The 57,671-nt window shown below is 65.4% G+C and carries 48 protein-coding genes, 1 pseudogene and 2 riboswitches (2 of these 51 running past the window's edge); of the genes and pseudogenes, 25 read left to right on the top strand and 24 right to left on the bottom strand.

Going from position 1 to position 57,671, the window contains the following annotated elements:
* The 4 genes from BVE01S_RS03760 to BVE01S_RS03745 form a co-directional block, all read right to left on the bottom strand.
* Positions 1-945: the 5' portion of a glycosyltransferase family 2 protein gene (locus BVE01S_RS03760; RefSeq protein ID WP_066624453.1), read on the bottom strand. Its footprint begins 9 nt before the window's first position; the window shows 945 of its 954 coding nt (coding positions 1-945); its start codon is at positions 943-945; its stop codon lies beyond the left edge, outside the window.
* Positions 942-2,048, bottom strand: a complete 1,107-nt coding sequence (locus tag BVE01S_RS03755) for a glycosyltransferase (protein WP_066624451.1) — start codon at positions 2,046-2,048, stop codon at positions 942-944. Before BVE01S_RS03755 ends, BVE01S_RS03760 begins: the two co-directional genes overlap by 4 nt.
* Before the next feature lie 285 nt (positions 2,049-2,333).
* Positions 2,334-3,122, bottom strand: coding sequence for an SDR family oxidoreductase (locus BVE01S_RS03750; RefSeq protein ID WP_066624448.1), 789 nt, complete (start codon positions 3,120-3,122; stop codon positions 2,334-2,336).
* Entirely contained in the window at positions 3,119-3,448 is a 330-nt protein-coding gene (locus BVE01S_RS03745) for a nuclear transport factor 2 family protein (RefSeq protein WP_066624581.1), read from the bottom strand. Before BVE01S_RS03745 ends, BVE01S_RS03750 begins: the two co-directional genes overlap by 4 nt.
* A 127-nt stretch (positions 3,449-3,575) precedes the next feature.
* On the opposite strand from BVE01S_RS03745, the gene BVE01S_RS03740 reads away from it, so the two are divergent.
* A complete protein-coding gene (locus BVE01S_RS03740) occupies positions 3,576-4,562 on the top strand; it encodes a LysR family transcriptional regulator (RefSeq protein WP_084375271.1) in 987 nt (328 codons plus the stop codon).
* 181 nt (positions 4,563-4,743) lie between these two features.
* Here the strand turns inward: BVE01S_RS03740 and BVE01S_RS03735 are convergent, their stop codons facing one another.
* A complete protein-coding gene (locus BVE01S_RS03735) occupies positions 4,744-6,981 on the bottom strand; it encodes a TonB-dependent receptor (RefSeq protein WP_066624578.1) in 2,238 nt (745 codons plus the stop codon).
* A 250-nt stretch (positions 6,982-7,231) separates the two neighbouring features.
* Between BVE01S_RS03735 and BVE01S_RS03730 the strand changes: the two genes are divergently transcribed.
* Complete coding sequence (locus BVE01S_RS03730) at positions 7,232-8,587, top strand: metallophosphoesterase (protein WP_066624445.1); 1,356 nt, start codon at positions 7,232-7,234, stop codon at positions 8,585-8,587.
* A 28-nt stretch (positions 8,588-8,615) separates the two neighbouring features.
* On the opposite strand, the gene BVE01S_RS03725 is transcribed toward BVE01S_RS03730, so the two are convergent.
* Positions 8,616-9,101, bottom strand: a complete 486-nt coding sequence (locus BVE01S_RS03725) for a MarR family winged helix-turn-helix transcriptional regulator (RefSeq protein ID WP_066624442.1) — start codon at positions 9,099-9,101, stop codon at positions 8,616-8,618.
* A 141-nt stretch (positions 9,102-9,242) separates the two neighbouring features.
* Between BVE01S_RS03725 and BVE01S_RS03720 the strand changes: the two genes are divergently transcribed.
* The 3 genes from BVE01S_RS03720 to BVE01S_RS03710 all read left to right on the top strand — a co-directional run bounded on the left by BVE01S_RS03720 (position 9,243) and on the right by BVE01S_RS03710 (position 15,486).
* Positions 9,243-10,742 (top strand): methyl-accepting chemotaxis protein, encoded by a 1,500-nt coding sequence (locus BVE01S_RS03720; protein ID WP_084375269.1) that lies wholly within the window; start codon positions 9,243-9,245, stop codon positions 10,740-10,742.
* Positions 10,743-10,898: 156 nt separating this feature from the next.
* The gene (locus BVE01S_RS03715) at positions 10,899-12,515 is read left to right on the top strand and encodes a GAF domain-containing sensor histidine kinase (protein ID WP_066624432.1); all 1,617 of its coding nucleotides are present in this window, start codon (positions 10,899-10,901) and stop codon (positions 12,513-12,515) included.
* 259 nt (positions 12,516-12,774) lie between these two features.
* On the top strand, positions 12,775-15,486 hold the full coding sequence (locus BVE01S_RS03710) for a M14 family metallopeptidase (RefSeq protein WP_066624576.1): 2,712 nt from the start codon (positions 12,775-12,777) through the stop codon (positions 15,484-15,486).
* 108 nt (positions 15,487-15,594) lie between these two features.
* On the opposite strand, the gene BVE01S_RS03705 is transcribed toward BVE01S_RS03710, so the two are convergent.
* The 3 genes from BVE01S_RS03705 to BVE01S_RS03695 all read right to left on the bottom strand — a co-directional run bounded on the left by BVE01S_RS03705 (position 15,595) and on the right by BVE01S_RS03695 (position 17,046).
* A complete protein-coding gene (locus tag BVE01S_RS03705; protein WP_066624430.1) occupies positions 15,595-15,795 on the bottom strand; it encodes a hypothetical protein in 201 nt (66 codons plus the stop codon).
* Between the two features lie 336 nt (positions 15,796-16,131).
* Positions 16,132-16,344 (bottom strand): hypothetical protein, encoded by a 213-nt coding sequence (locus tag BVE01S_RS03700; protein WP_084375283.1) that lies wholly within the window; start codon positions 16,342-16,344, stop codon positions 16,132-16,134.
* Positions 16,345-16,506: 162 nt separating this feature from the next.
* A complete protein-coding gene (locus tag BVE01S_RS03695) occupies positions 16,507-17,046 on the bottom strand; it encodes an arylesterase (protein WP_240612067.1) in 540 nt (179 codons plus the stop codon).
* A 240-nt stretch (positions 17,047-17,286) separates the two neighbouring features.
* Between BVE01S_RS03695 and BVE01S_RS03690 the strand changes: the two genes are divergently transcribed.
* From BVE01S_RS03690 to BVE01S_RS03640, 11 genes and pseudogenes are all read left to right on the top strand, one after another.
* Positions 17,287-17,979, top strand: coding sequence for an ABC transporter ATP-binding protein (locus BVE01S_RS03690; RefSeq protein WP_066624426.1), 693 nt, complete (start codon positions 17,287-17,289; stop codon positions 17,977-17,979).
* Positions 17,976-20,489 carry an ABC transporter permease gene (locus BVE01S_RS03685; RefSeq protein ID WP_066624424.1) on the top strand — a complete coding sequence of 838 codons (2,514 nt, stop codon included), beginning with the start codon at positions 17,976-17,978 and terminating at the stop codon, positions 20,487-20,489. The genes BVE01S_RS03690 and BVE01S_RS03685 overlap by 4 nt, the downstream gene beginning before the upstream one ends.
* A 74-nt stretch (positions 20,490-20,563) precedes the next feature.
* Positions 20,564-20,771, top strand: a riboswitch (cobalamin riboswitch).
* A gap of 108 nt (positions 20,772-20,879) precedes the next feature.
* On the top strand, positions 20,880-21,866 hold the full coding sequence (locus tag BVE01S_RS03680; RefSeq protein WP_066624422.1) for a DUF1852 domain-containing protein: 987 nt from the start codon (positions 20,880-20,882) through the stop codon (positions 21,864-21,866).
* Positions 21,867-21,895: 29 nt separating this feature from the next.
* A complete protein-coding gene (locus BVE01S_RS03675; protein ID WP_066624561.1) occupies positions 21,896-22,957 on the top strand; it encodes a methionine synthase in 1,062 nt (353 codons plus the stop codon).
* Positions 22,954-23,727 (top strand): acyl-CoA thioesterase, encoded by a 774-nt coding sequence (locus BVE01S_RS03670; protein WP_240612066.1) that lies wholly within the window; start codon positions 22,954-22,956, stop codon positions 23,725-23,727. Before BVE01S_RS03675 ends, BVE01S_RS03670 begins: the two co-directional genes overlap by 4 nt.
* A gap of 223 nt (positions 23,728-23,950) precedes the next feature.
* Entirely contained in the window at positions 23,951-24,583 is a 633-nt protein-coding gene (locus tag BVE01S_RS03665) for a DUF4129 domain-containing protein (RefSeq protein WP_066624420.1), read from the top strand.
* On the top strand, positions 24,580-25,806 hold the full coding sequence (locus BVE01S_RS03660) for a DUF4350 domain-containing protein (RefSeq protein ID WP_066624418.1): 1,227 nt from the start codon (positions 24,580-24,582) through the stop codon (positions 25,804-25,806). Before BVE01S_RS03665 ends, BVE01S_RS03660 begins: the two co-directional genes overlap by 4 nt.
* Positions 25,793-26,749, top strand: coding sequence for an AAA family ATPase (locus BVE01S_RS03655; protein WP_066624415.1), 957 nt, complete (start codon positions 25,793-25,795; stop codon positions 26,747-26,749). Before BVE01S_RS03660 ends, BVE01S_RS03655 begins: the two co-directional genes overlap by 14 nt.
* A 29-nt stretch (positions 26,750-26,778) precedes the next feature.
* Positions 26,779-28,062, top strand: a pseudogene (locus tag BVE01S_RS17510) (DUF58 domain-containing protein).
* Positions 28,059-29,081, top strand: a complete 1,023-nt coding sequence (locus tag BVE01S_RS03645; protein ID WP_066624413.1) for a stage II sporulation protein M — start codon at positions 28,059-28,061, stop codon at positions 29,079-29,081. The pseudogene BVE01S_RS17510 and the gene BVE01S_RS03645 overlap by 4 nt, the downstream one beginning before the upstream one ends.
* Positions 29,071-29,949 (top strand): RDD family protein, encoded by an 879-nt coding sequence (locus tag BVE01S_RS03640; RefSeq protein WP_066624411.1) that lies wholly within the window; start codon positions 29,071-29,073, stop codon positions 29,947-29,949. Before BVE01S_RS03645 ends, BVE01S_RS03640 begins: the two co-directional genes overlap by 11 nt.
* A 12-nt stretch (positions 29,950-29,961) precedes the next feature.
* On the opposite strand, the gene BVE01S_RS03635 is transcribed toward BVE01S_RS03640, so the two are convergent.
* The 3 genes from BVE01S_RS03635 to BVE01S_RS16475 form a co-directional block, all read right to left on the bottom strand.
* Positions 29,962-30,888 (bottom strand): DUF7847 domain-containing protein, encoded by a 927-nt coding sequence (locus tag BVE01S_RS03635; RefSeq protein WP_157076423.1) that lies wholly within the window; start codon positions 30,886-30,888, stop codon positions 29,962-29,964.
* 129 nt (positions 30,889-31,017) lie between these two features.
* Positions 31,018-31,566: a tetratricopeptide repeat protein gene (locus BVE01S_RS03630; protein WP_167544812.1), complete on the bottom strand. Its 549-nt coding sequence runs from the start codon at positions 31,564-31,566 to the stop codon at positions 31,018-31,020.
* A 100-nt stretch (positions 31,567-31,666) separates the two neighbouring features.
* Positions 31,667-32,251: a LysR substrate-binding domain-containing protein gene (locus tag BVE01S_RS16475; RefSeq protein WP_205678478.1), complete on the bottom strand. Its 585-nt coding sequence runs from the start codon at positions 32,249-32,251 to the stop codon at positions 31,667-31,669.
* Here BVE01S_RS16475 and BVE01S_RS17140 point away from each other — a divergent pair.
* Entirely contained in the window at positions 32,244-32,438 is a 195-nt protein-coding gene (locus tag BVE01S_RS17140; RefSeq protein WP_205678477.1) for a hypothetical protein, read from the top strand. The two genes, BVE01S_RS16475 and BVE01S_RS17140, sit on opposite strands and share 8 nt — an antisense overlap.
* A gap of 218 nt (positions 32,439-32,656) precedes the next feature.
* On the opposite strand, the gene BVE01S_RS03615 is transcribed toward BVE01S_RS17140, so the two are convergent.
* The 5 genes from BVE01S_RS03615 to BVE01S_RS03595 form a co-directional block, all read right to left on the bottom strand.
* A complete protein-coding gene (locus BVE01S_RS03615) occupies positions 32,657-33,424 on the bottom strand; it encodes an acid phosphatase (RefSeq protein ID WP_066624400.1) in 768 nt (255 codons plus the stop codon).
* Between the two features lie 23 nt (positions 33,425-33,447).
* Positions 33,448-35,019, bottom strand: coding sequence for an alkaline phosphatase D family protein (locus tag BVE01S_RS03610; protein WP_066624399.1), 1,572 nt, complete (start codon positions 35,017-35,019; stop codon positions 33,448-33,450).
* A complete protein-coding gene (locus BVE01S_RS03605) occupies positions 35,016-36,326 on the bottom strand; it encodes a metallophosphoesterase family protein (protein ID WP_084375266.1) in 1,311 nt (436 codons plus the stop codon). The genes BVE01S_RS03610 and BVE01S_RS03605 overlap by 4 nt, the downstream gene beginning before the upstream one ends.
* Positions 36,327-36,384: 58 nt before the next feature.
* Positions 36,385-38,610 carry a TonB-dependent receptor gene (locus BVE01S_RS03600; RefSeq protein ID WP_066624397.1) on the bottom strand — a complete coding sequence of 742 codons (2,226 nt, stop codon included), beginning with the start codon at positions 38,608-38,610 and terminating at the stop codon, positions 36,385-36,387.
* 270 nt (positions 38,611-38,880) lie between these two features.
* Complete coding sequence (locus tag BVE01S_RS03595; protein ID WP_146112040.1) at positions 38,881-40,128, bottom strand: TetR/AcrR family transcriptional regulator; 1,248 nt, start codon at positions 40,126-40,128, stop codon at positions 38,881-38,883.
* Between the two features lie 457 nt (positions 40,129-40,585).
* Here BVE01S_RS03595 and BVE01S_RS16465 point away from each other — a divergent pair, with 457 nt between their 5' ends.
* From BVE01S_RS16465 to BVE01S_RS03570, 4 genes are all read left to right on the top strand, one after another.
* On the top strand, positions 40,586-41,200 hold the full coding sequence (locus BVE01S_RS16465) for a helix-turn-helix domain-containing protein (protein WP_157076422.1): 615 nt from the start codon (positions 40,586-40,588) through the stop codon (positions 41,198-41,200).
* A gap of 27 nt (positions 41,201-41,227) precedes the next feature.
* A complete protein-coding gene (locus BVE01S_RS03580) occupies positions 41,228-41,593 on the top strand; it encodes a hypothetical protein (RefSeq protein ID WP_066624392.1) in 366 nt (121 codons plus the stop codon).
* A gap of 137 nt (positions 41,594-41,730) precedes the next feature.
* Positions 41,731-42,018, top strand: coding sequence for a hypothetical protein (locus tag BVE01S_RS03575; protein WP_157076421.1), 288 nt, complete (start codon positions 41,731-41,733; stop codon positions 42,016-42,018).
* A gap of 30 nt (positions 42,019-42,048) precedes the next feature.
* A complete protein-coding gene (locus tag BVE01S_RS03570; RefSeq protein ID WP_066624386.1) occupies positions 42,049-42,411 on the top strand; it encodes a helix-turn-helix domain-containing protein in 363 nt (120 codons plus the stop codon).
* Between the two features lie 214 nt (positions 42,412-42,625).
* Here the strand turns inward: BVE01S_RS03570 and BVE01S_RS03565 are convergent, their stop codons facing one another.
* From BVE01S_RS03565 to BVE01S_RS03555, 3 genes are all read right to left on the bottom strand, one after another.
* Positions 42,626-43,681 (bottom strand): amidohydrolase family protein, encoded by a 1,056-nt coding sequence (locus BVE01S_RS03565; RefSeq protein WP_240612064.1) that lies wholly within the window; start codon positions 43,679-43,681, stop codon positions 42,626-42,628.
* 134 nt (positions 43,682-43,815) lie between these two features.
* Entirely contained in the window at positions 43,816-45,198 is a 1,383-nt protein-coding gene (locus BVE01S_RS03560; protein WP_066624384.1) for a hypothetical protein, read from the bottom strand.
* Between the two features lie 143 nt (positions 45,199-45,341).
* Entirely contained in the window at positions 45,342-45,854 is a 513-nt protein-coding gene (locus tag BVE01S_RS03555; RefSeq protein ID WP_066624382.1) for a DUF3617 domain-containing protein, read from the bottom strand.
* Between the two features lie 367 nt (positions 45,855-46,221).
* On the opposite strand from BVE01S_RS03555, the gene BVE01S_RS03550 reads away from it, so the two are divergent.
* Together BVE01S_RS03550 and BVE01S_RS03545 are read left to right on the top strand one after the other, a co-directional pair.
* A complete protein-coding gene (locus BVE01S_RS03550) occupies positions 46,222-47,037 on the top strand; it encodes a hypothetical protein (RefSeq protein WP_157076420.1) in 816 nt (271 codons plus the stop codon).
* Positions 47,038-47,129: 92 nt separating this feature from the next.
* Positions 47,130-48,227 (top strand): hypothetical protein, encoded by a 1,098-nt coding sequence (locus BVE01S_RS03545; protein WP_088582715.1) that lies wholly within the window; start codon positions 47,130-47,132, stop codon positions 48,225-48,227.
* Positions 48,228-48,543: 316 nt separating this feature from the next.
* On the opposite strand, the gene BVE01S_RS03540 is transcribed toward BVE01S_RS03545, so the two are convergent.
* From BVE01S_RS03540 to BVE01S_RS03530, 3 genes are all read right to left on the bottom strand, one after another.
* Positions 48,544-50,490: a S9 family peptidase gene (locus tag BVE01S_RS03540; RefSeq protein WP_066624373.1), complete on the bottom strand. Its 1,947-nt coding sequence runs from the start codon at positions 50,488-50,490 to the stop codon at positions 48,544-48,546.
* Between the two features lie 85 nt (positions 50,491-50,575).
* On the bottom strand, positions 50,576-53,236 hold the full coding sequence (locus BVE01S_RS03535; protein WP_244878349.1) for a TonB-dependent receptor domain-containing protein: 2,661 nt from the start codon (positions 53,234-53,236) through the stop codon (positions 50,576-50,578).
* 224 nt (positions 53,237-53,460) lie between these two features.
* Positions 53,461-53,548, bottom strand: a riboswitch (glycine riboswitch).
* Positions 53,549-53,755: 207 nt separating this feature from the next.
* Entirely contained in the window at positions 53,756-54,742 is a 987-nt protein-coding gene (locus BVE01S_RS03530) for an ABC transporter substrate-binding protein (RefSeq protein WP_167544810.1), read from the bottom strand.
* 182 nt (positions 54,743-54,924) lie between these two features.
* Between BVE01S_RS03530 and BVE01S_RS03525 the strand changes: the two genes are divergently transcribed.
* Both BVE01S_RS03525 and BVE01S_RS03520 read left to right on the top strand, forming a co-directional pair.
* A complete protein-coding gene (locus BVE01S_RS03525) occupies positions 54,925-55,587 on the top strand; it encodes a response regulator transcription factor (RefSeq protein WP_066624367.1) in 663 nt (220 codons plus the stop codon).
* Entirely contained in the window at positions 55,584-56,975 is a 1,392-nt protein-coding gene (locus BVE01S_RS03520; protein ID WP_066624366.1) for a sensor histidine kinase, read from the top strand. Before BVE01S_RS03525 ends, BVE01S_RS03520 begins: the two co-directional genes overlap by 4 nt.
* Positions 56,976-57,178: 203 nt before the next feature.
* On the opposite strand, the gene BVE01S_RS03515 is transcribed toward BVE01S_RS03520, so the two are convergent.
* A protein-coding gene (locus BVE01S_RS03515) for a TonB-dependent receptor domain-containing protein (protein ID WP_066624552.1) crosses the window boundary here: on the bottom strand, positions 57,179-57,671 show its 3' portion. The gene runs 1,997 nt beyond the window's last position; only the last 493 of its 2,490 coding nucleotides appear in the window; the start codon falls outside the window, past its right edge — the gene reads right to left on this strand; the stop codon is at positions 57,179-57,181.

Genomic DNA, 57,671 nt, shown 5'->3' with positions numbered 1-57,671 from the left:
GGCTCTCTCAACGCCGTCGGCCCATTCGCGTAAATCCATGTCGAGCGGCATGGCGGGCAACTGGGTTTCCAGTGCCGACAGCCGCCTGGCGCTCGCCGCGTCGTGACGCTGACCCCGGCGCCACCTCGCCCGCTGCCGCCAATGCGAAAGGTCCGGCGCCATGATCGGACCGCCGTTCCGCGCCTGATCGAACAAGCGGCTCATGTCCTCCGCCATCCCCCCGGCGGCGCGGCCCGTAGTTCGTGCCGACACTCGGGTCCACACCGCCGAGGGATGCACAAGCCTGGCCCCTTGCGCTTGAGCGGCGATCACAAGCGCCCGATCCTCGCCCGTCGGCTGTTCCGGCACCCCGCCGGCTGACAAATAGGCCGCCGCCGTGATGGCGAGGCTGGCCCCGGTGTGATCGCCATGTCTAGGCGCCGGATCATGCGGCGAAGGGTCGATCTCGTCCTCGATCGCGCGAACTTCACGCCAGTAGGCGTCCCACATCTGGCGCAGAGCCGCGACATCCGCCGAGATCGCTTCCGCTTTATCCAGCACCAGCCGTCCGCCCACCAGATCTGCTCCATCCGCGATGGCTGCGAGATTGGCGGACAGCCAGTTCGGCGGCGGCCGCGTGTCGGCGTCCGTCGAGATCAGAACGCCATTAGATCGATCTCCGAGATGCTCGAGACCGACGGACATGGCCGCACGCCGCGCCGCGCCGGCATGCGCCCGATGGTCCGGGAAAGTCTGCAAATCGACGACGATGTCCAGTCGATCCTTCCACCGATCGGCCGCTGCCTGCGCCTGATGGAGCGAACCGTCCGTGGAGTTATTGATGCAGAGCGCGATCGAAATCCTGCCCGGAAGATTCTGTGCGGCCAGGGCGGCCAGAAGCACGGGAAGACGCCGTTCCTCATTTCGCACGGGCACGCAAACGCAGAAGGCAGGTTCGCCCGTCATGCGATCAGCCGATCTTCCAGCGCGTCATTGGCCTGCATCTGCCCTGCCGCAGCCGCCTGAATCATCTCGCCATAGAGTTCTTCATAGGCGGTGATCATCCGGCGCACATCGCAGGCCGCCTCGGCGCGGGCGCGGCAGGCCGACCGAGAGAGGCCGACCGCCCGGGCGATTGCGCGCGCCAGATCCTGCACATCGTCCGGGCGCGCCAGGGCGCCGCAGTCGGGTGTCAGAATCTCGGGAATGGCGCCGCGCGCGAAGGCGGCGACGGGCGTGCCGCACGCCAGCGCTTCAGCCACCACCAGCCCATAGGGTTCGTCCCAGCGCGGCGTGCAGACGAAGGCGGCCGCCTGCCCGATCTCCTTCGACAGCGTTTCGTGGTCGAGGTGACCGAGATAGGTGGTTTCGCGCGTCAACCTCGGAGCGATCTCGGCATCGAAATAGGCTTGATCTAAGATCGGGCCCGCGAACCGCAGGGCGATACCCGCCAATGCCGCCGCGTCCAGCGCCAGGTGCAGGCCCTTCTCGGGCACAATCCGCCCATACCAGATCAAATGTCCAGGGTCGTCGTGACGCGCACGCCATGGAAAGCGCTCAAGATCGATCCCGTTCAGAATGACCTGATCGATCGGCCGCACCGGGCTCCATTGTTCACGCATCGCCTCGGACACGCCGACGAACCGCGCGAATGGCGCGCTCGCTTCGCGGATACCGCTTTCCAGCCAGCAAAATGGCGGCGTGTGGAGCGTGGTGACCATCGGCATCGGCAAGGTCTCAGCCATCGAGACCGGCAGATAGTGCAGGCTGTTGTTGTGGATGACGTCGAACGAACTGCGACGAAGCCGGCTCATCAACGACAGATAGGCGTGATGCTCTCGGAAGAAGGCGACGTCGCCCGCTTCTGCAGTCCCAACCTTGGCGATTTCCGTCTGGTCGCAGATCGCCTCAAGACCGAGCGCGGGATCGGACAGGGTCGCTGCAAACAGCGTGACGTCATGGCCGTTCAGCCGCAGTTGGCGACAGAGCAGATGGGTATGCATCTCCAGCCCGCCGGCGAAGGGTTCTGCGATCGGATATTTGAGATGTGCGATGACGCCGATGCGCATCCATACCGCCAAGACCAACAACCCGATCCCCCTCGGATCGGTCCATGGCGTAACGCCTGAAAGGCAAAGCAATACCGGCGCTGTTCAGTTCCTATGTGCGGTTCCGCGCTTCTGCCCAGAAGCGAAGGCGCTCGGAGCTTTGAGAGAAACCCCTAGGTTCGCCAGATCGCCTTCGCCTGCCGCAGCCTCCATCGTGCCACCCACAAATGGCCACCGAGGTCATGGTCGCATCTTGCGTTCGCCCTCCCTAGGCCGCCCTTCCTCTCTGCCGAGACCGATTTGTAGTCAGACGGTCGGCACAGTCCCGCCATCGACGACGATTTCCGCCCCATGGATCGAACTCGCCCGATCAGAGGCGAGAAACGCAATGGCCTCAGCGACCTCCCATGGTTCAGCGCCGCGTCCGATGGCGATGCCGCCTAGCCCGGCGAGCACGCGCTGTCGCGCGTCTTCGCGCGTGCCGCCGTTGGCCGCCCGGATCCTGTCCAGGAACACGTCCGCGCCGTCCGTCATGATCCAGCCCGGCGAGACTGTGTTGACCCGCACGCCCTTCGGACCAAGTTCTTTGGAGAGGGATTTGCTGTAGGTCCTGAGCGCGGCCTTGGCGGCGGCGTAGGCCGTGGTCGCATCCGGCAGGGGCAGAACCGACTGGATCGAGGTGACATGCACGACCGCGCCCGCGCCCTGTTCGATCATGTGGGGGATCAGCAGACGATCGAGGCGCACGGCCGCCAGAAGGTTCAGACTCAACTCGGAGAGCCAGTGGTCGTCTGTCAGGGCAACGAAGCCGCCCCCCGGTGTGCTGGAGCCGCCCATCACATGCGCAAGAACATCGAGGCCGCCCAGCCGGTCGAGCGCGGCCTTGGCGAAGGTCTCCCCACCCTCGGCGGTCGTCAGGTCGGCCTGAACGAACGCCACGCCGTCAAGGGGCTCAGGATTGGAGCGCGCTGCGGTGATCACCCGGGCGCCGCCGGCCAGAAACCGTTGGACAGTGGCGCGTCCCAGCCCTTTAGTGCCGCCGCTGATGAAGACGCGCTTGCCCGCGAACTCGTTTGGATTCGCCAAGACGCTCATACCGAAACGTCCATGGTCTGGATCGCGTCACCTTCCAGTTCGACGCGGTAGGTGAAGCGGATCGGGCTGCCTGGGAAATCGCCGTGGGCCGGACCTTCCATCACGACCGCCTGGCCGTCCTGGCGAACGGCCTCGGGGGTGAAGATCGCCTTGAGATCGACGACCATCGCCTTGAGCAGGGCGCGGATCGCGTCACGCCCTTCGAACCGCTTGCCGTTGTCCAGAAGGACGGCGTCGACGGCGAAGGTTTGGATCATGCCGTCGAGGTCGAGCCGGGCGTTGGCCGCGACATAGTCGGCGATGGGGGAAGGAAGCTCTGGCGACATCGTTCTGTCCTGCGTGTTGCGTCGCGACCGGGCGGCCGCGCCTTGGGTCTCGCCTAGGTAGAGATGGACATCGCACCACATAATCGGGACAAACCGTTGTGCATCATCACGGAAACCGGGACAATCGATGAACAGCAGCCTGACCGAGTTGGAGGCCGTTCTGGTGGTCGCCCGCTGCGGAAAGTTTCGCGCCGCCGCGGTCGAGTTGGGCGTGTCGACGACCGCAATCAGCAATGCGGTGGGAAAGCTGGAGCGCACGCTTGGCGTACGCCTATTCAACCGGACGACCCGGAGCGTCTCTCTGACAGAGGCGGGACAGCAGTTCGTCGCTCAGGTGGCGCCCGCCGTACGCGATATCCACGAGGCCATGGACGGCGTCCGCGCCCGTCAGTCGACGCCCTCGGGCACACTGCGCATCAACGCCTTCCCAACGGCGGCGCGGGAAATCTTTTCGGCCCTCGTCCTGCCGTTCGTTGAGGCGCACCCTCAGGTCCACATCGACCTCGTCACAGAGGGCCGCATGGTCGACATCGTCGCCGGCGGTTTCGACTTCGGCGTCCGCAGCGCTGACCGCGTCCCGGCCGATATGATCGCCATTCCGCTCGGGTTGGCGCGACGGAATGTGGTGGTGGCGTCACCCGCCTATCTGGCGGCGCGCGGGACGCCGAAGGTCCCGCAGGACCTGATGAACCACGCCTGTCTTCGCGTGCGTCTTCCCAATGGCGCCCTCTACCGCTGGCCGTTCGAGAAGGGCGGACAGTCGGTCCAAATCGATGTGAAGGGCGCCCTCACCCTTGATGAAGCGAGCCTCGCCCGCACCGCCGCCCTTGCCTCGGTCGGCCTCACCCTCGCGATGGAATCCGACGTGCGGGACGACCTGGATGCCCGCAGGCTGGTCTGTGTTCTCGAGGACTGGACCCCCACCCTGTCGCCCTTGAGCCTCTACTATCCCAGCCGCCGCAATCCGACGGCCGCGTTCAAGGCGTTCATCGAATTTGCTCGACAGCGTCGCGAAAGCACGACCGGCTCCACACGACTAACAGGCTGGGACATGAAGGACACAGCCTCCGGAGGCTCGCCGAAAACAGGGGCTGGACCAGACTGCGAAATCTGAGCGCCGGCCCTTCAGCGCGGTCTCCGACGGCCGCAGTCGCCGACGCGGCCATATCGCCGCGAATAGAAACCGTCTCTCGAGATGTCGCCTGTCGGATGGCGCTCGCTTCATCCGTCAAAATGAAGACGGCGCCAAGACGTCGTTGCGCGGTCCTGCGAAACGACGTCCCGGCCCCTGTCGATCAGAACCGCTTGGTCACCTGCACGCCGTAGGTGCGGGGCTCGTTGACGAAGGCGGTCAGGTTGTTGAAGTCGATGCCCCCGATCACATTCTCTTCGTCGGTGACGTTGCGGACATAGGCGGCCGCCTCGATGCCGCGGTTCAGGTCGCGCCAGCCTGCGCGCAGGCCGCCTTCGAAATGCGTGTCCTGCATGAACTCGACCGATTCATAGAGGAACAGGTTGAAGTTCTTCTGCATGACCCAGTCGGTCGAGGCGAACAGCTCGGTGTCGTTCCCCAGCGACCGGACGTAGTTCAGCGTCAGGTTGGCGGTGTATTCCGGCGCCTGGGGGAAGGGGTTGCCGTCGATCTTGGCGCGACGGGTCGTGCCCACGGTCACGATCGGATCGGTGACGGTGCAGTTGGCGCCGCAGATGGCCACCAGCAGGTCGCCGTCCTTGATCTCGGTGTGGTTCCAGGCTGCGCCGGCCGACAGGCTGAAACCTGCGCCCAGATCGATGTCGCCGTCCAGCTCCAGGCCGTAACCCTCGCCCTTGTCGGCGTTGATCAGACGGTTGGTGTTGTCCGCCCCGCCGATGGCGGTGAACTGCATGTCGCTGACCTCATAGACATAGGCCGTCGCGTTGAACCGGGCGCGGCCGTCCAGCAGGCGGGCCTTCAGGCCGGTCTCGTAGGACATGACGGTCTCGGAGTTCGCCGTGGTCAGGACCGGCAGGTTGCGCCCCTGGATCGACGGGCCGCGGTAACCCTTGGCCGCGCGGGCGAACAGGTTGAGGCTGTCGTTGACCTCATACAGGGCGCTGACGTCCCAGCTGACCTGCTGGTCGCCGACGGAGACGGCGCCCGTGCCGCCGGCGCCCGTCCCCAACACGATGCGCCCGTTGTAGTCGCGGTTGTCGTCGGTGTAGCGCACGCCCGCCGTCACCTTCAGAGCGTCCGTCAGTTTGTAGCTGCCCTGACCGAACACCGACCACGAATCCGACTTCTGCACGATGTCGTTCACCCGCGTCGGCTGCGGATTGCCCGTGCCGTTGAACGAGCCCGACACCAGGTTGATCCGCTCGTCCCAATAGAAGGCGCCGACCTGCCAGCCGATGCGGCCGTCGCCGTTCGAGGCCAGGCGCAGCTCATAGGTGTTCTGCAGCAGGTCGCTGGACAGGGTGCCTGTCTCGGAGTTGAAGGGCGTCTTGAAAGGCGCCGTCGCCGGGGCCGAAGCCACGCCGCCGTCGATGTCGCCGTCGCCCTGGGACCAGCCCTGATAGGAGCCGACGATGCCGGTCAGGGTCGCGGGACCGAAGTCATAGGCGACCTTCAACGATTCGGACGTCGTCTTCTGCTTCTGGAAGTTGTTGCGGCCGCCGTCGTAATAGACTGTGTCGCGGTCGAAGTTGTCGTTCAGCTTGTTGGAGCCCTTGGTCAGGGCGTTGGCGCGGTTCATCGTGCCCGTGCCGTCATAGTCGCGGGCCTGCAGCGTCAGCAGGGTCGATAGCCGATCGGTCGGCGTCCAGGCGACATGGACGCGGGCGGCCAGATCGTCGAACCCGCCCAGATCATCCTTGTCGGGATTGGCGAACGACGGATTGTAGGCATTGTTCACCCAGTCGTCGCGATGGTTCCAGAGGATGGCGCCACGCACCTGAAGCGTGTCCGACGCCGGCAGGGTGACGGCCGCCTCGGCCCGGGTCGAACCCAGGTTGCCATAGGTCAGCGAGCCGAAACCGGTGAAGTCGTCCGACGGCTTGACGGTGTCGATCTTGACCACGCCTGCGGGCGTGTTGCGGCCGAACAGGGTGCCCTGCGGACCGCGCAGCACTTCCAGCTGCTGCACGTCGAACAGGGGAAAGCCCTTCAGATAGACGCTCTCCAGCACGACGTCGTCCAGCACGACCGACACCGGCTGCGAAGCGGTGAAGTCGAAATCCACATTGCCCAAGCCGCGAATGTAGAACCGCGGCGCGTAACGACCGTTCGAGCTTTCCACCTGCAAGCTGGGCACGCGGCCCGAAAGCGACAGGATGTCGGCGCCGCCGGCCGAGATGTCCTGGACGGTCTGGGTGTTCAGGGCGGTGACGGCGAACGGCACCTCGCGGATGTTCTCGCTACGGCGCTGGGCGGTGACGACAATGTCGTCGACGCCGGCGGGCTCAACGGCGGCGTCCGTCGTCTGGGCGAGAACCGAGCCTGCGCTCAGCAGGGCGATGCCGCTGACGGTGGCGGCCAGAAGGGCTTGGCGAAGCATGATCGAGATTTCCATGGCGACAGGGGGAGGACTTGTCGCGCGAGGCCGTAAAGCTTCACAGCCAGAGCCGCCAGTGCAGAGCGGACCTGTTTCTTGAACCTTTGAAGACGCGGCCACACCCGTGTGACAATCTGTCTTCGGGCGGGGAATGAAGGGTGCGGCGCCATTGTGCCGGGGCGCCCGAAATGCGAACCTGAACAGCTGCGTGAGTTCGCTCCGCACGTCCTCCTGGACATCGTTTGGATCGCGTATGCCTCTCGTCACGCCCTCCCGTCGCAGGCTGCTTCAACTCGCCGGGGCGACGGCGATTGCGCCAGGGCTGTTTGGCATGAAGCGGACGGATGTGATCGGCCGCGTGCTGGCCGTCTCCGACATGCATTCGGCCTATGAGCGGACCGCCCAGCTGTTGGCCGCATTCGAGACCGAAGTCCGCGCCAACCCCGTCCCGCACGTCATCGCCATCGACGGCGACATCTTCGAGCACGGCAATGTCGTCGCCGTGCGCTCTGGCGGCGTGATCGACTGGGCTTTCCTGGCGGCCTTGCCGGCGATCGCGCCAACCGTGTTCAACCTGGGCAACCACGATAACGACCTGACCCCCGACCTGGCCGAGGTCGTCGCCCGCCTGAAGGGTCTGGGCATTCAGGTTGTCAGCACCATCGGCGATACGCGCACCGGCTCCGGCTATGCCGATGCGTCCATGACGCTGCCTTTCGGTCGACGGTCCCTTCGGGTTGTGGGCATGGCGACCGATGCACTGACCACCTACCCCAAATCCTCGCGCGACCAGCTGTCTATCCCGGCGGCCGCCACATGGGCCGCCGCCAACCTCGCCAAGACCCTGGCCGGCGCAGACCTCGTCATGGTCATGAGCCACGCCGGGGTGACCGCGGATCGGGACATCCTGCCGCTGTTGCCGGACGGCAGCCTAATGATCGGCGGTCACAACCACCTGCTGTTCCAGCACAGACCGGGCCGCAGCGCCTATGTCCACACCGGTTCCTGGACCGCGGCCTATACAGCAGCCGAGTTCCTATCAGACGGCTCGGTCACGGCCCGTTCCCGCGCCGTCGTGCGGGAGGCGCCCGCCTCTCCCGCGCTGGCGGACCTGATCGCCGCGACCCTTGCCGCCAATCTGACAGACGAGGAGCGGACCATCCTCGGAAACAGCCCTTGCGCCCTGTCGCTGGGCGATACGGGACGGCGTGTCGCAGCCGGACTGGCCCAGGCGGCCGGCGCCGACGCCGGCTTTATCGGCCACACCACCCTGGGGACCGGCGTCCCCGCCGGGCCCGTCAGCCGCTACGATTTTGATTCCGTGGTCCGCTTTGATGGAAAGCTGATGAGCGCCACGATTTCCCGCGCCCAGTTGGAACGCGTCATGGCCCGCGCCAATCAGGACCGCGCGATGCCCCTGGCCGACCGTAGCGGCGACTTCCTTTATGCGGCGGTGGGTTCATCGAGGGCCGATCACGTCCGTATCGCCACCACCGACTGGTGCGCCACGAACCAGGCGGAGTATTTCGGCATGACCGACCTGCGTTTCGAAGCGATCGCTGAAAGCAGTGTGAAACGCGCAGCCGCCGCCGCGCTCTTGACGGTTTGAGCCCTCGACCAACACAGCGATCGGTTCATCAGGCCGGGTCTGCGTCCGCTTGGATCAGCGCCTCGTTCATGTCCTGCAGAAGACGTCGGAGCGACGCGATCTGTTCTCCCGTCACCGGCAGTTGGCGCACGACCTCTCTCCGGATCGCCGCCAGATCCGCTCGCATCGCCATCGCCTTGGGCGTGGGCTGAACCCAGACCCGCCGTTCATCGCGCGTATCGCGCTTGCGCGCGACCAGGTCGGCCGCCTCCATACGCTTGACGAGGGGCGTCAAGGATCCGGTATCGAGGGACAGACGCGCACCCAGGTCGCCCATCGTCATCGGTTCCTCCGCCTCCCAGAGCGCGATGAGCACCAGATACTGGGGATGGGTCAGCCCGAGGGGAGCGAGGCCGCGACGATAGAGGCGTGTCACCAGGCTGCTGCTGATCTGGAGCGCCAGACAGAGCTGCTGATCGATATGGAGTTCCGTGAAATCGCTCGGCTCGTCTTCGTGAGGCGCCGAAAGGCTCATGGCGGACAGTCCCGATGGTGATGCGTCCGTCTTAACACGCCCGATCCCAATTATATCGATCTTGATACAATCACTGTTAAGGTTCCTGCATTATGAGCGGATGCCGCGATCCTCTCCCCCGGGATCGAAGGAGACACCCCCATGTTCAAACGTCACTCCGCCGCCCGCCTGAAAGCCCAGACCGAAACGGCGGAGCTGCGCAGTCTCGTCAGCGCCGTTCATCGCTCCCAGGCGGTGATCGAGTTCGAGCTGGACGGAACCGTCCGGACCGCCAACGCCAACTTCCTGTCCGTGCTCGGCTACGACCTCGAGGACGTCCAGGGCCGGCATCACCGGATGTTCGTCGATCCCGTCGAGGCCGACACGCCCGCTTACGGGGACTTCTGGCGCCGGTTGAACGCGGGCGAATTTTTCGTCGACAAGTTCGTGCGCTATGGCAAGGGTGGACGTCGCGTCGTGATCGAGGCTTCCTACAACCCCATCCTCGACGAAGCCGGGCGCCCGTATAAGGTAGTGAAATTCGCCAGCGACGTCACGGCGATCGAAGACGAGCGCGAACGCCGCGTGCAGGCCGACAGGGCGGCCGCAGAGATCCAGGCGACGGTTGTCGAGGAAACCGGCAAAGGGCTTTCGGCGATGGCCGCCGGAGATCTGTCCTATCGCATAGGCGACAGCGTTGTCGGCGACTATGCCAGTCTCAGGGAGAACTTCAACCAGGCTCTGATCGCCCTCGCCGCCACCCTGGGCGCCATTCGCGGCGACGCCAGCGCGGTGCAAACGGGTGCAAGCCAGATCAGCGCCGCTGCCGACGACCTGTCGCGCCGCACCGAAAACCAGGCCGCGGCGCTGGAACAGACGGCTGCGGCCCTGGATGAGATCACAGCGACGGTCCAAAAGACGGCCGCCAATGCGGCGGCGACGGAAGGCGTCGTCTCGGACACCCGGCGCCAAGCGGAGGCGGGCCTCGCCATCGTCGAACACGCCATGGAGGCGATGACGCAGATTGCGCGGTCTTCCGACAATATCGGCGAAATTCTCGGTGTCATCGACGAGATCGCCTTCCAGACAAACCTCCTGGCCCTGAATGCAGGCGTGGAGGCTGCGCGCGCCGGCGAGGCCGGACGGGGGTTCGCCGTCGTGGCGTCGGAGGTGCGCGCCTTGGCGCAGAGGTCGGCCGACTCCGCGCGTGAGATCAAGAGCCTGATTTCCAAGAGCGCCGCCCAGGTCAAGGCCGGCGTCGGTCTGGTCCAGGACTCCGGCCGAGCCCTGTCCGACATCGCCGCGGGAGTCGGAACCGTGACAGGTCTGATGACCGAAATTCGCGCCTCGACGCAGGAACAGGCGATCGGTCTCGCGGAGGTCAATACGGCCGTCAATGCGATGGATCAGATCACCCAGCAGAACGCGGCCATGGTCGAGGAATCTACCGCCGCCAGCCTCACCCTCTCTCAAGACGCCGCGCGCATGATGGACCGGCTCACACGCTTTACCATCGGTGATGTCACCGCCGGCGACGATGAAAGCCTGTCCGCCGGCGGCCTCCGTGCGTCCCCCTCGCCGGCCGCCGGCGCGCTTTACCGCCCGAAACTGGCGGTCGTGGGCGGCGGCTCCCGCTGGCCTGCCGGCGGACGGGGGGCCTGACCCGATGTCGTCTGAGTCTTTCCCGACCGTCGAGCGCCCCCTCGGCGGAAGGCCCGTCCTGACGGCGGTCAGGCGGTCGCGCTCTGACCGGCCGCGAACCGCCGACATTGGCGGATTCGTCGAGCGCACCGCGTTAGCCAATGGAGGCGATCGCCCATGATCAACATCGAGGCTGAGGTTGGCGACCGCGATCGGGAAGACGCATCCCTATTGTCGATGCTCGACGTCTCAGAGGCGCAGCGCCTGGCGGTTCTGCGCGACGTCCGTCTTTTGGACAGCGCGCCCGAACCCGCTTTCGACATCACCGTGCAACTGCTCAAACAGGCGACCGGCGTGCAGACGGCGCTGGTTTCCCTCGTCGATGCCGATCGGCAATGGTTCAAGGCGCGGGCCGGGCTGGACGTCTGCCAAACGCCTCGCAGCGCCGCCTTCTGCGCGCACACTATCCGGCAGACCGAAACCCTCTGGATCGAAGACGCCCGGATCGATCCACGGTTCTCTTCCAATCCCCTGGTCACGGGCGAACCGCATATCCGGTTTTACGCCGGGACCGCCTTGACGGTACGTGGCGCCCGGATCGGCAGTCTTTGCGTGTTCGATCCGCTTCCCCGCCCCTTCAGCCCGGAGGTGCAGCGTGTTCTGGAATCGACGGCGGCCTCTCTGTCTGATCTGATCGAACGCCGGGCTGACGGGCTTTCCGCCCAATCTCTGCTCGACCACTCCACCGACGCCGCAGTCGCTGTCGACTCCAGCGGCTGCCTGACGCTCTGGAACAAGGGGGCGGAGGCGATGTTCGGCTGGTCGAGGCAGGAAGCCTTGGGCCAGTCGCTGGACCTCATTCTCCCGCCCGACCTCGCCAGCGCCCATTGGCAGGGGTTTTTCCGATATGTCGCCGGAGGCGCGCCGCGTCTCTTCGGCAAGGCCGTGGAACTGACGGCCGTCCGGCGTGGCGGCCATCCCTTTCCCATGGAGTTGACGCTCGCACGGTGGGATCATGCCGGTCAGGCCTCGGTCGGCGCCCTCATCCGCGACATCAGTCCAAGGAAGGCGATGGACCTTCAGCTCAGCCAGGCCCTCGTCGACGCCAAGGCCTCAGATCGGGCCAAGAGCCGCTTTCTGGCGGCGATGAACCATGAGATGCGCACCCCTCTGAACGGCGTGCTCGGAATGGGGCATGTCCTGGCCGCCACGGCGCTCGATCCTTTCCAAAGCGATGCCCTCGCTATGATCATGGAGTCCGGACAGCATCTAGAGACCCTTCTTGGCGATATCGTCGCCTTCAGCGCGGAGGAAGCGCCCGAAAATACTCCATTCTTCCCGGCGGCGGTCCTGACGGACGGCCTGCGCGTCAGTCTTGCCGCGGCGGCGGCGAAGAATATTCCTGTCGAGCTCACTGTGGCGGACACCATTCCGCGCGAGGTCGTCGGACAGGAAGACGACTTTCGGCATATCGTGCGCTGCCTCGTTGACAATGCGGTCAAGTTCACACGAGACGGCATGATCGCCATTCGGCTGGCTTGGAGCGCGCCTCATCTGCGCCTGGAAATCTCGGACACCGGCGACGGGTTCGACATCCGTCGACTGGACGACCTTCTCAAACCGTTCGAGCAGGCCGACAACAGCGTCTCGCGCGCCTACGACGGCGCGGGGATCGGACTGGCCCTCGTTGATCGCTGCGTTCGCCGCTGGGGCGGCCACCTGACCGCAGACTCAACGATAGGCAAAGGCTCGACGTTCATCGTCGATCTACCAGTCACGGCTTGGACGGACTGAGACTGCGAGGCTCGCGCATCCTGCGGTGAAGATCGGGCGTCCCTGCCCCTTCGCACAACTGCATCTGACCGAACGACCAACCGGTCGCAATCACGGGCATTCGAAGCCGGAACTCGGCTCCAAAAAAGCGCCCGATAAGGCGGGACGCCGACTCGGTCTAGAAGGTCTGTCAGGCTGGCTGGACGATCAGGTTGCGTTGGAGGATTCTAGGCATGCGGTGCGTCTGTCTTTCGACACCATTGGCGAGGGGCCCAAAACGATGAGACTGTTTTCCGCTGCGACTGTCGTCGCCGTCATCCTGGCTCTTTGCCCCCTGTCGGTCCGCGCCCAGACGATCACCACGCCAGAACAGGCGTTCGGCCATGCGGTCGGCGACGATTACCAGCTGATCAACTACCAGCAGTTCGAACGGTATCTGCACACGCTCGCCGGCCAGTCGGACCGGATGAAGCTGCTTGAGATCGGCCGCTCGACCGAGGGTCGGACGCAATATGTCGCCGTCGTCTCATCTCCGGCCAACATCGCGCGGCTGGATCACTATCGCGACATCGCCCGGCGTCTAGCCAAGGCGGAAGGCGTGGACGAGGCTACGGCGCGCGCCCTGGCGGCGGAAGGCAAGGCGGTGGTCTGGATCGATGGAGGGCTTCACGCCACCGAGACCGTGCCGCCCCAGGCGCTGATCGCCGCCGTCTATGAGTGGGTGACGGCACAGGATCCTGAGGCGCTGCGGGTTCTGGACGACGTCATCATCCTCTTCGCGCCGCTCAATCCAGACGGCTGGGATCTGGTGGCGGACTGGTACATGCGCGAGCCCGACCCGACCAAGCGCGAGTTCGCCAGCCTGCCGCGCCTCTATCAGGCCTATGTCGGGCACGACAACAACCGCGATTACTATCTGTCGGCGATGACGGAGACGACCAACGTCAACCGGATGCTGTTCAGGGAATGGTTCCCGCAGATCGTCTATAACCACCACCAGACCGCGCCGGCGGGAACGGTGGTGTTCATGCCGCCCTTCCGCGACCCCTTCAACTACAACTACGACCCGATGGCGATGACGTCCCTGTCGGAGGTCGCCGCCGCCATGCACAACCGCCTGATCCAGGAAGGCAAGCCGGGCGCGACGATGCGCAGCGGCGCCTCGTATTCGACCTGGAACAACGGCATGGAACGGTCGATCACCTATTTCCACAACGCCATCGGCCTGCTGACCGAAATCACGGGCCATCCGACCCCCAGTCGCATCGCCCTGGTCCCCGACAACCAGTTGCCGCGCAACGACCTGCCCGCGCCGGTCGCGCCGCAGACCTGGCGTTTTCGCCAGTCCATCGACTACTCCCTTTCGATCAATCGAGCGGTGCTGGACTACGCCTCGCGCAACCGCGACCGGCTGCTGTTCAACATCTGGCGCATGGGCGCCAACGCCATCGCCAAGGGCGAAACCGACACCTGGCGCGTGACGCCGTCTCGCATCGACGCGCTGGAAACGGCGGCGGGCGAACGATCGGGCCGCACGGCGGACCCCGCGCTCTATGACAAGGTGCTGCGCGATCCGGCGAAACGCGACCCGCGCGCCTATGTGATCCCGGCGGACCAAGCGGACCTGCCCACCGCTGTCGCCTTCCTCAACAGTCTCATCAAGACCGGGGTGGATGTGGACCGAGCCACGCGCGCCTTCTCCATCGCCGGCAAGACCTATCCGACTGGATCCTATGTCGTTCGCACCAACCAGGCCTATCGCCCGCATGTGCTGGACATGTTCGAGCCCCAGGATCACCCGCACGATCTGCAATATCCCGGGGGGCCGCCGGCCCTGCCCTACGACGCCACCGGCTATACGTTGGCCCTGCAGATGGGGGTGAAGTTCGACCGAATTCTGGACGCCTACGACGCGCCCTTGGAGCGGGTGCCGGACCTGATCGCCACGCCAGCCGGTCGGCTGAGCGGTCGGGGTCAGGCCGGGTTCGTCGTCGACCATGCGCCGGTCAACGGCTTCATCCTGACCAACCGCCTGCTGAAGGCCGGGCAGCCGGTCTTCTGGCTACGCGAGCCGACGCGCGCGAACGGCCGCACCCTAGACCCCGGCGCCCTCTGGATCCCGGCCAGCGACGCCTCGCGCACCCTGGTCGCTCAGGCGGTGCGAGATCTGGGCCTGAACGCCGAGGCTGTCGGCGCCAGACCGTCAGGCGACGCCATTGCGCTGAAATCGATCCGCGTCGGCCTGGTCGATCGCTACGGCGGCGCCATGTCCGCCGGCTGGACACGCTGGCTGCTGGAGCAGTTCGAGTTTCCGTTCGAGGTGGTCTATCCTCAGCGTCTGGACGCCGGCGATCTGAAGCGGGATTTCGATGTCCTGGTCTTCGCGCCGGACCTGCTGCCAGGCGATTTCCCGAATGGAAACGGCCGACGCCAGCCCGCGCCGGACACCATCCCAGAGACCTATCGCGCCTGGCTGGGCGACATCACCGCCGACCGAACCCTTCCCCAGATCGCCGCCTTCGCCCAGGCCGGGGGCACGGTCGTCACAGCCGGTTCCGCGCACCGCCTGGCCATGGCGCTGGGCGCGCCCATAGACGATGTGCTGTCGACCACGGTCGACGGTCGCACCCGCCCCCTGCCTTCCACCGAGCTGTTCATTCCGGGCGCCCTGCTGGCCCTGGACGTGGACCGTGCTCATCCCCTCGCCTTCGGCGCTCCCGAGCGACTGAACGTCTTTTTCGACGAGAACGCCGCCTTCACGGCGCGCGACGGGGCGCAAGTCGCGGGCCGCTATCCCAGCCCGGCCGTCGTGGCCAGCGGCTGGGCCATCGGCCCCGAGAAGCTGGCGGGCGCGGCCGCCCTGGTCGATGCGCCGATGGGCCAAGGGAGGGTCATCGTCTTGGGACCGGACGTGGTCAATCGCGCCCAGGCGCGGGCGTCGGTCCGCTTCCTGTTCAACGCCCTTCTCTACGGCCCGGCGACTGTGAAATGATCGGCTGATCGAACAAGCGAAAGGGAGGCGAAGACCGCAGTCTTCGCCTCCATTTTTCTGTCTGGAGACCAGATCAGCGCGGCGACACCCACCGGCCCAGGTTCCAGGTCAGGAGGCCGTAACCTTCCATTCCGGTCGGCCGTTGCGGCGCACCAGTTCCTCGACGCCGCCCATGCTGACGCCCGAGATCGTGCCGGCGGCCAAGGCGGCCAGCAGAATCTGATGCTGTTCGCTGGCCTCTTGATAGAGCTTCAACTTCCGGCTGGCGTTGACACTCAGGCGCCAGTCGCCCAGAGGCGTGCCGCGCACGCTGTAGTAGAGCCTGAAGTCCAGCCCCTCGGACGCTCGCAGCTGTTGCTGGACCGGCTCTCAATCCGACCCTCGCTGGTGCTGTAGTCGTTACTGGTGGTCAGAGCAGAGATGGCCTTGGCCTTGATGACCAGTTGGACGGCGCAGGCTGCATAGTTGCGCCGTGCGTTCGATCGTTCGAAGTTCGGTTGATGAATCTGCAGAGGGTTCGGTGCGGGCGGACCCCTTGGGACAAAGAGCCGCGAACCATCAGCCAGCTGTTTGGACGATAGGCCATGGCCGCTGGCATCGGAGTCCGGGCAGACCCAGGTGCACGAGCTTGCACACGCGGTCCAATCACGGCCGCGCCCGAACCTCTAAGTCGAGTGTCCAACGCCCCTCTCCTGCCCGGCGGAGATCGGCGATGCGCGCGGCGATTTGGCGATCCAGGCCGTCGAGCAGAGCCGTTCCACTGCCGACTGAAGCAATCGTTGCATTCGTTTGCCAGAATGGGCCGCTTTCGCCCTTCAGCGTGAAGCGCAGATGCTCGGTGTCGTTGGCTTTGGGCATAAGGCGCTCGGACATGTGTCGTTTCGGACAAAAATAGGCCCCGTCGCGCGGGGCGACGAGGCCGAAAGTCGGTCTGGGAGGAAACGCCCAGGAGGGGCAAACCCGAAATGGCGATGGGAGACCGGGGGTTCAAGGGCGATCCCGTGACCTTCGCCGCCTGCCTTAACCCCCAGACAGTGCAGCCGCCACGACCGGCGCCAATCCGTCGACGATGATGCGCACCCCTTCAGCGTTGGGGTGGATGCCGTCTGGCTGATTATAACGGCGATCCAGGGCCACGCCTTCCAGCAGGAAAGGATAGGTCGGAACATCTTCCTTGCGCGCCAGGTCCGCGAAGATGCGGTCAAACTCGACGGCGTAGGCGCCGTATTGAGGCGGGGCCTTCATCCCTGCGAGCAGGACGGGAATATCGCGCGCCTTCAGCGACGCGATGATCGCCTCAAGATTGGCCCGAACCGTTTTGGGATCCACGCCCTGTAGCATGTCATTTCCCCCCAGGGCGACGACGCACAGGTCGGTGTCGTCCTGGACGCTGTAGCCGACCCGGGCCAGTCCGCCGCCGGTCGTGTCGCCCGAAACCCCGGCGCCGCGAACCCTCACTCTGAGCCCCTTTGCCCTCAACGCCTGTTCCAGGCGCACAGGCAGAGCCTCGGCGGAAGGTAGGCCGAATCCGGCGGTGATGGAATCGCCCAACAGGGTCACGATTTTTTCGGGTCCGTCCGAAGGTGCGGCCGTGGGTGAAGGCGAGACCGAGGGCTTAGCTGGGGTCTCTGACGTGTCCTCTTTCGAGGCGCTGCATCCGGCGAGCACGAGCCCCACCCCTCCGGTCAGGAGCGTGCGGCGTGGAATGGACGGCATGGGTGAGGAGGGCTTTGGAGTCATGATCTGCGCCCCCATATAGGGATCGGCTTTCCTCACCCCAATCCAGCAGGCGACATATCGATGGCTTCAGCCGCCCCGCTCGTCCTCGACGGCGTCGTCCTCACCCTGCCTTCGGCGGCAGGACCCGTGGAAATCCTTCGCGGCGTGGACCTGGTCGTAGCGCCGGGCGAGACGGTCGCCATCGTCGGCCCCTCCGGATCGGGCAAATCCTCGCTGATTTCCATCGCCGCAGGGCTGGAAACCCCGACCCGGGGTCGGGCCATGCTGTTCGGTCAGGATATGGCCGCGCTGGGCGAGGACGGCCGCGCCCGCCTGCGTCGGGGGCGCGCCGCTCTGGTTTTTCAAAGCTTCCACCTCCTGCCCAATATGACGGCCGAGGAAAATGTGTCCGCGCCGCTGGAGTTGGCCCACAGGCCGGGAGCAGTGGCCTTGGCGCGCAGCTGGCTGGAGCGGGTCGGCCTGGGCGCCCGGCGGTCGCATTATCCTCACCAGATGTCCGGCGGCGAGCAGCAGCGCGTCGCCCTGGCCCGCGCCCTGGCGGTCGGGCCCGAGCTTCTGTTCGCTGACGAACCGACCGGAAATCTGGACGGGACCAACGGCGCTTTGGTCGCCGACTTGCTGTTCGACCTCGTGCGCGACAGCGGCGCGGCCCTGATCATGGTGACCCATGACGACCGTCTCGCCGCGCGCGCGGACCGGATCGTGACGATGCGCGACGGCCAGGTCGTCGCCCCGGCGCAGGCCTCTGCATGAGGCTCGCCTTCCGCTTCGCCCGCCGCGAACTCCGTTCCGGAGTTGCGGGATTTCGAATCTTTCTGGCCTGTCTGGCGCTGGGCGTGGCGGCGATCGCCGCCTCGGGATCGACCGCAGAGGCCTTCCGCCAGGGGCTGGCCAGTCAGGCGCGGGAGATTCTCGGCGGCGATGTGGTGTTCAGCCTCGACCAGGGCCGGTTCAGCCCCGACCAACGCGCCGCTTTCGCCGCGATGGGACCCGTGGCCTATTCGGTGCGAGCCAACGGCATGGCCGAAACCGGAACCGGCCAGCGTCGTCTGGTCGATATGCGGGGGGTCGACGCGGCCTACCCGCTTGTCGGGGCGGTCGAAATGTCCGGCGCCCCGGATCTGGCTACAGCCTTGCGCGTCGAGAACGGTATAGCGGGGGCCGTCGTCGAACAGGGCCTGCTGGACCGATTGAATCTCAAGCTCGGCGACACCTTCACCGTCGGCGGCGCGCGGTACGTCGCCCGCGCCGTCCTTCTGGCCGAACCTGACCGACTTGGCCGGGGCTTTGCGCTCGGGCCGCGCGTGGTGACGACGGTCCCCGCCGTCGAACAGGCCGGCCTGCTCGCGCCCGGCGGCCTGTTCGGCGAGGCTGTGCGCATCGCCCTTCCCGGCGACGTCGACCCCAAGGCCGCCATCGCTGGCGTCGAAAAACGGTTTCCGCAGAGCCGGCTCGAAGCCCGGGATCGGTCGGAGGCCGCCGCCGGCGCCGGACGGCTGATCGATCAGTTGGAGTATTTCCTGGGCTTCATCGGTCTTGCGTCCCTGGTGGCCGGCGGGCTCGGCGTCGGGGGCGCTGTCTCGGCCTATCTTGAGGGGCGCAAACCGTCGATCGCGACGCTGAAGGCGCTCGGCGCCGAGGGCGGGCTGATCCGCGACATCTATCTGATCCAGATCGGCGTGTTGGCCGCCGTCGGGGTCGCTATCGGGCTGTTGATCGGGGCCGTCGCACCGCTGGTCATCGGCGTGCTGGCGAAGGACAGCCTGCCCATCCCCGCCCTCTTCGCGGTCTATCCGGCGCCACTGGTCAAGGCCGGAGCATTCGGCCTTCTGGCGGCCGCCGCCTTCGCGCTCGCACCCCTGGCCCGCGCCCGCGCCACACCGCCTTCCGCCTTGTTCCGTCGCCAGCTTACCGACCGACCGGTTCTCGGCGTCGAGCTGGTCTTCGCTGTCCTGGCCGCTATGGGATTGGCGGGTCTGGCCCTTTGGACCGCGCCGTCCAAGCTTGCAGCGGCGGCGTTGATCGGCGGCACGGTCGTCGCCTTCGCCCTTCTGTGGGCGCTCGGCCGTACTGCGGCCTTCCTGGCCGGGCGTTTGAGACGACACGCCGGCGGGGCGGTGCGGCTGGGACTTGCCAATCTCGCCGGGCCGCGCTCGGCGGCGCGCACCGCCTCCCCCGCCATCGGCCTGGGCGTCGCGCTTCTGGCCATGGTCGTCCTGATCCAATCCAGCCTGCTGGGTCAGATCACCGAGGTCGCACCACGATCGGCCCCATCCGTCGTCTTCACGGAAATCCCCGCTGATCGCGGCGCGGCGTTCGATGCGGCGGTGGCGAAGGTGATGGCGACGCCCGGACCGGATCGCTATCGGCGCCTTCCCCTCCTGACCGGGCGGATCGTGCGGTTGAAGGGCGCGCCGGTCGATGTGGACGCCCTGCCTCAAGGCGAACGCTGGGCCTTCGATCAGGATATTCTCCTGTCCGCCCTAGCCGGCGCGCCGGACGATGCGAATGTCGTGTCCGGCAAATGGTGGGCCGCCGACTATGCCGGTCCGCCTCAGATCGCGCTCTCTCGGGATCTGGCCAAGGCCGCCGATCTCAAGGTGGGCGACAGCCTGACCCTGCAACTGCTGGGCCGCGAGATGGATGTGCGCATCGCCGCCCTTCGTCGGACCGAGCCGGGCGGGTTCGGGACCAACTTTCTGCTCGTCCTGAACGCAGCCGCCATCCAAGGCGCCAATCCGCGCAGCGTCGCCATCGCCCGCGCCTCCCCCGCCGAAGAACGCGCCCTGACGCAGGCGCTGGGCGCAGACTTCCGAGAGGTGAACATCATCAGCGTCCGCGAGCAGCTCGAGGCCGCCGCCACCCTGTTCGACCGCCTCGCCCTGGCCATTCGCGGGGCCGCGGCCGTCGCCGGTCTCGCGGGCCTGCTCGTCCTGATCGGGGCCATTGCGGCGGGCGTGCGCGAGCGGGCGCGCGAGGCCGCCGTGCTCAAGGTGCTGGGCGGTTCCCACGCCCAGATTCTAACCGCCTATCTCGTGGAGTACAGCCTGGTCGGCGCGATCGCCGGTCTCGCCGGCCTCCTTCTCGGCGCCGCCGGCGCGTGGCCGGTCGTGACCCTCGCCTTCAAGGCAAGCTGGAGCGTGGACTGGCCCGGCGTCGTTCTTCTTCTTACCAGCGCCACGGGCGTCGCGGCCTTGGGCGGCGGTGTGGCGGCCGTGCACGCCCTTTCGCAACGACCGGCGCTGGCTCTTCGTTCGGATTGACGACGGCTAAGCCAACGCCGGCCAAACACATAAGGATATCCTTATGGGTTTCTTGACTTCGGCGTCGAGTGCGCGTCTCATGAGGCGGTCGAGGTTCTGCGCGTCGCCTCCGGGCGACGCGGAGCTAAGAGGGAAGCCGGTGCGATGCCAGCGCTGCCCCCGCAACTGTGAGCGGCGAGCCGAAGGTCCATTTCGTGTCACTGACGTCTTCGTACGTTGGGAAGGCCGGACCCGAAGCCGTGACCCGTGAGCCAGGAGACCTGCCCCGACAGATAACGTCCTCCGGCGGGGTGTCCGGTCAGGTCGCATGAACGCCGCGACGGGACGACTGCGCGCGAGCGGTCGCGCGTCCCTGTCCGCTGTCTCGCCACAGCATCAACGGCAGAGACCATGGCGAGCACCGAGTTCACATTCAGGATCAAGCGGACCGCGCTCGACGAAGACTATCGTCCCGCCGAGACGACGAGGATCACCACCAATTTCGCCAACCTGGCGCGAGGCGAGAGCCGCCGGGACAATCTGCGCAATACCCTGCGGATGATCGACAACCGCTTCAACTCGCTGGCGCACCACGACAATCCGAGGGGCGATCGCTATGCGCTGGAGCTTCAGATCGTCTCGGTCGAGATGAGCCTTTGCTCGGCGCGCGACGACGCCTTTCCGCTGATCGAAATCCTGCAGACGACGATCATAGACAAGGAGACGCGCCGGCGGATCGATGGGATCGTGGGCAACAACTTCTCCTCCTATGTCCGTGACTACGACTTCAGCGTAGTCCTGCCCGAACACCTGAAGGCGCACCCGAACGGCGGCGTGCCGGACGATTTCGGTGATCTGCACGGCAAGCTGTTCCGGCACTTTCTGGCGTCGCGCGCCTATCGCGACAACTTCACCAAGCCGCCGGTCATCTGCCTCAGCGTCTCCAGCAACAAGACCTATCACCGCACCGGCTTCGACCATCCCGTGTTGGGCCTGGAATACGGCAACGACGCCTTCTCGCCGACCGATCGGTATTTCGCGAAGATGGGGATGAAGGTCCGCTACTTCATGCCACCGGGCAGCGTCGCGCCGTTCGCCCTGTACCATGTCGGCGACCTCACCAGCGACTACACCGACCTCGAACTGGCCAGCACCATCGCCACGATGGAGACCTTCCAGAAGATCTATCGGCCCGAAATCTACAACGCCAACTCCCCGGCGACCGAGCAGTATCAGCCCAGCCTGAAGGCGCAGGACTATTCGCTGACCCGCATCGTCTACGACCGCGACGAGCGCAGTCGGTTGGCCGTCGAGCAGGGCCGTTTCGTCGAGGAGCGGTTCATCAAGCCGCACCGCGCCCGTCTCGACCAATGGTCGGCCGCCTTCGCCGCCGCCTGATCAGTTTCCAGATTTCAGAGTCTCCCCTCATGAAAACCCTTCTCCCGACCTCGACCGCCGGCAGCCTGCCCAAACCCGTCTGGCTGGCCGAGCCCGAGACGCTCTGGTCGCCTTGGAAGCTGCAGGGCGACGACCTGATCGAGGCCAAACAGGACGCCCTGCGCCTGTCGCTCGACGATCAGCGCCGGGCCGGCATCGACATCGTCAGCGACGGCGAACAGACCCGCCAGCATTTCGTCACGACCTTCATCGAACACCTCGACGGCGTCGATTTCGAGAACCGCAAGACCATGCGAATTCGCGATCGCTACGACGCCAGCGTCCCGGTGGTCGTGGGCGCCGTCAGCCGTCCGAAATCGGTCTTCGTCGAGGACGCCAAGTTTCTGCGGGCTCAGACCGACCAGCCGATCAAATGGGCTCTGCCCGGGCCGATGACGATGATCGACACCCTGTATGACGACCATTACGGCAGCCGCGAAAAACTGGCCTGGGAGTTTGCCAAAATCCTCAATGAGGAGGCCCGCGAACTGGAGGCTGCCGGCGTCGACATCGTCCAGTTCGACGAGCCCGCCTTCAACGTCTTCTTCGACGAGGTGAACGACTGGGGCGTGGCGACCCTGGAGAAGGCGGCCGAGGGACTGAGGTGCGAAACGGCGGTCCACATCTGCTACGGCTACGGCATCAAGGCCAACACCGACTGGAAGAAGACGCTCGGCTCGGAATGGCGGCAGTACGAAGAGGCCTTCCCCAAGCTTCGGACCTCCAGCATCGACATCATCTCGCTCGAAGCCCAGAACGCGCGCGTGCCGATGGATCTGATCGAACTGATCCGGGGCAAGAAGGTGATGGTCGGCGCCATCGACGTCGCAACCGACACGATCGAAACGCCCGAAGAGGTGGCCGACACGCTGCGCAAGGCGCTTCAGTTCGTGGACGCCGACAAACTCTATCCCGCCACCAACTGCGGCATGGCGCCCCTGTCTCGCCGGGTCGCTAATGGCAAGCTGCGCGCCTTGAGCGCCGGCGCCGAGATCGTGCGCGAGGAAATGTCCCGCGACCTCTACTACGGCGCGGAAAGGTGCGAGCCGTGACGGTTCGCCTGATCGACATGGTGTTCCCCGGCGACGCCAACCACCATGGCACCCTGTTCGGCGGGGTTGGTCTGGCCCACCTGGACAAGGTCGCCTTTCTGGCCGCCAGCCGTCACGCGCGACGGGCCGTGGTCACGGCGGGATGCGAGCGGATCGATTTCGCGGCTCCGGCCCGGATCGGCGAGATGGTCGAGGCGGTCGGCCGCGTCGTTCGGATCGGGCGCTCGTCCCTGGGCGTCGAAGTCGAACTGCACGCCGAGAGCCTGCTGAGCGGCGAGCGCCGCCTGTGCACGCGCGGGGCCTTCAACATGGTCGCACTGAGGCCGGCGGACGATGATCAACCGTTGGCGCCCCTCGATGAGGCGGGCGAGGCGGACGACGGTTGGCTGAGGACCGCGGAGATGGTCTTTCCCGGCACGACGAACCACTACGGCACCCTGTTCGGCGGCGACGCGCTCAAGCTCATGGGTAAAGCCGCCTTCGTCACGGCGACGCGCCATGCACGCGAAGTCATGGTCATGGCCGCGACCAACCGCATCGACTTCAAGGCCCCGATCGACGGCGGCGACATGGTCGAACTGGTCTCGCGCGTGAAGATGGCCGGGCGAAGCTCCCTCTCGGTCGAGGTGCAACTGTGGGCCGAACGCCTCCTGACAGGAGAACGGCGACGCTCGACCACGGCCGAGTTCGTCATGGTGGCCGTCGATGACGCGGGCAAGCCGAAGACCATCAAAGCCAGGCGGACTTCAGATGAGGTTGGGGCGTTTTAGACACGTGGTCTTAGAGCGGCAGGAGCAGACATCGCTCGTTCGATTAGAAGCGGCACTCACGCAGGCGGCGATGGGTTTGGGTTCGGCATTGACTGAATCCGTCTTGAGGGAGGAAGTCGGGCAGCCATCACGATAGCGCAGGGCGTGTCAGACAGGCGCCTGTGGTTGACTCGATCTGACGGAACGGTATGGCTTTGCCGTTGGGTAGGGGTGCGTTTTCAAGATGCAGGATCGGGCTTCGCCCACAGATGAAGCCCTGGCCGAGGCGCATGCCCGCCTGCTGAAGGATGGGTCTCTCCAATTCGACCGGGTCGGTTTCGAGCGCCCCGACATCAGGCCGCCCGGCTGGTTGCACTGGATCGGCGACGCGCTTCATTTCATCGCGCCTGCGCTGAAATGGGTCTTCTGGATCGGCCTAGCCCTGGTCGCCGGCTTGATCCTCTACGCCATCGTGCGCGAGATTCTTCGGATGCGCGCCCCGCCGGCGAAACCCAAGAAGCCCAAAGTCGTGGCGGAGGCGCAGTGGCGTCCGGAGGCGCAGGCCGCGCGCGATCTGCTGGCCGACGCCGACGCGCTGGCGGAACGCGGCCTGTATGCCGACGCCGCCCATCTGATTCTTCTGCGCAGCGTTCAGGACATCGAACAGCGCCAGCCGCGCGCCGTTCGGATCTCCTTGACCACCCGCGAGATCGCCCGATTGAGGGCCCTGCCGGACGCCGCGCGACCCGCCTTCGACCTGATCGGCCGAATGGTGGAGCGCAGCCTGTTCGGCGGCGCACCTGTCGGCGCCCAGGATTTCGCCGACTGTCGCAAAGCCTATGAGGCCTTCGCCCTGCCCGAAGGCTGGCGCGCATGAGCCGGTCCGAAGGCGCGGCAAGCGGCGGGTTCTCGCCGATCACCATAATCGTCGTGCTGCTGGTGGGCGTGGTGGCCCTGGCGGGCCTCGGCGTCCTGTCGGCCTATGCGCCGGAACTCAAATCCGGCAACGACGGTGGCGGCCATGCCCTGTCGCGGTCGTCCACCGGTTTCGGCGGTCTGGCCGCCCTCTTGCGCGGCGCGGGCGTGCCGGTGGTGATGAACCGGGGGACGCTTTCGAAAACATCGGACGAAAGCCTGTTGATCCTGACGCCGTCGATCCAGACCAAACCCGAACAGATCGACGACATCGAGCATTACGGTGCGACGTTGATCGTCCTGCCCAAATGGACCTCCATCCCGGATGCGAACCATGCCGGCTGGGTGAAGACTGTGGGCGTGCAACCGGCCCAGAACGTTGTGGCGTCTCTGCCGAAGGATTTGCGAAACGGTCTGAAACTGACCGAGCGCAAAGGCGGCGCGACCGTCGCCTTGCGCCGTCCCGATGGCGCGTCGTTCGGACGGCCCGTCCGGATCGAGGCACTGCGCACCCTGGAGGGCCCCGACTGGATCCCGGTCGTCGTCGACGATCAGGGCCGTTCCGTCCTGGCGATGCACCGCGAAATGCGCACCTATGTCCTGGCCGACCCCGACCTGATCGATACGGCTGCGCTGAAGACCTTTGATGGGGCGACGACCGCCGTCGCCTTGGTCGACATCGTGCGCGCCGATGAGGCGCCGGTGATGTTCGATCTGACGCTGCACGGCTTCCAGCGCACGCGCAACATGTTGCGGCTGATGCTGGAGCCGCCGCTGCTCGGCATGACCCTGGTGCTGGTCGCGCTCGCCGTCTTCGCCGGATTCCAGGCCGCCGTCCGCTTTGGTCCAGCGCGCGAGAAGGGCCGTGTCATCGCGCTTGGCAAGCGGGGCCTGGCGGACAACACCGCCGGTCTCGTTCGCCTGGCGCGGCGCGAACACCGGATGGCCGCGCCCTACGCCCTTCTGGTGCGCGCCGCAGTCGCCCGCGCCATCGGGGCGCCGCGCAATCTGGACGAGGGGGCGCTGGACGTCTTCCTCGACCGTGTCGGCCGAACCACCGGCGCGACCGAAACCTACACCGCCCTGGCCGAACAGGCCCGGGCCGCCAAGTCGCCGGCCGACCTGATGCGGGTCGCCGGCGCCCTACATCGCTGGAACCAGGAGCTGACCCGTGCACGTCAATGAAGTGAAGGCGATCGCCGAGCGCATTCGCGCCGAGATCGCCAAGGCTGTGGTCGGCCAAGAAGACGCCGTGGATATGCTGCTGACGGCTTTGTTCGCCGGCGGCCATGTCCTGCTGGAAGGCCCGCCCGGTACGGCCAAGACCCTGTTGGCCCAGACGTTCGCGCGCACCCTGGGTCTGGACTACGGCCGCATCCAGTTCACGCCCGATCTGATGCCCGGCGACATCATCGGATCGAACCTGTTCAACTTCCAGACGTCCAGCTTCACCCTGACGCGCGGGCCGATCTTCTGCGAACTGCTGCTGGCGGACGAGATCAACCGCACGCCGCCCAAGACCCAGGCCGCCTTGCTGGAAGCCATGCAGGAGCGCCGGATCACCATCGACGGCGAAGCCCACGGCCTCAGCCCCCGCTTCACCGTCGTCGCCACCCAAAACCCCATCGAGCAGCAAGGCACCTATCCGCTCCCCGAGGCCCAGCTGGATCGCTTCCTGTTCAAACAGGTGCTGGACTATCCCAGCCTGGAGCAGGAGCGCGCCATCGTCGCCGCCCACGGTTCCCGTACCGGCCTGATGGATCCGGTAGCCCTTGGGGTCGAGGTTGTCGCCGACGCCGCGGTCATCGATGCGGCCGTCAATACGGTGGCGGACGTGCGCCTGACCGACGAGGTGATCGGCTACATCACCGGCCTGGTGCGCGCGACGCGGACATCCGCCGATGTCGAGACCGGCGCATCGCCGCGCGCCGGGGCCATGCTGGCGGTCGCCGCGCGGGCGCGGGCGGCTCTGGACGGCCGCGACTACGTCATTCCCGACGATGTGAAGGCCTTGGCCATTCCGGCCCTGCGTCATCGCCTGGTCTTGTCGCCTGCGGCCGAGATCGAGGGACGGCGCGTCGAACAGGTGCTGGCCAGCCTGGTGGATCAGGTGGCGGCGCCCCGGTGATCTATCCCACCCGACGCGCGGTGACGGCGATGGCGGCGGGCGTTCCCGTCGCTCTGCTGGCTGGCGTCCTGACCCCTGCAGGCTGGCTCGCCGGGCCGGTCTGGATCGCAGGAGTCCTGCTGCTCTTGGCCTTGGACGCCTTGCGCGGCGGCTCGCGCTCCCAGCTGGAAATGGACCAGCCTCGGCCGGTGCGTGCGGCCGTGGGCCGGTCCGACCGAGCCGAACTGACAGTGCGTTTCGACGCCGGAGGCCCGGCTCCCAAGAGCGTCGAGGTGGCCCTTTCGGGCGACACACGGCTGGGGCTGGAAGAAGTTTCGCGCCGCGCCACGGTCTCGAATCGCGCCGCTGTCCTGGCCTTTCCTTTCACGCCCAATCGCCGAGGCGCAGCCGTCTTGAAGGCCTTATGGGTCCGCTGGCATGGCCCGATGGGCCTGGCCTGGAAGCAGAAGACCTTCGCCCTGGAGCTGGCGGCGCCGGTGCTGACCGACCTGCAATGGGTCCGCGATCAGGCCGTTCGCCTGTTCGCCCGCGACGCCCTGTTCGGTGCCAAGACCCAGCTGGAGATCGGCGAGGGGTCGGAGTTTCAGGCCCTGCGCGACTTTCAGGCCGGGATGGACCGTCGCTCCATCGACTGGAAGCAGTCGGCCCGCCACGCCGCACTGTTTGCCAAGGAATTCCGTACCGAGCGAAACCACAATGTCATCATGGCGCTGGACTGAGGTCGGGCGGCCAGCGAACCGGTCGGCGGCATGCCGCGCATCGACCGCTTTATTCATGCCGCCCTACTACTGTCTTACGCCTGCCTGCGATCGGGCGACCGGACGGGCGTCTTCGCCTTCGATTCCCAGCCGCGCTTGGCCACCGGCGCTGTGGGTGGTCTGGACGCCTTTCGCACGCTTCAGACTGTCGCCGGCCGCATCGACTATTCGACGCGCGAAACAAACTACACCCTGGCGTTAGCGACCCTGTCGGGCCAGCTCCAGCGCCGCTCTCTGATCGTCGTCTTCACCGATTTCACCGACACCACCGCCGCCGAGTTGATGATCGAGTCGCTGGGGCGGCTTTTGCGGCGCCACCTCGTTCTGTTCGTCGTCCTGCGCGACGATGAGCTGGAAGGCCTGACCGGGGTCGATCCCCAGACGCCCGAAGACGTCTCGCGCGCCGTCGTCGCCGGAACCCTGCTGCGCGAACGCGAGACGGTGATCGGACGGCTGCGGCGCATGGGGGCGCATATCGTCGATGCCCCAGCCGATCGCGTCGGGACCGAGGTTGTCAACGCCTATCTGGACCTGAAACGGAGGGATCTGCTGTGACCGACGTGCCTCCCTCCGGGCTGCTGAAGAGCCAGCGCTTCCGCCAGGCGCGCGAGGACGACTGGCGACGCCTGGAGCGGCTGATGGACAAGGCCGAGAAGGGTTCCGCGTCCAAACTGACCGACGCCGAGATTCTGGCGGTTCCGGTGCTGTATCGTTCGACCCTGTCGGCCCTGTCGGTGGCGCGCGAGACCTCTCTGGATCAGGGGCTTATCGACTATCTGGAGACCCTGTCGGCGCGGGCGTATTTCTTCGTCTATGGCTCGCGCGCGACAATCCAGGACCGGATGGTCGCCTTTTTCCGCACCGACTGGCCCGCCGCCGTGCGCGGACTGTGGCGCGCGACCCTTGTGTCGACAGCCCTGATGCTGCTGGGCGCCCTGGTCGGAGGCTGGCTGGTGATCCATGAGCCGGAATGGTTCTACGCCTTCGTGCCCGCCGACCTGAGCGGCGGGCGCGATCCCGCCGCCTCGACCGAGACCTTGCGCGCCACCCTGAACGGCGCGGACGGCCCCCACGGCCTGTCGGCGTTCGCCGCCTATCTGTTCACCCACAACGCCCAGGTCGCCCTGCTGGCGTTTGCGCTCGGGTTCGCCTTGTGCCTGCCGACGGGCCTGCTGATCCTCTACAATGGCGCGACGCTGGGCGCCTTCTTCGCCCTGTTCGCCAGTCGCGGGCTGGGGCTCGAATTGGGCGGCTGGCTGCTGATCCACGGCGTGACCGAACTGTTCGCTGTCATCCTGGCCGGCGCGGCAGGCCTGAGGATCGGCTGGGCCGTCGCCTTTCCGGGCCAGAAGCGACGTCTGGACGCCGCTGTGGAGGCCGGGCGCACTGCGGGCATCGCCATGGGCGGCGTGGTGGTGATGCTGATGTTCGCCGGACTGCTGGAAGGGTTCGGCCGCCAGCTGATCGTCGACACCGGATTGCGTTACGTGGTCGCGGCGGCGACCGCCTTGATCTGGGGTCTCTATTTCTATGCACCCCGCCCCGCCGTCGTGGAGTGGATCCATGTCCGCTGACCTGACCACAGCCAAAACCGAACGCGCCTTCGTCACGCCCGAGGGCGTGGATCTGCGGCTGAACATCGGCGACGCGGGTCAGAGAGCCGGAGCGTTTTTATTGGACGCGGCCATTATCATCGGCGTGCTGATCGTTTTCACGATCGCCTCGGCCTTCGCTTTCGCCTCAGGGGCCGCCGTGGCCGGCGTGACGGGGGCCGAAATGGTCGCTGTCATCTGGCTGATCGTCTTCTTCCTGCTGCGGAACTTCTATTTCACCGCCTTCGAACTGTCAGCGGCGGCCGCCACGCCGGGCAAGCGCATCATGGGACTGCGCGTCGCCTCGCGCGACGGCGGACGGCTGAAGGCCGAGGCCGTCTTCGCGCGCAACGCCATGCGCGAACTGGAGGTTTTCCTGCCCCTGTCCATCCTGGTCGCCCGCAGCCAGGAGGGCGGCGTCGACGGCTGGATGTATCTGCTGGCCTTCGTCTGGGCGGCGATCTTCGTCTTCTTCCCCTTGTTCAACAGGGATCGGCTGCGCATCGGCGACCTGATCGGGGGCACCTGGGTCGTGCGCGCACCGCGTCGCAAGCTGATCCGCGACATGGCCGAAGACGGGGCGACGCGGATGGCCGCCTACGCCTTCACCCCGGCGCAGCTCGACGCCTATGGCGCCAAGGAACTGCATGTTCTGGAGACCCTGCTTCGACAGGGCGACCGCAAGACCTTTCGAGACGTCGCCGACCGCATCGCCAAAAAGATCGGCTGGACGCGTGGCCCGTACGATACGGATCGGGATTTCCTCAGCGCCTATTATGCCGCTCTGCGTGCCCGTCTCGAGCAGAAGCTGCTGATGGGTGTCAGACGCCGCGACAAGCACGACGTCTGACGGCTCGCGCGATCAGTCGAAGATCGAGGCCAGTTCCTCAGAGCCGACGCCTTCCTTGGCCGAGCGCAACTCGTGATAAAGCGCCGCCACGCCGGCCGATGCGACGACACCGGACAGGATGTTGACGATGGGCTCGGTGATCAGATTGACGGCCAGGTTGGGCGTGCCGCCGGTGAAAGTCCCCCCGGTCGCCAGACTGAGACCGCCGATGGCCGCGCCGATGATCCAAGACAGGATCACATAGATCACCAGCAGGCCGAAAACCTGCCAGCGATAGCCCTTGGTCAGTTCGCGGCTGCGCTGCAGGCTGGCGAATACGCCGCGCTTTTCGACCACCACGGACGGAGCGCCGACCGACCACATGACTGACAAGATGATGCCCGGCACGATCAACAACAGAAAGCCCAGCATCATCCCGATGGAGGCGACGATCGCCAGACCCAGCAGCGGCAGGAAGTTCTGAATCCCCACATTGAAGGCGTCTCCGAAAGCGGTCGTCTTGCCGTTGAAGCCGTTCACGGCCGCCTTCACCACCATGCCCTGCAAAAGATAAAGTCCGACGAAGTTCAGCACTAAGCCAGCCATCATCATCAAGACGCCCGGTCCGAACTCTTCGCTCAACATCGCGCTTTGGCCATAGGCCGACAGAATGCTGGGCGCGCCGACCAAAAGCGCCGCTGAGCCGAAGAGGACGGCGGCGTTCTGCTTGATCGCGCCGAAGGTCCGCTGGATCACGCGGCCAAGGTCGAACACCCCGCTTCCTGCTCCGCCGCCTGTCGCAGAGATGGTCACCCTTGGTGGACGCATGGCGATGATCTGCTGTGCGCGTCCGTCGGTCTCGGCGATGAAATCGACCCGCTGACTGCGCTCCAGAACCGAAGGCGGCTGGACATCCTCCTTCGTGAACGAATAGCGCTCGCCGTCGTCGCCGAGGATCAAACCGAATCCGGTCGCCTCGTCGAACGTTTGAACCTCACCCCGCAAACCTGCCTCCCTTGCCGATGCGTCGCACGGTTGTAGAAGCTGCACCGCAGCCTCGCCAGCGCATTCCTTGAACCGTTGACCGGCTCAGCTCGCACGCCGAACCTCAAGCATGGGCTCGTCCTCATCCGCGACGGTCGCATCCGCACGAAGCGCCTCCGCCATCAAGGCCTCGCCTTCCTCGGCCTCCCCGGTCTCACGGAGCAGTTTGCCCAGGCCATACTTAGCTCTTGGGTTGGACGGCTCGATCTCCGTCGCCCGACGATAGGCGGCGACGGCGTCGGGCTTACGGTTCATCGTCTGGAGTAAAAACCCGCGTCGCATATGCAGGGCGACGTCGTCCGCGTTGTCCGTTATCGCCTTGTCGCACATGTCCAGAGCGACATCCCGACTCATCCTGTGGAGCCGAGGGGACAGACACGCTTCTTTGGCGTCATCCAGCGAGAACCTGGTCAACTCCGTAAATTGCGCCCGGTCGGCGGCAGCTCCTCGCGTATCGTTCAACCTGTCACGTACGCTCGCGCGATCGATCAATAAGGCGGGAAAATCGCTTTCGACGACAAGGGCGGCGGTCAGGACAGCCTCCGCCTTTGCCGGGTCCGACGTCTTCAGCTTGGAAGCCAGCGACTGGGCCATGACGATGAATATCTGGGTCTGGGCGTCGGGATGTCCGAGCATTTGCGCCAGCTTTTTCGCTTGGTCGTTCGCCGCATCAGCCCATGGCAACGGCGCATTTTTATGGAGCGGATGGAAGCGCCAGAATGCGCTTCAGCCGCGGCGTCATGAAATCCAGAAAGGCGCGCACACGGCGCGGCGTCCGCTCCCGCCCCGTATAGAGGATGTGGAAGGCCTCGCTGTCGACGACCTCCTCATCCAGTACCGCAACCAGATTTCCTGCCGCAAGATCGTCGCGGACATGGTAGTCCGCCAAGCGCGCAAGACCGAGCCCCAGCAGGGCCAGATGTCGCACCGTCTCGCCGTTATTGGCGGCGATCAGGCCGTGCACCTCCCGATCCGTCAGTCGTCCGCCCGACCGCAAGGGCCAGACCGCAGCCGCCCGGCGGAAGTTGAACCCCAGGCATTCGTGTCGTTCCAGATCGGACGCGGACTGGGGCGTTCCGTGCGCTTCGATATAGCCGGGAGAGGCGACGATGCGCCGGCGGACATCACCCAGCTTGATCGCCAACAGGCTGGAATCGCTCAGCGCCCCGGCGCGAAAGGCGATGTCCGCCTGTGCCGCGTACAGATCGACCACCTCGTCCGTCACGTTGGTCCAGCGCCATGCACCCGGCGCAGTCGATGTCGCCTCTGCGTTGAACATCGCCGCCTTCAACCTCGGCATCGCCATCGGAGCCTGGGTGGGCGGCCTGGTCGTCGCGTCCTCCTCAGGGCTGGCGGCCACACCCGGGGTCGGCGCGCTGTTCGTCGCTGGCGGCCTGGGGCTGACGTTGGTGAGCGGCGTGCTGGATCGGCGCGCCGCGTCAGCAGCCAGGGAAGCCGTCGCTTGAGATACAACGGCTGGAGCGACCTGTCGGCCGCAGTCGCTCCAGCCAACAACGGCGCCGCCTTGAGAGCACATCGCCTTTGCGATCGCGACATCTCATCAGCCGATCCATCCTTGAGCGCTTTCGCTACATGGCTGAGCGGCTTAGATCGAAGTCACCTCCTGCGATTTCGCCTTAACTGGCAAGGTTCGGCCCGCGCGAAGCCACCTCACCGCGCGACTTCATCTTGCCAGCCTTCTCTCGCGAGCCAGTTCCAGGCGCGCCGTAGCGAAGTCCACCTGGAACGTCGGGTTCGCCTTCAGGGCGGCGAACAGGGCCGCCCCGACGATGCGGCCGGCCTCGACGTCGCTGGCGTAATGGACGCCGCAGATCGCCCGGCTGTCGCCATAGGCCAGGCCGCGCGCCAGGATCTGGTCGGCGCGGTCCGGCGCCATTTCCGACAGGACCAGCGCCCAGGCCCAGCCCAGGGCCGAATGGCCGGAAGGGTAGGAGCCGCTGGCCGCCAGCCACGGCTCGGGCGTGAAACAGGTCTCGGCCGGTTCGGTCACGAAGGGGCGCGGACGGATGAAGCCGCGCTTGGCCGGTGTCTGGATCGTCTCCAGGTCGCCCAGCATCCGCCCCAGCAGCCGCGTCAGCGTCGGCATACGCTCGGGGACGAAGGCGACGCCCAGCGCTTGGTCGAACACGCGCGGCGCGGACGGGGTCTCGATCTCGTTGTCGGCGCGCGCCTGGTCCCAGCGGGCTGTGCCCTTCAGCGCGCGGGTGGCGCGGTAATAGGCCAGATCGTCCTGCGCCCTCAGCGATCCAACCTCGGGCGGCGGCGGCAGGAAGGCGGAGGCGTCCGGCGCGTGCGCCGCGTCCAGATAGCCGTGCGGATGATCGCGGAAGCCGGTCCAGAAGGCGGGAGTTGGCGCAGGTGCGGAGGCGCAGCCGACGAGAACCAGGGCCAGGGCGGCCGTCGCCAGACGACCGAAAAGGGAAAGACGCATGGAAACTCTGAACCGTTGGGAACTCAGGCGATCTGGGCGCCGGGACAGCCGTCCTCGACCACCCAGGTCTTCAGGGTGGACAGCGAGGCCTTGGGATCGCGCACGTCGCTGATGGCCTGATAGCGGGCGGTCATCCGCTGGGGCGTGACCTCCATCGACATGTAGCCCCGCACGCGGCTGTCGAAGAATTTGATGTGCGGATTGGCCGGCATAGCCGCCATGAGACTGTCGTAGGGCGGGCCGCCCGAGGTGATGGAGGTACCGACAAACTCGGTCGCCACCACCGGCGAGCGCTCGTCGCGACTATCCAGCAGGACGTCGTTGGTCCAGAACGAATGGTAGTCGCCGGCCAGGACCACCGGATTGCGCGGCTTGATCGTGTGCAACGCCTGGGTCATGCGGTCGCGCGCGGCGGGGAAGCCGTCCCAGGTGTCGGTCCAGTAGCGGGTCTCGCCGTTCGGGTTCTCGAAGCGCAGACCGGCCATGACCAGGTCCTGGCCCAGGATGGTCCAGCGCGCCTCGGCGCCCCCCAGGCCGTCGTACAGCCAGCGCTCCTGCTCGAAGCCCAGGAAGGTGCGCGACGGGTCCATGCGGTCCAGGCACTGGGCGTCGGTGACGATCTGGCCCTTGGCGCCGCCCTCGTCCACGCAGGCCCCGCGCGAGCGATACTGGCGCCCATCCAACATGAAGAACTCGGCCAGTTTGCCATAGCGGACGCGCTTGTGGATCGGCATCTGCAGGCGGCGATCCAGGCGGGTGCGACGGATCGGCATGGCCTCGTAGAACGCCTGATAGCCGGCGGCGCGGCGGCGCAGAAAATCGTCCGGCCTGCCGCCCTTGTCGGCCCAGACGCCAGAATAGTTGTCCAGCACCTCATGGTCGTCCCAGACGACCAGACAGGGCGCCGCCGCGTGCAGGCGTTGCAGGTCCGCGTCGGTGCGGTGCAGCGCATAGCGATTGCGATAGCCGGCCAGGGTCGTGGCGTCTTCGAACCCGTAAGGCCGCACGATATTGGCCGCCCGCGCCCCGGTGCGGGTGTATTCGTAGATGTAGTCGCCCAAAAACAGGGTCAGGTCCGGCGCCTCGTCGGCCATGTGGCCATAGGCGCTGAAATAGCCGACCTCCCAGTTCGAGCAGGAGGCGACGGCCAGCTTCAGCCGATCCACATCCGCATTCGGCGCCGGCGCCGTGCGGGCCAGGCCGACCGGGCTGCGTTGGCCGGCGGCGGTGAACCGATACCAGTAGGGCCGGGCGGGCGTCAGGCCCTGGACCTCAACATGGACCGAATGGGCGTCGGCGGCCTCGGCTATGACCTGACCCGAGGCGACGATGCGGGAAAAACCCTCGTCGGCGGCGACGTCCCAGTGCACCGGGATGGACGCGGCCAGACCGCCCTGCCCGTCGGCGGCGAGCGGATCGACGGCCAGCCGCGTCCACAGCACGAAACCGTCCGGCCACGGATCGCCGCTGGCGACGCCCAGCGGGAAAAGATCAGCCCCGCCCGCCTGGGCCCGGCCGAAGCGCAACACGACGGGGGCGGCGACCAGCCCCCCGATCAGGGCGCGGCGGGAAAAGCCGGCGTTCAGGACGCTCATTGACCGGCGCTCCCGCCAGCGGCGCCCGGACCAAAGCGGGCGCGGAAATCCTCCAGGCGAATGACGAAGTCGTCGCTGGCGACGAAGTCGGCGTCGCTCATCTGAGGCTGCTCGTTGGGCTTGTAGCGTTGGGCGTATTCCGGCTGATCCGACGCATACTGACGATAATGGGTCGAATAGGCGCGCACCCGCACCGTCGGCGTCTCGCCGGTCATGTCGAAGGCCATCAGCCGCATCCAGCCGTCGCCGATCCCCGGCGCGCGATCCGGCGCCAGGCCTGCGTCCAGAGCAGTCTGATTGCGGTCCTGATAGTCCGACAGCAGCTGATAGACGGCGCCGCCCTGGCGGTTGAGGTCGGTGCGGAAGGCCTGGCCGTTGTGGTGGCCGCTCAGCACCATGAAGATTTGCGGATTACGGGCGATCAGCTTGTCCCACACCCCTTGGGCGTTGTTGTCGAACGGGTCCAGCGCGTGCAGGTCGACCACCGGATGGGCGCGGCGCTGGCCGGTCTTGTCGATGAAGTCGTGGGTGGTGATCAGGGTCGGCAGGCCGGGATGGGCGTGGATGACCGTCTCGGCCCATTTCAGGCTGGCGTCCGAGGGGGCCATCTGCAGGCCGATGTGCAGGAAACGATAGCCGCCCGCCTCGAACAGCTGGGCGCTGTCGGCGCCGCTGTCGTGTGAGGCCACATACCAGGGGCGATCCCTGAAGAACTTCGCGCCCGACCCGAAGGCCTGGTTCCAGGCGGTCAGGCCGCCGATGTGGATCATGCCCAGGCGGCGCAGGTCGCCGGCCGGCGCGGTCAGGTCCTGGGGCCATTGCTCGTCCCACCACTGACCGTCGTAGTCGTGATTGCCCGAGACGACCGAGAACGGCAGGACGCCGTCGATAAGGTCGTATGCGGCGATAGAGGCCGGAATCTCGACCGTCCGCACGCCCTCGGCCACCTTGTCCAGATTGTCTCCGCGTGACGTTGGCCGGGGACGAAAGCCGCGCGCGGCGTGGTCGGGGTCGATGATCAGGACCGGATGCTGCCACACGTCGCCGACGGCTGTGGCGAAGACGATGTCGCCGCCGCGCGAGACGGCGTGATCGGCGATGAACTGAAGCTGTTCGGTCATCATGTCGCGCGCATCGAAGGGAAAGCCCGCCGCGCGCTGATGGGTGAAGTCCGCATAGTTCTGGGTGTCGGGAATGACGGCGATGGTGAACCGGCCCGGCGCCGGCTGGGCCAGGGCCGCGCCCGAGGCCAGGGCGATTCCGCCCGCCAGAAGGGCGTAGGTCAGGCGTTTCCAAAGGGTTTGCACGGCGCGATCTCCCGGCGAAAGGATGGGCTTCGGCCTGGCGACCGAAGCCCCGGTTGGATCAGTAACGATAGCTCAGGCGCACGCCCCAGGTGCGCGGCGGATTGGGCGATCCCGTCGCCGCCGAGATGAAGCGGTTGCGCGATTCCTCGGAGTAGGAATCCGTCAGATTGTTCACATAGACGCCGAACGCATAGTTCCCGTTCATCGGCCGCACCGTGACCCCGGCGTTGACCAGCCAGTAGGAGTCGATGATCGAGTTGGACGAGGTGGAGAACTTCTCGTCGCGGAAGGCGTAGTTGGTCTGGGCCTCCACGCCCCAGTCGCCCATCTGCCAGTCGTAGGCGATCGAACCCTTGTAGTCCCATTTGGGGAAGGGCAGCCGCTCGCCGGCGCGGTCGCTGTAAACGATGGTGTTGTACTGGCCCGTCACCGGGTCTTTGGCCGCCTCAGTCGCGGTTCCGTTGACGAAGAAGAACTCGTCGTACTCACCGTATTTATAGGCCAGGGCCTGGGTGATGGTCAGGTTCGGCAACGGCCGCCACACCGCCTCGATCTCCGCGCCTTGGATGTGGGACTTAGGCACGTTGATCATCCGGCCCACGCGCCCGGTCTGGGTATAGAGCACGCCCTGCAGCTGCTGGTCGCGGTAGTCGTAGTAGAAGGCGGCGGCGTTGAACTGCAGCTTGCGGTCCAGGAAGCTGGATTTCACGCCGGTCTCATAGGCGATCAGTTCTTCGAACTTGAACGGCTCCAGTTGGTCCGGCAGGCCGCTGTTGTAGGTGGTGAAACCGCCCGACTTCACCCCCCGAGAGACATTGGCGTAGGTCAGGATGTCGTCGCTGACCGTGTATTCGACACCCAATTTGCCGGTCCATTCGCGCATCGACTGCAACTTGGAGGCCGTCGCCCGGATCGCCGGATTAGGCGCCAGGATTTCGGTCTTGAAGTTGTTCAGCTCGCGCGTCTCATCCTCGTAGCGCAGGCCGCCGGCCAGGGTCAGGCGGTCGGTCAGCCTGTAGTCCAGATTGCCGAACACCCCGGTCGTCTCGACATTCTGGCCATAAGTCGTGCTCATATAGAAGCCTAGGTTCCGGGCCTGCGAAAAGTCGGAGTAAAAGCCGCCGTCCACGCTTTCGTTGGCGTGATAGACGCCCGCCAGCCACTGGGCGCGGCCGCCGGTCGGCGAGGCCAGGCGGACCTCCTGTGACGAGGTCTTGATGTCGTTGAAGAAGAAGGTGCCCGCCTCGTTCGACGCGGTGGCGTCCCAGTCGTTGAACTCGTTGCGGTCGAACGTCTCATAGCTGGCGATGGCCGTCAGGGTCGCCCAGGTCAGATTCTGGTTCAGGCGCAGGCTGATGCCTTTGCCCTCGTTGTCGCGGAACGGCTTGGCGTTCGGCGAGGCGCCGATCAGCTGGGCGAAATAGGGGCTGATGCCCCAGCCCGTGATGCGGTGCGACACGTCGATCGGATAGACCCGGCCGCCGCTTGAGGTGAAGGGACTGGTGATCAGGCGCAGACCCCGGCCGTCCGACTGGTCACGGCTGTAATGCAGGTTCAGGTCGATGTCGGTCTGGGGCGTCGGGGTCCAGTTGACGCGCAGGCGGGCGGCCTTGGTGTCCTTGTCGCCCAGACTTTCGCCGGTGTCGCGATTGTATTGCCAGGCGCCGCCCGATTCCGCCGCCACCGACAGACGCGCGGTCAGGTTTTCCGCGATCGGACCCGACAGGTAGCCCTCCAGCTTGGCCGCGTCATAGCTGCCGTAGCTCAGGTTCAGGCCCGCGGCGACATGGTCGGTTGGGGCGTTGGTGATGACGCTGACCGCGCCGCCGGTGGTGTTGCGGCCGTAAAGCGTCCCCTGAGGCCCGCGCAGCACCTCGATGCGGGCGATGTCGTAAAGCAGCCCTTGCGTCATCACGCCGTAGGGATAGGCGACCTCGTCAACATAGATGCCCACCGTCGAGGTATTGTTGGCGGCGTAGTCGGTCAGGCCAACGCCGCGAATGCGGAACTGCGGCTGGCCGCCGCCCAGTTGGCTGTCGACCTCCAGGCTGGGCACCGTGTTCTCCAGGTCGTTGACGGTCTGAATGTTGCGGTCGTCCAGCGTCTCGCCCGAGATGACGGTCAGGGCCAGGCCGACCTTCTGCGAGGATTCAGCGCGACGCTGGGCCGTGACGATGACGTCGTCCACCGATGCGGTCGCGGCCTCAGACTGCGTTTGAGCGGCAGCCGGCAGGGCCGCCAGGGTGAGCGCGGCGACCGAGGCGCCGAGAAATAGACGTTTCATTTTGAGCATCCATCGGGCGACGCGCGGGGCCCCCGCCCTCGCGTGTCGATGTGTTTCGGGACGTCGTCGAACAGCCGTTGCTTCCGCGCTTTGGTCGAGACGCGAGCAGCTCGGGGGAGACGAGAATGCAGCGTCTGCGTCGCGTCGGAAAAACAACTGTTCGACAACGATGCCGCAATAGGCCGCGCGAACGATGCTTTTGTGACGCTTGTAGGAAGTGTTTTTGTCAGATGACGGCCGACCAGCCGCAACAGGACAATAACGCGCGTTCTACGACGACTGGCGTGCAACCAGCAGGCAGGCCGCCGCCTTCAGGGCGTCTTTATCAAGCAACCGGCCCCGCGCGCAGGACAGAAGGGCCTCGGCCTTGATCCACAGGGCGAAACGGGTGGCCGCCAGACGGTTGAGATCGAAGTCGGCCGGCCAGACGCCCGTTTGCTTGTAATAGGTGCCCCCGCCCTCCGGTCCGCGCAACAGCATGGCCAGGTCGCGCAGGGACGGATCGCGCCGGGCTTCGATGCAGATGCTGGCGATCAGTCGGGCGTATCGGACGTAGAAGCCTTCGGCCTCGCCCCCGATGGCCACGGTCGGCGCCATGATGGCGGCCCAGCGATCCAGATCGACGACGGCCGGATCGCCGTCCGGCGTATGGCCGGCCAAGTGCCCCGGCATGTCTCGGAACACGCTGTGCCAGACGGCGTCCAGCACGAAATGACGCATGTCCGGCCAGTGATAGGCGATGGTCGAGGTGGAGGTCGCGGCCACGGCGCTGACCGAACGGTTCGTGATGGCGGTGATCCCGCCGGCCAGAATCTGGTCCGCCGCTATGTCCAGCAGCTTGCGCCGCATGGCCTCGGGCTCGGCGTCCCGGGCCGGGGCCTGAGGCAGGACCATGGCGTCGCGATACCAGAAGGTCGCCGTGGCGGGCCCATCGGCCAACCCGAAGGCGCGGTCGATCATGGCGCCCAGCCCCTCGGCCGCGACGACGCCATAGTCCGCTCGGCCGCGAAGGGCACCGGCATAGTATTGTTCGAACGTCAGCCAGGCGACGAGAGGTTCCACAAACGCGTCCAGCCGCGCATCGCGCGCCAGATACCGACGCCAGGCCGCACAGCGCATGGCGTGCCAGCGCTCCATCAGATCCCGCTGCTCCGAGGTCGGCGCGGCGTCTAGCAGAAGCGCTTCCCAAATGCGCGCGAACCCCGCCTCGCCCCCTACCCGACGCCGCAGATAGGTCTGGCACAGGGCCAACAGGCTGCCCGGTTCCAAAGGCAAGTCCGCCACCGATCCGAAGAAGCCCTCATGAAAGGCCGCATCCTGCCGCAAGGCTTCTTCGCCCGCCGCCTGAATCAGGCCTGACTTGGTCCCGAACAGATTGACGATCACTGTCGTGCTCTTGCCAACCATCCGAGCCAGATCGCGCAGAGTCAGACTATCCAGACCCCCCAGCGCGGCTTGAGCAATCGCCGCCTCGACGATCTGCTGAGCAAGGTCGGGTCGGGCCGTGGTCGTGGGCATGCGCCTCATTGCCCTCGCCGCTTCGACCTGTCGAGTGTGCGCCCAGGCCGTAAAGCGCGATCAACGGCCATCCCTCGGCCACGCGGGTTTGCAAAGCTTGCTGGTGAAGCGCGCGGGGCGTCCGCAGGCCAGTCGCGATAGCGCCAGCTTCGATAACCGGAACCAATATCTGGTCGACGCCGCGCCGGCCGCGATGGCCGCTGTAGGGTTTATGTCAGTCTTACGCCACTTGCCTCCACTTCAGGCGGCCTAAGGGCCTGAATGGAAATCGCAATTCTTGAAGCCCCTATCGTTCAAACGCCAGTGGGTTTAGACTTCCAATCTGCACCATGCCTGCCTGGGCGCTTGATCTCTGCAACCCAGCCTCACCCCATAGGGTGTTGTCTAAGGCGTCTGCTCGGGTGAAGGTCCGCCTGGATGTCGAGGAGACCCAGAGCCTTTGCCGCAGTCTACGGAGATGCTGACAGAGCGTGAGCGGGAATGCCTGCGCTTGGTTCACGCCCATCACAACTCCAAGCAGATCGCCCGAGCGCTCGGCATCAAACCCGGCACGGTGGACAAACATTGCGAGAACGCGGCGCGCAAGCTTCAGGTGGAGAGCCGCATCGCTGCGGCCCTGGCGCTGGCCGCCTTGGAAGCCACACCGAGTGGTTCGCACCCCGATGCGCTCCCAATGGCTAGTGCGGTCGCCGCCGGGCTCAATGTGGCGGCTGAAGGGAAGCCGCATGACGCCTATCGACGACACCATTCCGCCAGTCAGCTGGCGCGAGATGGAAGCCATTCTAATGGGGCTGGCGACCACGGACACGAAACGCACGATGGTCCGCCACTTGGTGGAGGGAACCCGCAAGCAAGCGGTCTTTCTGACACCGGGAGCGGTCATGACCGAGATGTTCTACATCGCCTCGGCCATGTTGGACGTGCAGTTCAACCCGTCGATATTGGCTACCGGCAACTCGGCAGCATCCTCGTTGTCTTCGGCGTCGCCGCCGCTGCAGCCTGGATCGTGATCGCCCTCGCCGGGGCAGAACAGTTCGCCTTCCTATTGCAGAAGCTTCGCTACGGCGGCTGAACCCCGGCCTCTCATCGGACTGAAGAAATGAAACGCGCCGAACAGGCGGCGGCCATCGCTGCTCGCCTCCAACACGCCCTGCTCCAAGCCGAGGCTGGGCAGGATCAATCCATTCATCGCCTCGGCCGCCTGACCCAGGTGATGACGCGCAGCCGCCGAGAGGCCGGGCTGGCTGCGACAGTGGGCCAGCCCGCGTTCGATGCCCTGGCGCGCGCCCTAGCGGCTCAGATCGAAGCCCAGAGTGCGATGGTGGATTTGCACGAGGCGCTGGCCGAGGTGAAGGATCGCACCAAGTTTCGATCGGTGCGCCTAGGCGGGTTGGACAAGCAGGACGATCCTGTGCCTCGCGTGACGAAGGCGACAGCGTTGCGTGTCGTTGAGGGCGCCGCCTGAATCATACAGGGTGATGGGGCGATGTCGCCCATATACCTCATCACCCTGGGATTTCTGGTTGTCACAGCGTCCCTCGCCTTTTGGCGAGGGGGCGGTGGGAAAAGGCGTCTGCCGCCGCGCTTGTCCTAGCCTGGCTTTTGACCGCACTTGGTTCCTTTAATCATCGTGAAACACCGTGGGTGGCTGTCGTCGCCGACGGCATGGTGTTCTTGTTCTTGCTCTATGCGGCGATGCGATCTGGTCGACGTTGGACCCAGGCGGCGGCGGCATTCCAACTTCTGATCCTGGCCACCCACTACGCGTTCGCCAGCAATCGCGAGTTGGAGCAATGGGCCTATGTGTCGGCCTATTACGTCTGGAATATCGCGGTCATCGCCGCACTTTTGGCGGGCGTCATCTGGCGCGCTAGACGACCTTTGCTATAAGTGCGGCGTGGCGACGATGGAAATGAGCCGATGACGACGCAGCGTGACGACCTCGACCCGATCGATATCCATGTGGGGTCGCAACTGAAGGCGCTCCGCGCTGCGGCCCGGCTGACGCAAGCGGATCTGGCGGGGGCTCTCGGCGTGACGTTCCAGCAAGTCCAGAAATACGAGAAGGGCGTGAACCGCATGGCGGCGTCAACGCTTGCACGCGCCTCGGCAGCGTTGAACTGCTCAATCACCGACTTCTATCCCAAGGCCGATCCGGACGAAGCGCCGCCTGGACCTCAAGAGGTCTTGGGTGAACTCACGGACCTCTATGACAGGATGGGCAAGCGTCAACGCGATGCGTTGATGATCACGGCGCGGGCGCTGGCCGACGTCCGGCGATAACGCTGATAGCGGCTGGGCTTTAAAGCACGACCTTCATCCGGTTCGACGCGAGTTGTACGCAAGCTCGGTGCTAGGACCGCTCGTTTGTCCAATAAGCGGAAATCCTTACGGCGACGGCGACGACGCGCTGAAGCCAACGTCTGCGCAGAGACTCATGGTTTCGTCGCAAGACAATCTTTAATTTGCGCCGGCGTCTGACGCCGGCGCGGGCCTGTCATCGTCGAGCGGTGGTCGTGCCCTGAGCAGAGGGCGAACCCATTGCCTGGTGTCTGGCAAGGGTTGCGGCGTCGAGCCGCAGGAAGCGAGCGGCGTTGTTGTAAAAGATGTCCCGCTTTTGCTCGGGCGAAAGAAAGGGCGCCTCGTCGATCACGGCGATGGCGCGCTCTATGGTTTCCGGCCACACCATTTGGTCGGAGCCGAACATGATCCGCTTCTCGAAGCCTGCGTCTACAAGGGCCTGGAGATAGCGATAGAAGGCCGGGCGCGGCTGGGTATAGACGATGACGCCGGTGTCCACATAGACCTGTGGATGAGCGTACAGCAGGGCCAAGGTGTCATCCAGCATTGGGAAACCCGCGTGCATGACGTTCACGCGCAGCTTGGGGTGACGGACGAGAACCTCTTCCAGCAGAAGCGGGCTGCTCAGCCGGGCGCGGTAGCCGGACTGAGGCATATAGGCGACGCCGGGCGGTCCGGGGCCCATATGGATCGCCACGGGTACGTCGTTAGCCTCGGCCGCCGCCCAGATCGGCTCCAAACGGGCGTCATCCGGTGCGATCCCTTCATATTGGAAACCCAACTCGCCCAGAACGGCCAAGTCGCCGTGGGCCTTGGACGCGGCGACTTCGGCGGTCAGCCCCGACTTTGGCGGAAAATCCGGCATCAGGCTGGGGATCACCCGATCCGGGGCCGCGCGGCGCCAAGCCGAAACGTGGGCGCTCGTCCCACTTACGACGCCTATGATGTTGCGGCGCTCCATCACCGCCAGGGTCCGCTGCATAACCTCCTCATCCGTTTGCGGCGACCAGATGGGATCGGAGCAGGACGGATGTTTGAACCACGCCAAAAAGGCGGCGAGGAACGGCTGGGTTTGATTCCAGGTGGGCATGGGATTGATCGGCGTGCACATGGCCAGCGGCGGCGGCCCCTGATCGGCCGCGCCCATGGCATGGAGATGAACATCGATGATCGGCGCCTGGGCCTTGGCGACGCCGGTCAATGGCAGCCAGGCAAGAGCCTGAAACATCATCAGGCCTATGAACGCTTTCATTCGCATGGGCAGGCTTCCTGGCTTGCGAGCCGTGCAGAGCGCCGAGTTTGGGACAACGACGATCTTTGAGCAACGGGAGAGATGAGGAGCTGGGCGGCGGTCTTTCAACAGCAGCCCAGGCTCGAAGGAGAAGGTCAGAATTCGGCGGAGAATCCGCCGCGAACAATGGGCTTTCCGGCGCTGAAACTACCGCCCAGATGAACGATGACGGGGCGGGAGACGGCCAGGCGGTGGGCGAAGGCGATGCTGGTGGCCGCTTCGCCGTCATAGGCCGCGATATTCATGTTCACCGTGGTGCGTCCCGGCGCGGAAGGCGGGATGACGCCCGCCACCGCCGCCGCGCCCGCCACACCGCGTCGCATGTCGCGACGCAAGGCGTCGAGGCCGCCCGCTAGGATCAGCATACGTTCAGACGCCGACTGAACGGCAGCGTCGAGTGCGTTGATCCGCCCTTCCTGCACGGCATATCGCGCATTCAATGCGCTGATCTGGTTGTTCTGGCTCGCGTCCGAGGCGTTCAGGGCATCGATCTGAGGCTGGTAATCGACACCGCTTCCCAGACCTCCGGCCGCTAGGATGGCGGCGTTGAGCTGCGCCAGGTTGACGGCGTCTGTGTCTTGGGTTCCGGCCGCCACATTGACGATCTGTCGGGTAAACCCGCCTTCGCCCGTCGAACCGACCGATACGGAATTGTCCCTGCGAGCGGTCGAGTTCGCCCCGAGCGCCACGGAGTTGTAGGCGTAGCTGGTGGCGCCGGCGCCGATTGCTGACGAATCCTCGCCGCGCGCCGTGGTCGAGGCCCCGATGGCGGTCGTCGTCAGACCCGTGGCCATGGCGCGATAGCCGAAGGCCGAGGTTTGCCCATAGCCGCTGGCCACTGCGCCCGAACCGACCGCGACGCTGCCCTCGGTCGTGGCGTTCGCCCCCCAGCCGAAAGCGGCTGCATTCGTCGCGCTGGCGAGAGCCGACCGACCGATCGCGATCGCGTTGTCGGCTGACGCCTGCGACAGGGCGCCGACGGCGATGGTGTCGGTTTGGGTCGCCAAGGCTCCGGACCCGATCGATAGGCTGAAACGGCCGTTGGCCTGGGCGTTTGAGCCCAGCGCAGTGGTGTAGGCGTTCGTCGCAAGCGCCCCCATCCCGACCGCCGTCGCTTCGGTGTTGCTGGCTAGAGCCAAGCCGCCCAAGGCGGTCGAGAACGCGCCGCTGGCGGCCGAGCCCTGCCCCAAGGCGGTACCCAAGGCGTCGGTGGCCTGGGCGTTCTGACCTACGGCGGTGGATCTTTCGCCAGCGGCTTGAGAGTCGGCGCCGAGGGCGGTCGAGCTGTCTCCTTTCGCCTTGGCGGCGTCGCCCACGGCGGTCGCGCCGCCGCCCGTCGCCTCAGCCGTGCGGCCGACCGCTGTATCGGTGGGATGGACCGCCGAACCACCGCCTAGCGCGACCTGGGCGAAAGCAGGAGCGCCGAAGGCGAGAGCGGCGCAAAGGCCAAGGGCGAGGGTTAAGGATTGGGCTTTCATCGGGATCTCCGGGCTGCTGCACGACCACACGACGAGGCGTCTCCAGCTTCAACCGAAGGGAAGGAGACGCGCCTCGTGTCGATCAGGACGGGACGCTTACCAATCGGCCGCCAGCCGAAATATTCCCCCTCGAAGGGATGGGTTCAGCCGCCCTGCCGGGCCGGGCATGCGCCAACACGATGCGCGCTTAACGCCATGACGCCCATGCCAGCGGCCGTCATCTCGCCGGCGTAGCGATCTCCATCGTAGGTGATGACGGAGTGAACGGTCTGACCGTCGCAGATCGTGTCGAAAGCGATCTGAGACCCTTTGATCTCCACGTTTTGCACTTCGCATCTTGGAGCAGGGTTGGCCTGGGCTAGGCCGCGGCGGACGGAGGCGTCATCGCCATTGACCTCGTCGGCTGTCGCCTTGGTGATGCAGTTGCGCGCGGGGGGCATGGCGTGACCGTTCACGGTCGTAACCGTTTCCCACAGGCCGTCGTTCAGGCGACGGGCCGCCGTCGCCGAGCGGCTGGGCGCCGAAGCAGAGGCATTGTTGGCGGCTCGGTCCGTCGCGTTCGATTGGGCGTCGCAGCCTGTGATCAGAAGGGTCGCCGCCACGCCGAACGCAGCACCGATCCATGTCATATTGGTGTTCCCGATCGTCGCTTTCATAGCCCTGCTTCCTTCGGTTTCGCGGGCCGTAACGGTGCGGACCCGCGCATCAGGGTAGGAGCGGCGCCGTCGCCGAAACATTCCCCCCGGCGGGGAATGTTTCGGCTCAACGCGCCTTGCTAGCCGTGGCTGACATGAGTGCTCGATCTCGGCGACGGCGCTGAGACGCCCCCAGACTTAGGCCATGCCCATGACCGTTCAAAAGTCCTTCCTCCTGGCCTTCGTCGCGCTCGTCCTTGCGCCCGACGTGCAAGCCCAGGCTCGCCTTCCCTCGCGGCCGGCCATGGCGGACAGAGCGGCGATCCAGGTCGTCGCACCGGCGCCGATCACCTTGCGACGCCCCGGCGCCCAGGACGGTCGTCAGGTTTTGCGCGACGAGGCCGCGGCGGCGCAGGCGGCCCTGCGCGCCGTGGCGCGACCCATCGACTGTTCGGACTGCATCGCCGGGATCAATGGGCGCGCGATCGAGCGGACGACGTTCACGCCGGGGACGCAGGAAACGCCTTCCGCCTATGTCATCACCGGCGCCGGCTTCGGCGATGCGCCGGGCGGTGTCTATCTGGGCGGACCCTTTAATACACGGCCGGAGTTGAGGGTCGATAACTGGAGCGACGGAAGGATCATCGCCTATCTTCCGCGTGGACTGAGTGGAGAAACGGACCGAAGCGGGGTCAGCCTGATTGTCCGGCGCGCCGATGGTCGGCTTGTTCAGACAGCCGCAACCGGACGTTTCTACGCGACGCGGGAAGAGCAGACGCTAGGTTTCGATCAGATTCCGCCCGCCAGCATTCGCTGGCAGAGCGACACCTCGCTCGAGATGCAAGTCAGAGACGGGGGACTCAGATTCGTCGGAACCGATTCCGGCGATTCCGTGAAACGCGGTTTCAGCGACCGTATCATCCTGAACTTCCTGAAACCGGGTTTCGAAGGCAGCGCTTTTTCCGTCGGATTCTGTCGCAGCGACACCGGCGACGGCAGTGCGAACGGCAGCGCCGGAGGACGCTACCTCTATGGCCGATATGATGCGCGCTGGGACGGCGACGACATCGTGATCGATCGGGCCATGTGGCAGAACCACACGTCCCCCCAAATGCTGACCTCGGGCGCCAATACCTTTCAGTCGTGTTTTCGCGACCTACGGATCACTGTGACCGGCCCGGCCGGCGTCAGTCCGATGCGCTGAAACCCCGGAAGCGCCAACACCTTGGCGACGCCAACCCGGGACGCGGTTCTGTCGATGAACGCCGTTATCCTCATTTCCCCGTGAAGCGATGCATGTTTACTCTGGCGGCCAATCATCAGGTGGAGCAGCCCCTTTTGCGTCATACGCACCGACGATCGTTGCGCCGGGAATGGTTGGAACTGCGGATGCTTTGCCGGCCGGGTATCGGCCTGGCCGCCATCGCGCCTCGGGTGTGTCGCTTGGCGCGCGAAATCGTGGGCGCCGAAGCGGCGTCGCTGTTCTGGCTGGACGAGAACGCCATGCCGCTCGGCTTCTTTCACGAGGATTCACCCGAGGAGGCGCGGTTCCTGTTCGTGAACGAGTTCGAGCGGCTGTTTGTCGGGGAAGGCGAAATCAACGTCTTCGCCCTGGCCCAGGCGCGTGGGCGAAGCTGCGGTCATCTGCTGACGCCGCCAGCGTCCTATTTCAGGTCCAATACCTACAATCTTCTGGTGCGGCCTTCCGGTCATCACCACTGCCTTGATCTGCGAATAGATGATCCATGCGGCGGTCAAGCGGTGCTGCTGCTGTTCCGTGGCGACAATCCGGCCTTCAATGACGACCAGGTTGCGGCGCTTGCGGCGTTTGAGCCGTTTCTTCGACGGGCTGGAACTTCAGGCCGAGCGCAATGGCGCAGCCAGATCGCAAACTCGGGTCATCTGCTGTTCGATCCTGCGACCGGGCTCATCTGTGCGATGTCTGATACGGCCGAAACCATGCTGCGTGACAGCAACATGGTGGGGCAAGGATTGGATCTGGGCGGACGGTTGGAAAGCGCGCCCCGATTTTTGACGAGCCTGTACCAGCCTCTTGTGGAATCCGGCGAGGCCGCCGCCTGCATCGATGTTCCGGCGGGCCGTCTGAGCGTCAAAGCGACCCTGCTGCGTTCTCGCGAGTCCCAGGATCAAGTGTTGGCGACGCTCAACTACGAAACGCCTTCGGAGATCGCCCTTATTGACCCGGTTCTGGCCAAACGCCTTTCGCCCCTACGCAGCGAAATGCTTCTCTTTGCTGCCGCCGGCGGCGCGAGAGACGCGGTGTCGGACGCGCTCGACATCAGCAAAGAAGCGACGAAGAAGCACCTCGCCGAAATCTACCGCGTGATGGACGTCAAACGCTGGGACGATTTGGCTGAAGCCCTATGGAGATAGGCCTTCCTAGACGAGCGGCAAAGCTCGCGATGCTCTGCATTAAAACAGGGCTGAATGGGTTTCATGCGCTTTCGCCCGCTTCCGTCGTCTGTCCGTACTAGAAGTGCGGCGCCAATGTGGAGGGCAGGATCGGAGGCATCGAAATCTGCCACTTGGCGCCGCCTCTTTAGACAACATTTTCAATCCAGACTCTCAGTGTCCCATGATGATCGGTGCAGGCCGACGTTCGGGTCTGCGCCAAACTGCCCCTAGCCAGGAGCGCGGCAAGAACCACGCTCCTGGACGGCTGTTTCGACGCTCATGCGCCGGTCAGGACCTAATGCGCCACGTCGTCAAGAAGGGTCCGTTTCCAGAACAGGAGGCTGGTCCAGAAATAGTAGTCCTCGTTCTCCTTTTTGTGGAAGCCATGTCCTTCGTTCTGGGCCAGCAGATGCCATGCCGTGCCGCCGTTGGCCCGGACGGCCGAGACAATCTGATCGGCCTCTGACGCCGGCACGCGCGGGTCGTTGCCACCGGTCGCGACCAGCAGGGGTATTTTGATCTTGTCCACGCTGGTGAGGGGCGAGATGGCTTGGAGTTGGGCGCGCTGCGCCGGATCGCGCTCGTCGCCGTATTCGACGCGTCGCAGGTCGCGGCGATACGACTGCGTATTCTCCAGGAAGGTGACGAAGTTGGAGATGGCGACGTAGCAGTTCGCCCCCTTCAGTCGGTCACTGTAATGTACCGCTGTAGCATAGCACATATAGCCGCCGTAGGAGACGCCGGTGACGGCGAAACGCGACGCATCCAATCCGGGATCGGCCTGCAACTGATCAAGGAAGGCGCCGATGTCCCGCACGGAGTTCTCACGCTGGAACGGCCCGTTGTCGAGATTGACGAAACGGGCGCCGTAGCCTGACGATCCCCTCACATTGGGAAAGAACAGGGCCACGCCGAGTTCATTGAGCAGATAGTTCTGCGGCCCGAGGAAGTCGGGCCGGGTCTGACCTTCGGGGCCGCCATGGATATCGACGATCACCGGTCGCTTTCCGGGGAAACGCGCCGGATCAGGGCGATAGAGGAAGCCGGAAACCGTCTCGCCGTCGAAGCTTTGCACCTCGACCAACTGCGGCTCTACGTTGATGGCGGAGTCCAGTCCGCCGGTCTCGCTGGCGGTCCAGCGAGTGACCGCCAGGGTGTTGGGATCGATCGAGAAGGCGTCGCCCGATATCCGAGCCGACGAAAGACTGAGACCGATCGCGCCCCACGGCGAAACCTGTATGGCCGAACCGATGCTGTAAGGGATGACGCCTTCCGGCAGACCGTCCACCGGGCGAACGACGCCCGACGCCGTATCCAGTACCCGTACGCGCGACACCCCGGCATCGTTGATCGCATAGACGACGAAACTGCCATCCGGGGCCAGGGCGTAGTCACTCACATCCCAGCGCGGTTCATGGCTGACCGGGACAAATCCGTCCTTGCCGATACGTCCCAGGCGAAGGAAGTCAGACTGCTTGTTGGACGTCGCCCATACCGTGCCATCCGCGGCATACTGCGGACCGACGTAGGACACCTGGGCAGCGGGATCCGTCAAAGCCGTCATTCGACCGCTGGCCAGGTCCAACTCATAGACGACGGCGTTGTTCACGGACATCCGGTTGAGAACCAGCGCCTTTCGTCCGTCCTTGGAGAAGTCGGCTATGTTCCAGCCTCCGCCGGACACCTGGGCGACCAGGCGTTCGCTGGAGGGGTTCGACGGATCGACGACGTAAAGATCCATGTCCGCCCCGTTGCGCCGTGACGAGGCATAACCGATCAAGCGACCGTCCGGGCTCCAGGCCCCGAACCAGTTGCGGCTGCGCCCGTCTGTCAGGCGCGTCAGTCGCCCGTCCTTCAGCGTATAGAGTTGATAGAATTCGTCGCCGCCGCTGTCCTTCTGCACCACCAGCGTGCGCCCATCCGGCGACGGCGCGCCAGTCAGGATCGGCTCGCTCTCGAAGCTGATCTGGGTGCGGGCGGCCCCCGGCGCCGAGACCGTGTGCAACTGGTCTGTCGCGCCGAAGCGCGTCTTGATCAGCATGGACCGATCCGCCGCATTCCACCCCAGGAAGGCGGCGCGCCGCGACTGCAGATAGGGCTGGGTCGCCGCGACCAGAGCGTCCGGAACCGCCGGCAGGCCGTCGGCGACGACAGCGGCGGGCTTGGGCGCCTCGGCCCAGGCGAGCGGAGCCGCAGCGACGGTGGAGAGTGAGAGAACAAGCGCCAGGGGGAAACGAGGCATCGACGACCGCCAGTCTGAACAGGAAGGAGAAGGAACGGGTCGCCGGACCTCGGGGAGAACGAGGCCGGCGACCCGGCGCACGACCTCAGAAGCGGTAGCGCGCGCCAACGGTGACGTAACGGCCGATCACGTCGTAGTAGGGCGAGTAGAGCGATCCGTTCGGCGGGGCCTTGTCGAACAGGTTGGTGGCGTTGGCGTACAGCTCCACCCCCTTGGCGCCGTAGTGATCCAGTTCGGCGGTCAGCCCCAGATCCACATAGATGTAGGCCGGGATGTCGTTGTTCGAGATATTGACCGTGCGATTATACAGCCCTTGCGAGATATAACGCGCCCGCACGCTGGCACCGAACACGTCGCCCTGCCAACCGAGATTGGCGTTCAGGCGAAAATCAGGAACGCCCAGGCCGAAGGCATAGCCCTGCGACTTCATGTAATCGACTTCAACAACGCCGTCGTTGGTCGTCAGGCTGTTGACCCAGGTGCCCACCACACGCAGCCGCACCCGGCCCTTGGCGCCCGGCATCCATAGATCGGCCGGCGACGAGTAAGACAGTTCCGCATCGACCCCGTCGGTGTGGTATTCAGCCAGATTGACATAGGTCGAGCGCGTCCGAACCAGATTGCCGTTGGCGTCACGGTCCACAAAGGCGCACAGGGCCGCATTACCCTTGAAGCAACGATTGACCAAGTCCTGAGGCGAGATCGTCCCGATCACATTGTCGATCTTGATGTCGTAATAGTCGATCGACAGGTTCAGATTGGGTATCGACGGCGGCGAATAGATGAACCCGAGCGTCAAGGTATCCGCCGTTTCAGGCGTCAGGTTCGCATTCCCGCCACCGTTGTTCAAGGCATAGACGCTCTGGCTCTTGAATGGATCGTTTATGGTGTTCCATCCGGTTGTCGTCGTGGTGTAGAGTTCGCTGAGGTTGGGCGAGCGGATATCGCGTGACTGCGTAACCCGTCCGCGGAACCCACTGAAGAATTCGTTGGTCGCCCCGACCTTCCAGGACCAGATCGACCCCGTGGTATCATAGTCCGAAATACGAGCGGCCGCGTTGAACTCCAGATTGTTGAAGACCGGCACGTCTCGAACGACAGGAATCAAGACTTCGGCGAAGGCTTCTTTGACCGAGAACTCCCCCGACATGGCCGAGAAGTTGAACGTCTGGAACGCCTTGGCGGCGTCCAGATCGCCAACGCGCTGATCGGTCTGCTCCTTACGGGCTTCAACCCCCACGGCGATGGACACATCACCGGCAGGCAGGGAGAAAGGTTCGCCGCGCAGGCTGATCCCACCGACGTCCAGCTTGGTCGTGGCGCGCAGTTGCGGCGTGCCGGTGACATAATCGATCGCCGCCTGCGACGGTGCGCCCATACCGAACAGATTGATCGGCACGCAGCCGGAGTTGGCGTTGGTGAGCGTGACCCGGCAGACGGCCTTGTTAGTGACCGGATCGATGACCGAATCCACCGCCTGCGAGTAGGGCGTCGCCAGCAGGAAGCCTGGCGTATCGATATTGTTCTCGTATTCGCCATGACTGTAATAGGCGCCCCAGCGCCACTTGTCGCCGAAACGACCGTCCAGAGCCAAGGTCGCCTGGGTCGTCACACGCTCAAAATCAATGCGCGAATAAGACAGGTCGGAGTTGAAGCGGCCCATTGTGAAGGTCGTCTGACCAGCGGCGGCCATCTGCTGTTTGATCGCCGTCGACAGGAAGGCGTTGTCGCTTTTGATGGTCAGGTTGCCGCGGTTGTGGTCCCCGAACCAGACGTAGTCGTTCCACATCCGCGAATGGCGAACATCGGCTGTCAGACGGATCGCATCCGAGAGATCGTAAGTCACGCTGGCCAAGGCGACGTAGCGTTGCTGGGGCGTGACCAGCGGGCTGAGGTCGTCGTTGGACGGTCCTTCGCCGCCAACGGTGTTCGTCCCATAAACCGTTCCATAGTTGAAGGGACGCAGCGTGCCGTCAGGATTGAACACCTTCCCGGCGTTGACCCCGGACATGATCAGCCCCCCATAGGCGGCGTTGGCGAAGCCGACGTTCGGCATGGTGACGAACCTGCCCGGCGCGTCCGAAACCTGGGCCCAGCGCCCGATCGCAGGGCGCGAAACCTTCGGCACGACGCCCGCATTGTCCAAGTATTCGCCGCCGATCACGAAGTGGCCGCGATCGCCGGCGAACCCGGTTCCCCAGGCGCCCTCGAAACGCTTTTGCTCCGCATCGTCGAAGGACGAGATGCCGTATTCAGCGCCCAGCTTGCCGCCCGAGAAGGTGCGGTCTATCCCGATGTTGACCACGCCCGCGACCGCGCCCGACCCCCAGGCCGCCGAGGCGCCGCCCGTCACCACGTCGATGCTCTTGACCAGGACCGTCGGCACGCTGTTCAGGTCGTTCTCGCTGGACACGCGACGCCCGTCGATGAGAACCAGGGTTCGGCTGATCCCGAGACCGCGCAGATCGACCGGGGCGTTGCCCGCGCCGGTGTTCGTGCCGGTTGTCTGAGGCGAACTGGTCGCCTTGAACTGGGGCATGTCATTCAGCGCCGCCGCGATGTTCGGGCGGGCGCCGACGGACAGATCTTCGGCGGTCAGCCGAATTGTCGGCGTGGGGGCCTGAAAGCCGGCGCGGTCGATGCGCGAGGCGGTGACGACGATATCATCGACAGAGGCGGCGGCTTCGGTGGGCTTTTGATCAGCCTCCTGCGCGACGGCGGCGCCGGCGGTGCCGGCGCAAGCCATCAGTGCGACCAAGCTGGCGCAACTGGTCAAGGAACGAGCAAAACGAGACAAGGCGAGACTCCTCATTTGAAACGACGCCCCTCCCCAGGGGTGTCTGCTGCGAGCGACGCTCTGACGGCGCCGTTTCGCCCCCGCTGTCATCGGGCCTGAGAGTTTCGGGCGCGGACGCCCTTTCTCCTTCGGCGAGGCCGCGTCCCCCGGACCGACCTGCTCTCCAGCGTTTCATCAGCAAGGCGGTCCGTTTGCCTGAGCGTTTCCGGGGCGGTTGCGCCTTCGGCGTCGGCTTGCGCCGAACTCTCCCGCCTTGCAGATAGGAGTAAGATCTGCCCCATAAACCTCTGTCAAATCACCTCGTATTGGAATAATTTTCCCAATATGGCCCAAAATATCGTGATTTAGTCTTCGACCTCAAATCGGCTGCATCCCGTGAGTTGCGCCGCCCACAGGCATGTCGATCTCGTGACAGGATCGTGACAGCAAAAGCCGACTTAGGTTTTTTGTAGTTATCCACAGGAACCGTTAAGGCGCGGAGATGTCCGACGGCGCCCTTGTCGCCACCTGCATGGCGTCATCCCACTGGCTAAGAAGGCGCGCACGGCGCGCTTGATCCAGATTAGCCAGCAAGGCGGGCCCCACCCTTATCGGACGCGCGCCGGGCGCGGCTGCTCGCAAAGGTGTATCAACATCGTTGCGCACCGGCCGAATGCCCAGCGCGCCTATGACCCTTTGTCCTTCGCGCGACAACAGGAAGTCTAGAAACAGTCTCGCCGCGTTTGGGTGGCCCGCGTTGCGCGGAATGAAGGCCACCCGAGATACGGAAAGATGATAATCCGTAGGCGTAATCAGTCCGATCTGCGGCGCTCCGACCGCCCAAGACGCGCCATAGGACTGGTTCATGTTGTAAGCGAAGGCCATCCGGCCGTCCGCGATCTGACTCATCATCCGTTTGCCCGAGGTGTCGAGTCTCGGTCGCGATGCACCCAACGCCTCCATCAGCGGCCAGGCATCGGGATAGATTTGAACGTCCGCCGACAACTGCATCAAGGCGACGCCGCTCCGCTCTGCGTCATATATCGTGATGCGGCCATCCAATACGTCGGGGCGCGCTTTCAGCAGACGAAGCAAATCGGCATGGCTGCGTGGCACGACATCCTCTGACATCTTCACGCGATTATAGGCGAATACGATCGGCTCCGCTGTCAGCCCGTAACCTTGGTCGCGCCAGACCGAGCCATCCGGCATGGCGGTCCGATGCGGCGACTTGTAGATTTGGGCATAGCCATCGTTGATGAGCTTGACCTGAACATCCATCGCCGAGCTCCAGACCAGATCCGGCCCCTTCCGCCCGGCATCCGCCAATGCTCTCACCTGCTCGGCGATCTGAGTGGAATTGACGTCTAGAAGATGCACGGCGATCTGCGGCCAACGCAGACGAAACGCATCCACGACTGGCCCCATCAGGCTCGTGTTGGTGAGAATTTGCAGCGCGCCTTCGCGGCGCGCCATCCAACGGACCCGCTCCGCCGTGCCCACGCCTTGCGGCTCCAACGAACAGGCTGCGATCAATCCCCCGCCGCCGGCCGCCAAGCCGCCCGCCAGCGCCTGGAGCAGATGTCGGCGACCCGGCTTCAACCTACGAGCTTTCGAGCTATGGTGTCGCACATGACCCTTCATCCCCTCTCGTCGCCATGAGAATACTCGTCGTCGAAGATGACAAGGCGCTTCGCCATTCGTTGGAGACCAGCCTCATCGAGAGGGGTTTTCGGGCGACCTGTACTCACAGCGGCGAGCAGGCGTTAGAGATGGAGCGCGACGGCGGTTTCGACGCCGCCGTCTTGGATATAGGCCTGCCCGACATCGACGGCTTTGCGGTTCTTGCGGCCCTTCGTCGCCGAGGGTCTTCAACGCCGGTGCTGATGCTTACGGCCCGCGACGCCTTGGGCGATCGCGTCGCCGGGCTGGACCTGGGAGCCGACGACTATCTGGTCAAACCCTTCGCGCCCGTCGAGTTGGCGGCGCGACTTCGCGCCATCGTGCGACGACGCCAAGGACTGGCTGCAGGCGCGATCGTCGTCGGCACCCTCTTCTGCGATTGGGGAACGGGACGCGTTTCGGTCAACGATCGCAACCTGGCTCTCCGTCCCCGCGAATGGGCGGCCCTGCGCGTGCTGGCTTCCCGACCTGGGCAGGTGGTGGATCGCGACCTTCTGGCGGCCGAGGTCTTCCCTCAGGATGAAGCCCCCTCCATAAACGCCTTGGAAATCCATGTGGGCCGACTTCGGCGCAAGCTTCAGCCTGATGGCCCTGCCGTGACGAACATCAGGGGACGTGGGTATCGCCTCGATCCATGAACAGCGCCGGGTCCAAGTCGTCCCATAGTTTGGTCTTAAGGCTGTTGATCGCGCAGGTCATTCCGTTGGCGATCTTGGCCATCGTCGTGCTGGTTGTCGGCGCCTGGACGGCCCAACGCATCGTAGCAGACAACTCGGACCGCCTGCTGGCTGGCGCGCTTCAAACCATAAGAGCGACAGCGTCGGTCGAACACGGACGCATCACCGTTGATGTCGCACCATGGACGCTCGCTCTTTTGGACGGCCCTGAACGCGACGCTGTCTTTTATAGCGTCCGCGACGGCGATCAGTTGGTCACCGGCTACAAAGATTTGCCAAACCTGGCTCAGGCCCAGCAGGAGGAACCGGTCTTCGCCGACCTGTCCGTGAGGGGGGTCCCCGTTCGCATGGTTCAGCAGACGCTCGACATCCCGGGCCATGCCGCGCCCATTCGCGTTTCCGTAGCTCAAAGCCTGGATTCTCGCAGCGCCAGCTTGCGCGAACTTTATCGCAGCCTTCTACTCCCGCCAGCTCTCCTAGTGGTCCTCGCGGCCATTCTGATCTGGCCAGCGCTGCAATGGGGCCTGATTTCGCTCAAGAGCCTCATCCAAGATCTGGCTCGTCGCCCAGGCATTTCAGCGGCCTTCGCACCGGCCGACATTGACTTGGCTCCGCGCGAGTTCTGGCCCGTCCTTACGGCCTTTAATCATCTTCTCACTCGGGTTGAGACATCCACCGCCGGTGTTCATCGATTCGCGGCGGATGCGTCGCATCAGTTGCGCACACCGCTCTCGATCGTCTCCGCTAATATTGCGCTTCTTGCGGACTCGCATCGCTCCTGGACGCCCCAGCAACAACGATTGATCGACGACTCCCGCGACGCCGCCAATCGTATGACGCGCCTCGTTGAACAGTTGCTGTCGACGGCGCGAGCGGAAGCGGCTCGCATTGGTTCGTCGGCCGACCTCGGCCGCGCCGCGCGTCGCGCATGTCAGGCCGTTCGCGCCCGGCGCGACTTTCCCGACGGCGCACTGCGCCTGCGCCTTGCAGCCGAACCGGTCATCGTCCTTGGCGCGGAGGATTTTATCACCGAGCAGATCCTCAACCTAATCGACAACGCCTTTCACCACGGCGCCGCGCCCGTTTTCGTACATGTGCGCGCCGCCGGCTCGGTCAGCGTTTGGGACCATGGCGAAGGGGTCTCAGAAACCGCTCTTCCCCACCTCGCCGACCGCTTCTTCCGCGCCAGCACGACAGACACTCCAGGGTCAGGCCTAGGCCTCGCCATCGTTGCCTCACTCGCCAAAGCTCAAGGCTGCGACTTCGAACTGCGCAACCGTAATGGAACGCGAAGCGGCCTCGTGGGGCGACTTGTTTTTCAAGCTCGTAACGAAGGGATCGTGGCCTGACGTTCATCAGTCACCCACTCTCGCTTTCCGCAAATGCGGCACGCACAAAGAGTTGCTGGCGGCGCCGTCGGTCTAATGCAAACTTGTTTCCGCATCAGGCCGCGGCGTGTGCGCTGGAATGAAACCGTCGTCGCTCCAACAGCAGCGCCTATAGCGGCGCCGATCCAGGCCTCCGGGCGATGCGCCCGGAGGCCTGGTCTCGATCAGAAGTAGAAGCGCACGGCTGCGGTGATGGTGCGGCCAGGCAGGGCCTGGGCCAGCACAACGCCGCTGGCGGGCAGCGTGTCGGCCGATACCTCCGTCAGGGCGGTTTCGTCGAACAGGTTGTTTGCGGTCACTGACAGTACGACGCGGTCGATGGGGCGCACTTGGACGAAGGCGTTGACGGTTGCGTAGCCAGGCATCTTCAGCTGGTTGACGTCCTGCGTATAGCTCTCGGTCGTGCCGACAACGCTGGCGCCGACCGTGAACAGGTCCGTCTCGTACTGCGGCATGACCTGGAAGATCAGGTCGGCCTGACGGCGCGGCGAGTTGCCGACCAGGGCCGCGTCCTCGGCCTTGGTGATCTCGGCGCTGGTGACGGTGGCGCTGCCGGTCAGGCTGAACGGACCGTGACGCACGCCGGCCTCGAACTCGGCGCCCTTGGCCTCGTAGCTGCGCTGGACCAGCACCAGACGGGTGACGCCGCCGGCATCC

It is taken from the genome of Brevundimonas vesicularis NBRC 12165 (assembly GCF_001592205.1).
Classification (GTDB): domain Bacteria; phylum Pseudomonadota; class Alphaproteobacteria; order Caulobacterales; family Caulobacteraceae; genus Brevundimonas; species Brevundimonas vesicularis.
Note: the sequence above shows the minus strand (reverse complement) of the source record. Positions and strands in the feature narration are given on the sequence as shown.

Coding starts and splice junctions, on each gene's coding strand:
- BVE01S_RS03755 (WP_066624451.1), bottom strand. CDS start 2,048: ATGCGCATCGGCGTCATCGCACATCTCAAATATCCGATCGCAGAACCC.
- BVE01S_RS03750 (WP_066624448.1), bottom strand. CDS start 3,122: ATGAGCGTCTTGGCGAATCCAAACGAGTTCGCGGGCAAGCGCGTCTTC.
- BVE01S_RS03745 (WP_066624581.1), bottom strand. CDS start 3,448: ATGTCGCCAGAGCTTCCTTCCCCCATCGCCGACTATGTCGCGGCCAAC.
- BVE01S_RS03740 (WP_084375271.1), top strand. CDS start 3,576: ATGAACAGCAGCCTGACCGAGTTGGAGGCCGTTCTGGTGGTCGCCCGC.
- BVE01S_RS03735 (WP_066624578.1), bottom strand. CDS start 6,981: ATGCTTCGCCAAGCCCTTCTGGCCGCCACCGTCAGCGGCATCGCCCTG.
- BVE01S_RS03730 (WP_066624445.1), top strand. CDS start 7,232: ATGCCTCTCGTCACGCCCTCCCGTCGCAGGCTGCTTCAACTCGCCGGG.
- BVE01S_RS03725 (WP_066624442.1), bottom strand. CDS start 9,101: ATGAGCCTTTCGGCGCCTCACGAAGACGAGCCGAGCGATTTCACGGAA.
- BVE01S_RS03720 (WP_084375269.1), top strand. CDS start 9,243: ATGTTCAAACGTCACTCCGCCGCCCGCCTGAAAGCCCAGACCGAAACG.
- BVE01S_RS03715 (WP_066624432.1), top strand. CDS start 10,899: ATGATCAACATCGAGGCTGAGGTTGGCGACCGCGATCGGGAAGACGCA.
- BVE01S_RS03710 (WP_066624576.1), top strand. CDS start 12,775: ATGAGACTGTTTTCCGCTGCGACTGTCGTCGCCGTCATCCTGGCTCTT.
- BVE01S_RS03700 (WP_084375283.1), bottom strand. CDS start 16,344: ATGCCCAAAGCCAACGACACCGAGCATCTGCGCTTCACGCTGAAGGGC.
- BVE01S_RS03690 (WP_066624426.1), top strand. CDS start 17,287: ATGGCTTCAGCCGCCCCGCTCGTCCTCGACGGCGTCGTCCTCACCCTG.
- BVE01S_RS03685 (WP_066624424.1), top strand. CDS start 17,976: ATGAGGCTCGCCTTCCGCTTCGCCCGCCGCGAACTCCGTTCCGGAGTT.
- BVE01S_RS03680 (WP_066624422.1), top strand. CDS start 20,880: ATGGCGAGCACCGAGTTCACATTCAGGATCAAGCGGACCGCGCTCGAC.
- BVE01S_RS03675 (WP_066624561.1), top strand. CDS start 21,896: ATGAAAACCCTTCTCCCGACCTCGACCGCCGGCAGCCTGCCCAAACCC.
- BVE01S_RS03665 (WP_066624420.1), top strand. CDS start 23,951: ATGCAGGATCGGGCTTCGCCCACAGATGAAGCCCTGGCCGAGGCGCAT.
- BVE01S_RS03660 (WP_066624418.1), top strand. CDS start 24,580: ATGAGCCGGTCCGAAGGCGCGGCAAGCGGCGGGTTCTCGCCGATCACC.
- BVE01S_RS03640 (WP_066624411.1), top strand. CDS start 29,071: ATGTCCGCTGACCTGACCACAGCCAAAACCGAACGCGCCTTCGTCACG.
- BVE01S_RS03630 (WP_167544812.1), bottom strand. CDS start 31,566: ATGGCCCAGTCGCTGGCTTCCAAGCTGAAGACGTCGGACCCGGCAAAG.
- BVE01S_RS16475 (WP_205678478.1), bottom strand. CDS start 32,251: ATGTTCAACGCAGAGGCGACATCGACTGCGCCGGGTGCATGGCGCTGG.
- BVE01S_RS03615 (WP_066624400.1), bottom strand. CDS start 33,424: ATGCGTCTTTCCCTTTTCGGTCGTCTGGCGACGGCCGCCCTGGCCCTG.
- BVE01S_RS03610 (WP_066624399.1), bottom strand. CDS start 35,019: ATGAGCGTCCTGAACGCCGGCTTTTCCCGCCGCGCCCTGATCGGGGGG.
- BVE01S_RS03600 (WP_066624397.1), bottom strand. CDS start 38,610: ATGAAACGTCTATTTCTCGGCGCCTCGGTCGCCGCGCTCACCCTGGCG.
- BVE01S_RS03595 (WP_146112040.1), bottom strand. CDS start 40,128: ATGCCCACGACCACGGCCCGACCCGACCTTGCTCAGCAGATCGTCGAG.
- BVE01S_RS16465 (WP_157076422.1), top strand. CDS start 40,586: ATGCTGACAGAGCGTGAGCGGGAATGCCTGCGCTTGGTTCACGCCCAT.
- BVE01S_RS03580 (WP_066624392.1), top strand. CDS start 41,228: ATGAAACGCGCCGAACAGGCGGCGGCCATCGCTGCTCGCCTCCAACAC.
- BVE01S_RS03570 (WP_066624386.1), top strand. CDS start 42,049: ATGACGACGCAGCGTGACGACCTCGACCCGATCGATATCCATGTGGGG.
- BVE01S_RS03565 (WP_240612064.1), bottom strand. CDS start 43,681: ATGAAAGCGTTCATAGGCCTGATGATGTTTCAGGCTCTTGCCTGGCTG.
- BVE01S_RS03560 (WP_066624384.1), bottom strand. CDS start 45,198: ATGAAAGCCCAATCCTTAACCCTCGCCCTTGGCCTTTGCGCCGCTCTC.
- BVE01S_RS03555 (WP_066624382.1), bottom strand. CDS start 45,854: ATGAAAGCGACGATCGGGAACACCAATATGACATGGATCGGTGCTGCG.
- BVE01S_RS03545 (WP_088582715.1), top strand. CDS start 47,130: ATGTTTACTCTGGCGGCCAATCATCAGGTGGAGCAGCCCCTTTTGCGT.
- BVE01S_RS03540 (WP_066624373.1), bottom strand. CDS start 50,490: ATGCCTCGTTTCCCCCTGGCGCTTGTTCTCTCACTCTCCACCGTCGCT.
- BVE01S_RS03535 (WP_244878349.1), bottom strand. CDS start 53,236: ATGGCTTGCGCCGGCACCGCCGGCGCCGCCGTCGCGCAGGAGGCTGAT.
- BVE01S_RS03530 (WP_167544810.1), bottom strand. CDS start 54,742: ATGGCGCGCCGCGAAGGCGCGCTGCAAATTCTCACCAACACGAGCCTG.
- BVE01S_RS03525 (WP_066624367.1), top strand. CDS start 54,925: ATGAGAATACTCGTCGTCGAAGATGACAAGGCGCTTCGCCATTCGTTG.
- BVE01S_RS03520 (WP_066624366.1), top strand. CDS start 55,584: ATGAACAGCGCCGGGTCCAAGTCGTCCCATAGTTTGGTCTTAAGGCTG.